At 65.2% G+C, this 55,133-nt stretch carries 56 protein-coding genes and 1 tRNA gene (2 of these 57 cut by a window edge); 28 read left to right on the top strand and 29 right to left on the bottom strand.

The genetic code is table 11. The features are described 5' to 3' along the window. The 5 genes from N2603_RS00775 to N2603_RS00755 form a co-directional block, all read left to right on the top strand. On the top strand, positions 1 to 517 hold the 3' portion of the coding sequence (locus N2603_RS00775) for an NADPH-dependent FMN reductase (RefSeq protein ID WP_020607974.1). The gene continues 62 nt to the left of window position 1, outside the view; the window shows 517 of its 579 coding nt (coding positions 63-579); the start codon falls outside the window, past its left edge; its stop codon occupies positions 515 to 517. A gap of 6 nt (positions 518 to 523) precedes the next feature. Then, entirely contained in the window at positions 524 to 1,234 is a 711-nt protein-coding gene (gene pyrF / locus N2603_RS00770) for an orotidine-5'-phosphate decarboxylase (protein ID WP_260387335.1), read from the top strand. 25 nt (positions 1,235 to 1,259) lie between these two features. Beyond that, complete coding sequence (locus N2603_RS00765; protein WP_260387334.1) at positions 1,260 to 1,571, top strand: DUF1330 domain-containing protein; 312 nt, start codon at positions 1,260 to 1,262, stop codon at positions 1,569 to 1,571. Positions 1,572 to 1,835: 264 nt separating this feature from the next. After that, positions 1,836 to 2,651, top strand: coding sequence for a 4-hydroxy-tetrahydrodipicolinate reductase (gene dapB, locus N2603_RS00760; protein WP_260387333.1), 816 nt, complete (start codon positions 1,836 to 1,838; stop codon positions 2,649 to 2,651). A 23-nt stretch (positions 2,652 to 2,674) separates the two neighbouring features. After that, a complete protein-coding gene (locus N2603_RS00755; protein ID WP_260387332.1) occupies positions 2,675 to 3,298 on the top strand; it encodes a 2,3-bisphosphoglycerate-dependent phosphoglycerate mutase in 624 nt (207 codons plus the stop codon). Between the two features lie 223 nt (positions 3,299 to 3,521). Here N2603_RS00755 and N2603_RS00750 read toward each other — a convergent pair whose 3' ends face one another. Together N2603_RS00750 and N2603_RS00745 are read right to left on the bottom strand one after the other, a co-directional pair. Next, entirely contained in the window at positions 3,522 to 4,418 is an 897-nt protein-coding gene (locus N2603_RS00750; RefSeq protein ID WP_260387331.1) for a methylated-DNA--[protein]-cysteine S-methyltransferase, read from the bottom strand. 54 nt (positions 4,419 to 4,472) lie between these two features. After that, positions 4,473 to 5,006 (bottom strand): DUF2244 domain-containing protein, encoded by a 534-nt coding sequence (locus tag N2603_RS00745; RefSeq protein WP_260387330.1) that lies wholly within the window; start codon positions 5,004 to 5,006, stop codon positions 4,473 to 4,475. A 22-nt stretch (positions 5,007 to 5,028) separates the two neighbouring features. Here N2603_RS00745 and nth point away from each other — a divergent pair, with 22 nt between their 5' ends. After that, entirely contained in the window at positions 5,029 to 5,781 is a 753-nt protein-coding gene (gene nth, locus N2603_RS00740) for an endonuclease III (protein ID WP_260387329.1), read from the top strand. A 22-nt stretch (positions 5,782 to 5,803) separates the two neighbouring features. On the opposite strand, the gene N2603_RS00735 is transcribed toward nth, so the two are convergent. From N2603_RS00735 to N2603_RS00725, 3 genes are all read right to left on the bottom strand, one after another. Further along, positions 5,804 to 6,544: a sulfate transporter family protein gene (locus N2603_RS00735; protein WP_018645024.1), complete on the bottom strand. Its 741-nt coding sequence runs from the start codon at positions 6,542 to 6,544 to the stop codon at positions 5,804 to 5,806. A 144-nt stretch (positions 6,545 to 6,688) separates the two neighbouring features. Beyond that, complete coding sequence (gene nikR, locus N2603_RS00730) at positions 6,689 to 7,135, bottom strand: nickel-responsive transcriptional regulator NikR (protein ID WP_260387328.1); 447 nt, start codon at positions 7,133 to 7,135, stop codon at positions 6,689 to 6,691. Positions 7,136 to 7,276: 141 nt separating this feature from the next. Continuing rightward, positions 7,277 to 9,739 carry a heavy metal translocating P-type ATPase gene (locus N2603_RS00725; RefSeq protein WP_260387327.1) on the bottom strand — a complete coding sequence of 821 codons (2,463 nt, stop codon included), beginning with the start codon at positions 9,737 to 9,739 and terminating at the stop codon, positions 7,277 to 7,279. Between the two features lie 62 nt (positions 9,740 to 9,801). On the opposite strand from N2603_RS00725, the gene N2603_RS00720 reads away from it, so the two are divergent. Beyond that, positions 9,802 to 10,077 (top strand): metal-sensitive transcriptional regulator, encoded by a 276-nt coding sequence (locus N2603_RS00720; RefSeq protein ID WP_018645028.1) that lies wholly within the window; start codon positions 9,802 to 9,804, stop codon positions 10,075 to 10,077. A gap of 188 nt (positions 10,078 to 10,265) precedes the next feature. Here N2603_RS00720 and N2603_RS00715 read toward each other — a convergent pair whose 3' ends face one another. Next, positions 10,266 to 11,231, bottom strand: coding sequence for a YiiX/YebB-like N1pC/P60 family cysteine hydrolase (locus N2603_RS00715; RefSeq protein WP_018645029.1), 966 nt, complete (start codon positions 11,229 to 11,231; stop codon positions 10,266 to 10,268). Between the two features lie 192 nt (positions 11,232 to 11,423). Here N2603_RS00715 and N2603_RS00710 point away from each other — a divergent pair, with 192 nt between their 5' ends. After that, entirely contained in the window at positions 11,424 to 12,809 is a 1,386-nt protein-coding gene (locus tag N2603_RS00710) for a flavin monoamine oxidase family protein (RefSeq protein WP_260387326.1), read from the top strand. Positions 12,810 to 12,975: 166 nt separating this feature from the next. Here the strand turns inward: N2603_RS00710 and N2603_RS00705 are convergent, their stop codons facing one another. From N2603_RS00705 to pheS, 4 genes are all read right to left on the bottom strand, one after another. After that, positions 12,976 to 13,746 (bottom strand): sulfite exporter TauE/SafE family protein, encoded by a 771-nt coding sequence (locus N2603_RS00705; protein ID WP_260387325.1) that lies wholly within the window; start codon positions 13,744 to 13,746, stop codon positions 12,976 to 12,978. Positions 13,747 to 13,801: 55 nt separating this feature from the next. After that, positions 13,802 to 16,210: a phenylalanine--tRNA ligase subunit beta gene (pheT, locus tag N2603_RS00700; RefSeq protein ID WP_260387324.1), complete on the bottom strand. Its 2,409-nt coding sequence runs from the start codon at positions 16,208 to 16,210 to the stop codon at positions 13,802 to 13,804. Beyond that, positions 16,207 to 16,653 (bottom strand): endonuclease domain-containing protein, encoded by a 447-nt coding sequence (locus tag N2603_RS00695; protein WP_260387323.1) that lies wholly within the window; start codon positions 16,651 to 16,653, stop codon positions 16,207 to 16,209. Before N2603_RS00695 ends, pheT begins: the two co-directional genes overlap by 4 nt. Positions 16,654 to 16,868: 215 nt before the next feature. After that, positions 16,869 to 17,951, bottom strand: a complete 1,083-nt coding sequence (gene pheS, locus N2603_RS00690) for a phenylalanine--tRNA ligase subunit alpha (protein ID WP_260387322.1) — start codon at positions 17,949 to 17,951, stop codon at positions 16,869 to 16,871. A gap of 152 nt (positions 17,952 to 18,103) precedes the next feature. Between pheS and N2603_RS00685 the strand changes: the two genes are divergently transcribed. Then, positions 18,104 to 18,529, top strand: coding sequence for a hypothetical protein (locus N2603_RS00685; RefSeq protein ID WP_425248969.1), 426 nt, complete (start codon positions 18,104 to 18,106; stop codon positions 18,527 to 18,529). A gap of 8 nt (positions 18,530 to 18,537) precedes the next feature. On the opposite strand, the gene rplT is transcribed toward N2603_RS00685, so the two are convergent. Both rplT and rpmI read right to left on the bottom strand, forming a co-directional pair. Next, the gene (rplT, locus tag N2603_RS00680) at positions 18,538 to 18,897 is read right to left on the bottom strand and encodes a 50S ribosomal protein L20 (protein ID WP_008143961.1); all 360 of its coding nucleotides are present in this window, start codon (positions 18,895 to 18,897) and stop codon (positions 18,538 to 18,540) included. Positions 18,898 to 18,977: 80 nt separating this feature from the next. Beyond that, a complete protein-coding gene (rpmI, locus tag N2603_RS00675; RefSeq protein WP_008539890.1) occupies positions 18,978 to 19,178 on the bottom strand; it encodes a 50S ribosomal protein L35 in 201 nt (66 codons plus the stop codon). Positions 19,179 to 19,450: 272 nt separating this feature from the next. Between rpmI and N2603_RS00670 the strand changes: the two genes are divergently transcribed. Beyond that, positions 19,451 to 19,855, top strand: a complete 405-nt coding sequence (locus N2603_RS00670; protein ID WP_260387320.1) for a hypothetical protein — start codon at positions 19,451 to 19,453, stop codon at positions 19,853 to 19,855. A gap of 240 nt (positions 19,856 to 20,095) precedes the next feature. Here N2603_RS00670 and infC read toward each other — a convergent pair whose 3' ends face one another. Next, the gene (gene infC / locus N2603_RS00665; protein WP_080648110.1) at positions 20,096 to 20,635 is read right to left on the bottom strand and encodes a translation initiation factor IF-3; all 540 of its coding nucleotides are present in this window, start codon (positions 20,633 to 20,635) and stop codon (positions 20,096 to 20,098) included. 251 nt (positions 20,636 to 20,886) lie between these two features. Between infC and N2603_RS00660 the strand changes: the two genes are divergently transcribed. Together N2603_RS00660 and N2603_RS00655 are read left to right on the top strand one after the other, a co-directional pair. Further along, positions 20,887 to 21,675 carry an alpha/beta hydrolase gene (locus tag N2603_RS00660; protein ID WP_260387319.1) on the top strand — a complete coding sequence of 263 codons (789 nt, stop codon included), beginning with the start codon at positions 20,887 to 20,889 and terminating at the stop codon, positions 21,673 to 21,675. Positions 21,676 to 21,834: 159 nt separating this feature from the next. After that, a complete protein-coding gene (locus N2603_RS00655) occupies positions 21,835 to 22,302 on the top strand; it encodes a nuclear transport factor 2 family protein (protein ID WP_260387318.1) in 468 nt (155 codons plus the stop codon). Between the two features lie 117 nt (positions 22,303 to 22,419). Here N2603_RS00655 and N2603_RS00650 read toward each other — a convergent pair whose 3' ends face one another. The 3 genes from N2603_RS00650 to N2603_RS00640 form a co-directional block, all read right to left on the bottom strand. Beyond that, a complete protein-coding gene (locus N2603_RS00650) occupies positions 22,420 to 23,217 on the bottom strand; it encodes a thioesterase family protein (protein ID WP_260387317.1) in 798 nt (265 codons plus the stop codon). A gap of 204 nt (positions 23,218 to 23,421) precedes the next feature. Continuing rightward, positions 23,422 to 24,597, bottom strand: a complete 1,176-nt coding sequence (gene queG, locus N2603_RS00645; protein ID WP_260387316.1) for a tRNA epoxyqueuosine(34) reductase QueG — start codon at positions 24,595 to 24,597, stop codon at positions 23,422 to 23,424. Continuing rightward, positions 24,546 to 25,238, bottom strand: coding sequence for a glutathione S-transferase family protein (locus N2603_RS00640; protein WP_018645042.1), 693 nt, complete (start codon positions 25,236 to 25,238; stop codon positions 24,546 to 24,548). Before N2603_RS00640 ends, queG begins: the two co-directional genes overlap by 52 nt. A gap of 169 nt (positions 25,239 to 25,407) precedes the next feature. Here N2603_RS00640 and N2603_RS00635 point away from each other — a divergent pair, with 169 nt between their 5' ends. The 3 genes from N2603_RS00635 to N2603_RS00625 all read left to right on the top strand — a co-directional run bounded on the left by N2603_RS00635 (position 25,408) and on the right by N2603_RS00625 (position 28,486). Next, positions 25,408 to 26,214 carry an undecaprenyl-diphosphate phosphatase gene (locus tag N2603_RS00635; protein ID WP_260387315.1) on the top strand — a complete coding sequence of 269 codons (807 nt, stop codon included), beginning with the start codon at positions 25,408 to 25,410 and terminating at the stop codon, positions 26,212 to 26,214. 196 nt (positions 26,215 to 26,410) lie between these two features. Beyond that, entirely contained in the window at positions 26,411 to 27,742 is a 1,332-nt protein-coding gene (locus N2603_RS00630; protein ID WP_260387314.1) for an FAD-binding oxidoreductase, read from the top strand. Between the two features lie 3 nt (positions 27,743 to 27,745). Further along, positions 27,746 to 28,486 (top strand): SDR family oxidoreductase, encoded by a 741-nt coding sequence (locus tag N2603_RS00625; protein WP_260387313.1) that lies wholly within the window; start codon positions 27,746 to 27,748, stop codon positions 28,484 to 28,486. Between the two features lie 154 nt (positions 28,487 to 28,640). Here N2603_RS00625 and N2603_RS00620 read toward each other — a convergent pair whose 3' ends face one another. After that, on the bottom strand, positions 28,641 to 29,606 hold the full coding sequence (locus N2603_RS00620; RefSeq protein WP_260387312.1) for a complex I NDUFA9 subunit family protein: 966 nt from the start codon (positions 29,604 to 29,606) through the stop codon (positions 28,641 to 28,643). Between the two features lie 152 nt (positions 29,607 to 29,758). Here N2603_RS00620 and N2603_RS00615 point away from each other — a divergent pair. Further along, a tRNA-Leu gene (locus tag N2603_RS00615) sits at positions 29,759 to 29,845 on the top strand. A 55-nt stretch (positions 29,846 to 29,900) separates the two neighbouring features. Here the strand turns inward: N2603_RS00615 and N2603_RS00610 are convergent. Further along, positions 29,901 to 30,662, bottom strand: coding sequence for an alpha/beta hydrolase (locus N2603_RS00610; RefSeq protein WP_260387311.1), 762 nt, complete (start codon positions 30,660 to 30,662; stop codon positions 29,901 to 29,903). Positions 30,663 to 30,861: 199 nt separating this feature from the next. After that, on the bottom strand, positions 30,862 to 32,133 hold the full coding sequence (locus tag N2603_RS00605; RefSeq protein ID WP_260387310.1) for an MFS transporter: 1,272 nt from the start codon (positions 32,131 to 32,133) through the stop codon (positions 30,862 to 30,864). A gap of 401 nt (positions 32,134 to 32,534) precedes the next feature. Here N2603_RS00605 and N2603_RS00600 point away from each other — a divergent pair, with 401 nt between their 5' ends. From N2603_RS00600 to N2603_RS00560, 9 genes are all read left to right on the top strand, one after another. Continuing rightward, on the top strand, positions 32,535 to 33,857 hold the full coding sequence (locus N2603_RS00600) for a UbiA family prenyltransferase (protein ID WP_260387309.1): 1,323 nt from the start codon (positions 32,535 to 32,537) through the stop codon (positions 33,855 to 33,857). A 101-nt stretch (positions 33,858 to 33,958) separates the two neighbouring features. After that, entirely contained in the window at positions 33,959 to 34,573 is a 615-nt protein-coding gene (locus N2603_RS00595; protein ID WP_100177813.1) for a ribonuclease D, read from the top strand. Positions 34,574 to 34,790: 217 nt separating this feature from the next. After that, on the top strand, positions 34,791 to 35,513 hold the full coding sequence (gene lptC, locus N2603_RS00590; RefSeq protein ID WP_260387308.1) for an LPS export ABC transporter periplasmic protein LptC: 723 nt from the start codon (positions 34,791 to 34,793) through the stop codon (positions 35,511 to 35,513). A gap of 5 nt (positions 35,514 to 35,518) precedes the next feature. Further along, positions 35,519 to 36,268, top strand: a complete 750-nt coding sequence (locus tag N2603_RS00585; protein ID WP_260387307.1) for an LptA/OstA family protein — start codon at positions 35,519 to 35,521, stop codon at positions 36,266 to 36,268. A 212-nt stretch (positions 36,269 to 36,480) separates the two neighbouring features. Continuing rightward, positions 36,481 to 37,515 carry an LPS export ABC transporter ATP-binding protein gene (gene lptB / locus N2603_RS00580; RefSeq protein ID WP_260387306.1) on the top strand — a complete coding sequence of 345 codons (1,035 nt, stop codon included), beginning with the start codon at positions 36,481 to 36,483 and terminating at the stop codon, positions 37,513 to 37,515. Positions 37,516 to 37,606: 91 nt separating this feature from the next. Further along, positions 37,607 to 39,226: an RNA polymerase factor sigma-54 gene (rpoN, locus tag N2603_RS00575; protein WP_260387305.1), complete on the top strand. Its 1,620-nt coding sequence runs from the start codon at positions 37,607 to 37,609 to the stop codon at positions 39,224 to 39,226. A gap of 169 nt (positions 39,227 to 39,395) precedes the next feature. After that, a complete protein-coding gene (gene hpf, locus N2603_RS00570) occupies positions 39,396 to 40,007 on the top strand; it encodes a ribosome hibernation-promoting factor, HPF/YfiA family (RefSeq protein ID WP_260387304.1) in 612 nt (203 codons plus the stop codon). A gap of 222 nt (positions 40,008 to 40,229) precedes the next feature. Then, entirely contained in the window at positions 40,230 to 40,691 is a 462-nt protein-coding gene (ptsN, locus tag N2603_RS00565) for a PTS IIA-like nitrogen regulatory protein PtsN (protein WP_027514736.1), read from the top strand. 119 nt (positions 40,692 to 40,810) lie between these two features. Then, positions 40,811 to 41,923 carry a tetratricopeptide repeat protein gene (locus tag N2603_RS00560; RefSeq protein ID WP_260387303.1) on the top strand — a complete coding sequence of 371 codons (1,113 nt, stop codon included), beginning with the start codon at positions 40,811 to 40,813 and terminating at the stop codon, positions 41,921 to 41,923. A 169-nt stretch (positions 41,924 to 42,092) separates the two neighbouring features. On the opposite strand, the gene N2603_RS00555 is transcribed toward N2603_RS00560, so the two are convergent. Further along, positions 42,093 to 42,731, bottom strand: coding sequence for a TetR/AcrR family transcriptional regulator (locus tag N2603_RS00555; RefSeq protein WP_260387302.1), 639 nt, complete (start codon positions 42,729 to 42,731; stop codon positions 42,093 to 42,095). A gap of 284 nt (positions 42,732 to 43,015) precedes the next feature. Here N2603_RS00555 and N2603_RS00550 point away from each other — a divergent pair, with 284 nt between their 5' ends. Genes N2603_RS00550 through N2603_RS00540 form a run of 3 tightly spaced genes read left to right on the top strand, consistent with a single transcriptional unit; the run spans position 43,016 to position 46,581 of the window. Continuing rightward, on the top strand, positions 43,016 to 43,819 hold the full coding sequence (locus N2603_RS00550) for an SDR family NAD(P)-dependent oxidoreductase (protein ID WP_260387300.1): 804 nt from the start codon (positions 43,016 to 43,018) through the stop codon (positions 43,817 to 43,819). 34 nt (positions 43,820 to 43,853) lie between these two features. Beyond that, a complete protein-coding gene (locus N2603_RS00545; protein ID WP_260387299.1) occupies positions 43,854 to 44,984 on the top strand; it encodes a DUF5938 domain-containing protein in 1,131 nt (376 codons plus the stop codon). 58 nt (positions 44,985 to 45,042) lie between these two features. After that, positions 45,043 to 46,581, top strand: a complete 1,539-nt coding sequence (locus tag N2603_RS00540; protein WP_260387298.1) for an AMP-binding protein — start codon at positions 45,043 to 45,045, stop codon at positions 46,579 to 46,581. Here the strand turns inward: N2603_RS00540 and N2603_RS00535 are convergent, their stop codons facing one another. The 9 genes from N2603_RS00535 to ugpB all read right to left on the bottom strand — a co-directional run. Continuing rightward, a complete protein-coding gene (locus N2603_RS00535) occupies positions 46,582 to 47,502 on the bottom strand; it encodes an FAD binding domain-containing protein (protein WP_260387297.1) in 921 nt (306 codons plus the stop codon). Beyond that, on the bottom strand, positions 47,499 to 50,186 hold the full coding sequence (locus N2603_RS00530) for a molybdopterin-dependent oxidoreductase (protein WP_260387296.1): 2,688 nt from the start codon (positions 50,184 to 50,186) through the stop codon (positions 47,499 to 47,501). The genes N2603_RS00535 and N2603_RS00530 overlap by 4 nt, the downstream gene beginning before the upstream one ends. Next, the gene (locus N2603_RS00525) at positions 50,183 to 50,824 is read right to left on the bottom strand and encodes a TetR/AcrR family transcriptional regulator (RefSeq protein ID WP_018645063.1); all 642 of its coding nucleotides are present in this window, start codon (positions 50,822 to 50,824) and stop codon (positions 50,183 to 50,185) included. The genes N2603_RS00530 and N2603_RS00525 overlap by 4 nt, the downstream gene beginning before the upstream one ends. Positions 50,825 to 51,046: 222 nt before the next feature. Then, positions 51,047 to 51,319, bottom strand: coding sequence for a BQ00720 family protein (locus tag N2603_RS00520; protein WP_018645064.1), 273 nt, complete (start codon positions 51,317 to 51,319; stop codon positions 51,047 to 51,049). Positions 51,320 to 51,369: 50 nt separating this feature from the next. Beyond that, a complete protein-coding gene (locus N2603_RS00515; protein ID WP_014438749.1) occupies positions 51,370 to 51,795 on the bottom strand; it encodes an Hsp20 family protein in 426 nt (141 codons plus the stop codon). 299 nt (positions 51,796 to 52,094) lie between these two features. Continuing rightward, on the bottom strand, positions 52,095 to 53,180 hold the full coding sequence (locus tag N2603_RS00510; protein ID WP_260387295.1) for a sn-glycerol-3-phosphate import ATP-binding protein UgpC: 1,086 nt from the start codon (positions 53,178 to 53,180) through the stop codon (positions 52,095 to 52,097). Positions 53,181 to 53,193: 13 nt separating this feature from the next. Beyond that, positions 53,194 to 54,042, bottom strand: coding sequence for a sn-glycerol-3-phosphate ABC transporter permease UgpE (ugpE, locus tag N2603_RS00505; RefSeq protein ID WP_018645067.1), 849 nt, complete (start codon positions 54,040 to 54,042; stop codon positions 53,194 to 53,196). Next, entirely contained in the window at positions 54,042 to 54,923 is an 882-nt protein-coding gene (ugpA, locus tag N2603_RS00500) for a sn-glycerol-3-phosphate ABC transporter permease UgpA (protein ID WP_018645068.1), read from the bottom strand. Before ugpA ends, ugpE begins: the two co-directional genes overlap by 1 nt. Before the next feature lie 48 nt (positions 54,924 to 54,971). Beyond that, positions 54,972 to 55,133, bottom strand: the 3' end of a protein-coding gene (gene ugpB / locus N2603_RS00495) for a sn-glycerol-3-phosphate ABC transporter substrate-binding protein UgpB (RefSeq protein ID WP_260387294.1). The gene runs 1,155 nt beyond the window's last position; only the last 162 of its 1,317 coding nucleotides appear in the window; the start codon falls outside the window, past its right edge; its stop codon occupies positions 54,972 to 54,974.

Here is a 55,133-nt window from a genome sequence, read left to right as displayed (position 1 = left end):
GCTGGCGGCGGTCATTGCCTATGAGTTCGCGCGGGCCGGCGTCGACGTCACCCGCATCTCGCTCGCCGATTTTCCGCTGCCGATCTATGACGGCGATCTCCAGGCCAAGTCCGGCGTGCCCAAGAACGCGATCAATCTCAAGCGCATGATCGGCGCGCATCACGGCGTGCTGATCGTCTCGCCCGAATACAATGCCTCGGTGCCGCCGCTGCTCAAGAATGCGATCGACTGGGTCAGCCGCGTCCACGATCTGCACGAGGCGCGCGGGGCGGTGTTCCGCGATCGCACCTTTGCACTCGCCGGCGCTTCGCAGAGCCGGTTAGGTGCCGCCCGCGCGCTGCAGGCATTGCGCCTGATCCTGACCTCCTGCCACGCCAATGTGATTGCCAGCCAGCTCGCGCTCGCCTTTGCCGACCAGGCCTATGACGATATGGACCGGCTGAAGAACGAGGGCGATATCGCCGCGTTGAAGGAGCTGGTCGCGCAGTTGATCGACGTTTCCCAACGCATGATGTGAGGTGACATGACGCCAGCCGAAATCGCCCCGAAAGACCGCCTGATCGTTGCGCTCGATCTGCCGAGCGTTGATGCCGCGGAGGCGATGATCGCGAAGCTCGGCGACAGCGTCTCGTTCTACAAGATCGGCTATCAGCTCGCCTATGCCGGCGGCTTGCCGCTGATCGGCAAGCTCGCCGACAAGGGCAAGAAGGTTTTTGCCGATCTCAAGATGCACGACATCGGCAACACGGTGACGCGTGGTGTGGAGAGCGTCGCCAGGCTGGGTGCGACCTTCGTCACCGTGCACGCCTATCCGCAGACCATGAAGGGCGCCGTCGAAGGCCGCGGCAGCGCCAGCCTGAAGATTCTCGCCGTCACGGTGCTGACCTCCTACAACGACGATGATCTGCACGCCGCCGGTTATCGGCTCAGCGTCTCCGAGCTGGTCGAGGCGCGCGCGCAGCAGGCGCAGGTGCTCGGCGTCGATGGCCTCGTGTCCTCGCCCGAAGAAGTCGGAGCCCTGCGAAAAATCGTCGGCCATCAGATGAGCCTCGTCACCCCCGGCATCCGCCCGGCGGGCGCGGCCAGCGGCGACCAGAAGCGCATCATGACGCCGGGCCGCGCGATCACCGCGGGCGCCGATTATCTCGTCGTCGGGCGCCCGGTGGTGGAAGCCGCTGACCCCAGGGCTGTCGCAGACGCCATCCACGCTGAGATCGCGCAAGCTCTCGGCTAACCAGCAGCAACAAGGGAGAAGAACAATGGCAAAGGGCTATTGGATCGGACGCGTCGATGTGAGCAATGACGAGGGCTACAAGCCCTACGCCGTCGCCAATCTCGCGATCTTCAAGAAGCACGGCGGCCGTTATGTCGTCCGTGGCGGCCGCTTCACCTCGGTCGAAGGCCAGAGTCGGACCCGCAACGTGGTGATTGAATTCCCGAACTACGAGGCTGCAATCGCCTGCTACAACTCGCCGGAATACCAGGCCAACATCAAGGTACGCGCGCCGCACTCGATCGCCGACCTCATCATCATCGAGGGCTATGACGGCCCGCAGCCGTCGGAGTCGTAGATTTCGATTGCGGCGCTCTCTTACCCTCCCCTGGAGGGGGAGGGTCGGCACGTAATCGAGCGAAGCGAGATTGCGTGACGGGGTGGGGTGATCTCTCCACTCGGGCACTGTTCGTCGCGGAGGGACCGTCACCCCACCCCGCTCGCGCTGCGCGCGATCGACCCTCCCCCTCCAGGGGAGGGTGGGAGCATGCCGCGTGTTCGTGGGCCTCGGTTGCCGGAACTGCATCCCCCCGCTACAACGGCCTCCGAAAGGGATCACACCATGTCCGACATGCGCTTGATTGTTGCAGGAGCCGGCGGCCGGATGGGCCGCGCGCTGGTGCGGGCGATTGCCGAGAGCAAAGGCGCGGTGCTGGCGGGCGCGCTGGAGGCGCCGGGCTCCGATCTGCTCGGCAAGGATGCCGGCGTGCTTGCTGGCCTGCCTGCCAATGGCATCAAGCTCTCCGCCGATCTCTGGGCGATGTCGAAGGACGCCGACGGCATCCTCGATTTCACCGTGCCGGCCGCGACCATCGCCAATCTCGCGATCGCCGCCGAGCGCGGCCTCGTGCATGTCATCGGCACCACCGGGCTGTCCGGTTCCGACAATGCCGTGATCAAGAGCGTCACCAATCGCGCGGTCGTGGTGCAGTCGGGCAATATGAGCCTGGGCGTCAATCTGCTCGCCGCCGTGGTCAAGCGTGTCGCCAAGGCGCTCGACCAGAGCTTTGACATCGAGATCGTCGAGACCCATCACCGCATGAAGGTCGATGCGCCCTCGGGCACGGCGCTGATGCTGGGGCAGGCGGCAGCCAGCGGCCGCGGCGTCACCCTCGATGAACATTCCGAGCGCGGCCGTGACGGCATCACCGGCGCGCGCCGGCCGGGCAATATCGGTTTCGCCTCCTTGCGCGGCGGCACCGTCGCCGGCGACCACAGTGTGACCTTCCTTGGGCCGTTCGAGCGTCTGACGCTGTCGCACCAGGCCGAGGACCGCATGCTGTTCGCGCACGGCGCGCTCAAGGCGGCGCTGTGGGCGCATGGCAAGGCGCCGGGGCACTACTCCATGGCCGACGTGCTCGGCCTCGCCGATTTCTGATCGAACCCAACGGAAAGCAGTCAATGAGCGAACGTCTCCTCGTGCTCGTGCGCCACGGCCAGAGCGAATGGAATCTGAAGAACCTGTTCACGGGCTGGAAGGACCCCGACCTCACCGAGCTCGGCGTGAAGGAAGCCAAGGAAGCCGGCCGCAAGTTGAAGGCGCAGGGCCTCGTGTTCGACGTCGCCTTCACTTCGGTGCTGACGCGCGCGCAGCACACGCTCGATCTCATCCTCGGCGAGCTCGGCCAGGAGGGCCTGCCGACCTCGAAGGACCTCGCGCTGAACGAGCGCGACTATGGCGATCTCTCCGGCCTCAACAAGGACGATGCGCGCAAGAAGTGGGGCGAGGAGCAGGTGCATGTCTGGCGCCGCTCCTACGACGTGCCGCCGCCCGGCGGCGAAAGCCTGAAGGACACGCTCGCGCGCGCATTGCCCTACTACGTGCAGGAGATCCTGCCCGCCGTGCTCAACGGCAAGCGCACGCTGGTCGCTGCCCACGGCAATTCGCTGCGCGCGCTGATCATGGTGCTGGAGAAGCTGTCGCCGGAAGGCATTTTGAAGCGCGAGCTCGCCACCGGCGTGCCGATCATCTACCGGCTCAATGCGGATTCGACCGTGGCCTCGAAGCTGGATCTGGCGGGCTAAACGTCGCGGCAGACGCGCGCTCGTAGGGTGGGCAAAGCGAAGCGTGCCACGCTCCGTCAGCGATTGAGAGAGATGGTGGGCACGGCGCTATGCGCCTTTGCCCACCCTACGATAGCTGGCGGGTTGATAGACGCCGTTATTCCGGGGCGCCCGACGGGCGAACCCGGAATCTCGAGGTTCCGGGTTCGATGCTCCGCATCGCCCCGGAACGACATTGAATAAATCACTGCACCCCGACCCGCCCGGCTTCCCAGCCCAGCATCGCCTGCTTGCGGGTGATGCCCCAGTGGTAGCCGGTGAGCGTGCCGCTCTTGCCGAGTGCGCGGTGGCAGGGCACGACGAACGAGACCGGGTTCTTGCCGACCGCAGCGCCGACGGCGCGCGAGGCCTTCGGGCTGTCGATGTTGCAGGCGATGTCGGAATAGGACACCGCGCGGCCCATCGGAATCTTCAGCAGCGTCTCCCACACCCGCACCTCGAAATCGGTGCCGATCAGGACGATGCGCAGCGGCTGGTCGGGCCGCCAGAGTTTCGGGTCGAAGATGCGCGCGGCGAGCGGCGCGGTGCCTTCGTGATCTTCGACATAGGTCGCCTTCGGCCAGCGCCGCGTCATGTCGGCGAGCGCGATCTTCTCTTCGCCATGATCGGCGAAGGCGAGGCCCGAGAGGCCGCGGTCGGTCGCGATCACGATGGCGGTGCCGAACGGCGAGGGGTGGAAGCCGTAGCGCAAGGTGAGCCCCGCGCCGCCGTTCTTCCATTCGCCCGGCGACATCGCTTCATGGGTGACGAAGAGATCGTGCAGCCGGCCCGGCCCTGACAGGCCGGAGTCGAGCGCGGCGTCGAGAATGCTGGCGGAATCCCGCAGCAGTCCCTTGGCATGGTCGAGTGTGAGCGCCTGCATGAAAGCCTTCGGCGTGATCGAGGCCCAGCGGCGGAACAGATGGTGCAGCTCATCGGGCGTGACGCCGGCCGCATCCGCCATCGCCTCGATGGTCGGCTGCGCGCGCCAGTTCTCCGAGATGAACGCGATCGCCCGGCGCACGGAATCGTAATCCCGCAGCGCGGCGTTCTGGGGGCCCGGCTTGGCCAGGCGCTGGTCATGGATTGCGAGTGTCATCATGACCGGAAATGTAGGAGAGGGGAGGCTCTGAAACCACCCGATTTCCGACTGGGATCAGCTGATCGGGTTGTAGGTCGGCCCACGCTTGGCGGCGTTCAGTGCCTCAACCAAGCCTTTGTAAAAACTTGCCTTTTCCTCAGGTCCGAGGAACCTTGCGAGCTGGATCTGGTGGCCGCGCGAGATCAGGTAGAGATGCTCGATGCCGAAATCCTCGTCGACTTCCATGTCGAGGCGGACCCAGAGCGGATTGAAGGTCCATTCGGCGACCTGACCGCGATGGCTGATGCGCCGCACCCGCAGCTCGGAGGTCGTGACGGTGATCTCCTCGCGCGCCCGCCCTGTGCCGAAATTGACCCTGAAGGCCCACCAGACCACGAGCACGTCGAGACCAAAGAAGCCGAGCACGGGCCAGGCGCCCTTCAACAGGAAGGCGAGGCCGGTGGCAAAGCTGACGACGCTCAGGAACAGCATGACGGCGAGGAAGCCGGTGCGGTTCAGCGAGCGGTGCGGCGTCAGCAGCGCGGAGAAGATCTGCACCTCGTGCTGATCTTCAAAGACCTTGCGCTCAATTTCGTTGCCTGTGCTCATCGTCCCTCAGTATATCCCGATCATGGCGAAAATCACCCGTAAGCCGGTCCCGCGCAAAGCCGCCGTGCCGAAGAAAAAGGCAAAGGCGGCCGCCGCGAAGCCGAGAGCCCCGGCAAAGAAATCCCTCAAGGCGATGAAACCTTGGACGCCGGCGGAGATCCACGAGGTGTTCAGCCGCTTCCGCAAGGCCAATCCGGAGCCGAAGGGCGAGCTCGAGCACGTCAACCCGTTCACGCTGCTGGTCGCGGTGGTGCTGTCGGCGCAGGCGACCGATGCCGGCGTCAACAAGGCGACGCGCGCGTTGTTCGAGGTCGCCGATACACCGCAGAAGATGCTCGACCTCGGCGAGGAGCGCTTGCGCGATTACATCAAGACCATCGGCCTCTATCGCACCAAGGCGAAGAACGTCATCGCGCTCTCGGCAAAAGTGCTCAGCGATTTCGGCGGCGAGGTGCCGCGCACGCGCGCGGAGATCGAGTCATTGCCCGGTGCGGGGCGCAAGACCGCCAATGTCGTGCTCAACATGGCCTTCGGCGAGCACACGATGGCGGTGGACACGCATGTCTTCCGCGTAGGCAATCGCACGGGACTTGCGCCCGGCAAGACGCCGCTCGACGTCGAGCTCGGCCTCGAAAAGGTGATCCCGGCCGAGTTCATGCTGCATGCGCATCACTGGCTGATCCTGCACGGCCGCTATACCTGCCTCGCACGCAAGCCGCGCTGCGAGGTGTGCCTGATCAACGATCTCTGCCGCTGGCCGGAGAAGACGGTCTGAGCAGGCCGCGCGCCCGCCGTCGTCAGCGCATCTGACGCGCCGGCTCGATCAGCTCCGGGCGCGGGCCTGACAGGCGCTTGTGCATGTGGACCATGAAGGCCATGCCGAAGATCGGCGTCGCCAGATTGACGATCGGGATCGAGACGAAGGCCGCTATGAAGAGGCCCGCGGTGAAGATGGTCGCGGCATTGTCGCGCCGCATCGCCTTGGCTTCCTCCGGGGAGCGGAAGCGCATCGCGGCGAGCTCGAAATATTCGCGGCCCAGGAGCCAGGCGGCAGCGATGAAGAAGATCAGGAAGCCGGCGCCGGCGAACAACACCAGCGGCAGCGCAGCGAGATAAACCAGGATGGCCAGTAGCGCCGTCTTGACGCCCTCGAAGATCGCCTGGCTGAATGGCAGCGCGACACCCGGCCGCTCGGCGGGATAGTGCTCGCGCTCGACGATGTCGGCGACGTCGTCGACGAACAGGCTCGCCACCAGCGAGGTGATCGCCGGCATCAGGAAGATGCCGCCGAACACGACGCCAAGCCCCGCCGCGATCGAGACGATCCAGGACAAAACTTCGAGCGAGGAGTGCCAGCCCGGCCCGAGCAGGCCCTCCAGCCAGACCTCGCCAGAGGTCGCAAACCAGCTGAGCAGCCGCTGCAGGCCGATCGCCAGCACGGTGATCAGCACGAGCGCGAGCCCGATCGATCGCCACAGGATCGTGCGCATCGGCGGCGAGATCATTTGCGACAGCGCCTTCACGGCGGCATCCAGCATGGGGGTTCCTCTGAGGTAGATTATCCGCGAGAGGTAGACATGCAACGTGGCTTCGGCAAGGGTGGCTGGCCGCGCTGCCGTCGGCCGCGAACGCGGCGCGAGCCCTTGCTTACCCTCCCCCTCCAGGGGAGGGTAAGATCCGACCTACTCGTGCCGGTGCCCGTGCTTGCGCGCCTTCGCCTGCTTGCCGTCGCCGGTCGGAATCATCACCACGCGGCCGTAGCGCACGCCGCGTTCGGCGATGATGTGGTCGGCGAAATGCCTGACCTCGTCGGCGGCGCCGCGCAGCGCCGTCATCTCCATGCAATTGTTGTCGTCGAGGTGGACGTGCAGCGTCGCCAGTGCGAGGTCGTGATGGCCGTGGAATTCCTGCACCAGCCGTTTCGACAGGTCGCGCGCGGCGTGGTCGTAGACATAGACGAGACCGGCGACGCATTGGCCGGTCTGTGCCGTGTCCTCCGTGCTCTGCTGCAGCCCGGCGCGCGCGAGATCGCGGATAATCTCGGAGCGGTTCTGGTAGCCGCGCGCCTCCGCCGCGGCGTCGATCTCCGCCAGGAGGTCGTCCTCGATCGTGATCGTAATCCGCTGCATCAGGTCCTCTCCGCGCGTCTTGCTCAATCCGTTGCTGCGTAGCCCGGATGGAGCGAAGCGCAATCCGGGACAGTGCCCGCATGTTAGCAGAACCCGGATTTCGCTGCGCTCCATCCGGGCTACGATTTTAACTTGGTTGTCTTACAGCCGCGTCGCACGCAGCCGCAGTGCGTTGCCGACCACGCTCACCGAGGACAGCGCCATCGCCGCTGCCGCGATGATCGGGGAGAGCAGCACGCCGAACGCCGGGTAGAGGATGCCGGCCGCGATCGGGATGCCGGCGGCGTTGTAGATGAAGGCGAAGAACAGGTTCTGGCGGATGTTGCTCATCGTCGCCTGCGACAGTTTTCGCGCCCGCACGATGCCCACGAGATCGCCCTTGAGCAGGGTGACGCCGGCGCTTTCCATGGCGACGTCCGTGCCGGTGCCCATGGCGATGCCGACCTCGGCAGCGGCCAGCGCCGGGGCGTCGTTGACGCCGTCGCCGGCCATCGCGACGCTGCGGCCGGCCTTCTGCAGCTTTGAGACCACCGCGCTCTTCTGGTCGGGCAGCACCTCGGCCTCGACCTCGGCGATGCCGAGCCGGCGCGCCACGGCCTCTGCCGTCGTGCGGTTGTCGCCGGTCAGCATGATGACCTTGATGCCTTCGTCGGCCAGCGCCTTCAGCGCCTCCGGCGTCGAGGCCTTGACCGGATCGGCGATCGCGAACAGGCCGGCCAGCTGGCCTTCGATGGCCATGTTGATCACGGTCGCGCCGTCGCCGCGCAGCCGTTCGGCCTCCGCGTCGAGCGTCGTGGTGTCGATGCCGATCGATGACAGATATCTGGCATTGCCGAGCACGACGGTCTTGCCGTCGACCTTGCCGGTCGCGCCCTTGCCGGTCGGCGAATCGAACTGCTCGACCTGGCCGAGCGCGAGCTGTCTCTCCTTCGCCGCGCGCACGATGGCGTCGGCGAGCGGATGCTCGCTGGCGCGCTCGACGGTGGCCGCAATGCGCAGGATGTCGTCTTCCGCAAAGCCGGACGCCGGCACGATTCCGACCACCTTGGGCTTGCCCTCGGTCAGCGTGCCTGTTTTGTCGACCACCAGCGTGTCGATCTTCTCCATCCGCTCCAGCGCTTCGGCGTTCTTGATCAGCACGCCGGCTTGCGCGCCGCGGCCGACGCCGACCATGATCGACATCGGGGTCGCAAGTCCCAGCGCACAGGGGCAGGCGATGATCAGCACGCTGACAGCGGCGACGAGGCCGAAGGCGAGGCGAGGTTCCGGGCCGAACCAGGTCCATGCGGCAAAGGCGGCGATTGCAACGACGATCACGGCCGGCACGAACCAGCCGGCGACCTGGTCGGCCAGACGCTGGATCGGCGCGCGCGAGCGCTGCGCATCCGCAACCATCTGCACGATCTGCGACAGCAGCGTCTCGCGCCCGACCTTGTCGGCGCGCATGATGAAGCTGCCCGACTGGTTCAGCGTGCCGGCGATGACTTTTGCGCCGGTTTCCTTGGTGACCGGCATGGATTCGCCAGTGACGAGGGACTCATCGAGCGAGGAGCGCCCCTCCAGGATGACACCGTCGACCGGCACCTTCTCGCCGGGACGAACGCGCAAGCGGTCGCCGGCATGGAGCGTATCGATCTCGACCTCATGCTCGCTGCCATCGGCGTCGACGCGGCGCGCGGTCTTGGGCGCTAGCTGCAACAGCGCCTTGATCGCGCCCGAGGTGGCGTCGCGGGCGCGCAGCTCCAGCACCTGGCCGAGCAGCACCAGCACGGTGATGACGGCCGCGGCCTCGAAATAGATCGCGACCGCGCCGCCATGACCGCGGAAGGTCGCGGGGAAGATCTGCGGCGTGACGGTTCCGAGGACGCTGTAGACATAGGCAACGCCGGTGCCCATCGCGATCAGCGTGAACATGTTGAGGTTGCGCGTCAGCAGCGACTGCCAGCCGCGGACGAAGAACGGCCAGCCGGCCCACAGCACCACGGGTGTGGCGAAGACGAGCTGGATCCAGTTCGACAGCGTCGGATCGATCCAGTTGTGCGGACCTGCGAGATGGCCGCCCATCTCGAGCACCACCGCCGGCAGCGCCAGCACGCCGCCGATCCAGAACCGCCGCGTCATGTCGGCGAGCTCCGGATTGGGGCCGGTCTCCAGGCTTGCGACCTCCGGCTCCAGCGCCATGCCGCAGATCGGGCAGCTGCCGGGACCGACCTGACGGATCTCGGGATGCATCGGGCAGGTGTAGATCGTGCCCGCGGGCATCTCGGGCTCGGGCGCCTTCTCCTTCGCAAGATACTTGGCGGGATCGGCGGCGAATTTGGTGCGGCAGCCAGCCGAGCAGAAGTGGAAGGTCTCGCCGTGATGCTCGAAGCGATGCTTCGAGGTCGCCGGATCGACCGTCATGCCGCAGACGGGATCGAGGACCTTTGTCGTCGTTGGGCCGTGGTCATGGGCGTGATGATGGGCATGGCCGGAATGATCGTCGTGGCCGCCGCAGCATGAGGAGGCCCCGGGCTTCGCGGCTGGCGGTGCAGCTTTTGCGGAACAGCCGCATCCGGAATGCGTATCCGCGTCGTGATGATGCCCGTGTTCGTTCTTGTTCATTCCCATGCTCCGGCCTTTCAGCGGGTCTTGCAACCCATACCCGGTAGGGGTATATAGACCTCATGCGCAAGGACATCAAGGCATCCGTCGGAAAACGTCTCGGCCGGATCGAGGGCCAGGTTCGTGGTCTCTCGAAGATGGTCGAGGAAGACCGCTACTGCATCGACATCGTGACGCAGATCTCGGCGGTGCGCGCCGCGCTGCGCCGGGTCGAGGAGGAGGTTCTGAAGGACCACGTCGCCCATTGCGTCGAGCACGCCATCTCGAGCGGCGACAAGGCCGACCAGCGCGCGAAGATCGCGGAGCTGATGGCGGTGATCGGACGGGCGGAAAGGTAGGGGCGTGCGCTGCCGCCTATGAGGTGCGCACAATATCTCCGCGTCGTCCCGGCGAAGACCGGGACCCATAACCACAGGAAGTGGTTTGGCGAAGACTAGAAGTTGATTCCTACGTCGGTACAAAGACCGTCCACGACGGAAAGATTCCGCGGTATGGGTCCCGGCCTTCGCCGGGACGACACCGAGGATTACGCCGCCATCTCCCGCGCCCGGGCGCGGTACGTCGCGAGTTCGCTCAGCAGCACAAAGTGCTCGGAGAACGCGGCGGTGATCTCCGCCGGCTGCGCGCTCACTTCTTCAGCCGGAACTTCATCCGGCGCTTCTTCGTCAATCGCCTCAGGAACGAGCGGCGGCGCACGGAGCGTTTCTGGAAACACACTGAAAGTGCCCGCCACCTCCTCGAGCGGCTTTTGCTTGTCGGCCCAGTGCAGGGCGGTGTAGTCGAATCCGTTGACGATGGTCGGCTTCACCACCTCGAAATAGGGTGAGATGTCGAAGTCGCGGGGCATGTACAGCGAGGAATCGCGGATGTGCAGGATCTCGCGCCGGGCGGCGCGGCTGCCGGCTTTGGTGATCTTCGGCAGGATCGGGTAGCGCACGGCGTCGAAGGCCTGCGCGATCAGCGCCGAGCAGATGATCTTGGTCGGATCGCCCGAGCCGATCGCGATCATGCGCCGCCGCCAACGCTGCGGTATCGGCAGCGGGAACAGATAGCGCATCAGGTCGACGATGTTCTTGGTGTCGTAGCCGAAGCCGATGCGGTTGATGGCATAGCGGCAGACCGTGGTGCGGTCCTCGTAGGACAGCCCGACCGGGCGGCAGAGGCGGGTATGATACGGGAAATATTTCGACAGCGGCGCCGAGGTGACGCCCTCGCCGATATTGGCCTCGATCAGGACATGCGGCTCGCCGTCGGGCTCCACGGCGCCCTCGATCGGACCGACATAGAGCGCGGCATGCGACCAGGTCGACTGCGTCAGATATTTGATGATGCCGGAGATGCGGTTGTTGCCCTCGACCAGCAGCACGTCGCCGGGCTCGACGACGCCGCGCAGATGCTCGGGGTCGCTGGGCGTGAACGGCTCATAGCCCGGCACCTCCTTCGAGAGGTACGCGGCAATCAGCTTGCCGAATGAATCAAGGACCGTCCCCATGTCGAACTCCCCCACAGCCTTTTCCGGCCGTCTTTTTTCCCTTCTCTATCATGGTCGAAACGTGTTGCCATTCGGTTCATCACTCTGTGAGATCAAGCACGATTGATTCACCATGATGGTTGCCGTGCAACATCAGATGCGGCAAGGTTCGCGGGCTGTTCCCGTTTGCCGCAAGTCTCCGGAAACCATGACATGACAATCACGCGCCGCGGTTTCCTTTCGGCGTCGGCGGCCCTTGCCGCGCTCCCGGTGCTGCGCGCAAACGCCGCGCCCCTGCCGCGCGAGGCCGACATCGTCGTGATCGGCGCAGGTGCGGCTGGAATTGCCGCAGCGCGGCGCATCACGGCAGCCAATCGCAAGGTCGTGGTGGTGGAGGCGGCCTCGCAGGTCGGCGGCCGCTGCATCACGGATACCACGACCTTTGACGTGCCGTTCGACCGCGGCGCGCGCTGGATGCACAATCCCGAGACCAATCCGATGATCCGCCTGGCGCGCAGCGCCGGGCTCGACGTGCTGCCCGCGCCGGCCGGCCAGAAGATGCGCATCGGTCGCCGCAACGCACGCGCGGGCGAAACCGAGGAGTTTCTGGCGGCGCTGGTCCGTGCCAACCGTGCCATCGACGAGGCCGCGCGCGGCAAGCTCGACACCTCCTGCGCGTCCGTGCTGCCGAAGGACCTGGGCGACTGGGCCGGGGCGACCGAGTTCATGCTGGGCGCGAGCTTTGGCGGCAAGGACCTGAAGGAGCTGTCCGCGATCGACAAGGCGCGCGCGCAGGACCGCAATGCTGCGATCGCCTGCCGCCAGGGGCTGGGCACGCTGATCACCAAGCTCGGCGAGCAGGCGCCGGTCGCGTTGTCGACGCCGGCGAGCCGGATCGTCTGGAGCAACCGCGACGTCAGTGTCGAGACGCAGAGCGGCAAGATTGCCGCGCGCGCCGCCATCATCACGGTCTCGACCAACGTGCTGACATCGGGCGCGATCAAGTTCGCGCCCGACATCCCCAAGCGGACGCTCGATGCAGCCTCAAAGCTCACCCTCGGCAGCTACGACCACATCGTGCTGCAGCTCCCCGGCAATCCGCTCGGCCTGTCGCGCGACGACATCCTGATCGAGCAGAGCAATTCGACTCGCACGGCGCTGATGTACGCCAATATCGGCGGCTCCTCGTTGTGCTCGATCGATGTCGGCGGCTCGTTCGGGCGCGATCTCTCCGAGCAGGGCGAGAAGGCGATGGCCGCTTTCGCGAAGGAATGGATCACGAAGCTGTTCGGCAGCGAGGCCGCGGTTGCCGTGCAGAAGACCAGCGCGACGCGCTGGAACGCTTCGCCTTACGTGATGGGTGCGATGTCGGCCTCCGCGCCCGGCGGTCAGCTCTCGCGAAGGATCCTGACCGAGCCGATCGGCAATGTGTTCCTCGCCGGCGAAGCCACCCACGAGACGTTGTGGGGCACCGTCGACGGCGCCTGGGAAAGCGGCGAGCGCGCCGCGGACGCCGCGCTCCGCAAGATCGGCGCGATCAAGGACGAACCGGCCGATGTGCCGACGCAGTCGACGAAGAAGCGGCGGGCGAGGCAGTAGGGCAGCCAAGCGGCAACAAACTCCGCCGTCGTCCCGGCGAAGGCCGGGACCCATAACCACAGAGCGTGGTTTGGCGAAGATTCGTAGTTCGGTACCTCTACGGACTACAACCGATAGATCACGCGGTATGGGTCCCGGCCTTCGCTGGGACGACGCGTGGAGAGAGCTACCGCAGCACGCCATCCAGCGCCGGCAGCCCAAAGATCACCGCCATCGCGATCAGCGCATAGCAAACCCCGCGAAACACCCTTTCACTCGCGCGGCCGAATAGGGATGCGCCGAAGGCGACGCCGAGGGCGTAGACCGGGCCGACGATCAGCGACAGCACCAGCGACTCGCGGCTGATCAGGCCGGTGGCGGCGTAGCTGACCATCGAGAAGAAATCCGATGCGCCAAAGAACAGCAGGATGTTGGCGCGGGCGACGATCGGCGCGATCGGGCGGCCGAGCCAGTAGCCGACGATCGGCGGTCCACCGGTCTGCGCGAGGCCGCTGCAGAAGCCGGAGAGGCCGCCGATGCCGACCGAGAGCCAGGCGTGGTCCTTGCCGCGATAGCGCCAGCCCGACAGCAGCAGAAGCAGCAGCGCGGCGACGAAGCAGGAGATGATCCAGCGCGTGGTGACGGGCTCGAGCACGCTGAGGAAATAGGTGCCGACGGGCACGCCGATCAGCGCACCGAGCACGATCACCGCAGTGGCCTTGCGATCCGCCTTGCGCCACGCATCCGGCAGCAGCGGCGCGGCCGCCACGAAATCGATCACCAGCAGCAGCGCGGCAACGAGCCGCGGCGCCGCGATGCTGCTCGCCAGCGGCATGAAGATCAGCGCCGAGCCGAAGCCGGAGAAGCCGCGCGCGGTGCCCGAAACGAAAGCGACGGCGCAGAGCGCCGTCGCAATGGTGAGGCTGACGTCCTTCGGGAGTAAATCCGCGAAGGTCATGCTCGATGATTCTGGAGCATGATGTTGTCCGAAAACCGCTTCACACTTTTCGGCATCATGCTCTCAACGTGCCGCCGGTCTTCTTCGTCACCTCCGCCACGATCTTCGCGGCGACGGCCTCGATCTCCTGATCGGTCAGGGTCTTCTCGCGCGGCTGAAGCGTGACTGCGACCGCGATCGACTTCTTGCCGTCCTCGATGCCCTTGCCCTCGTAGACGTCGAAGACGTTGACGCCGGTGACCAGCTTCTTGTCGACGCCCTGCGCGGCACGGACGATGTCGCCGGCCTTGACCGCGCGATCGACGATGAAAGCGAAGTCCCGCGACACCGGCTGGAATGCCGACAGCTCGATGACGGGTTTTGCGCGGGTCGGCTTCTTCTTCGCCTCGGGGATGCGGTCGAGGATCACCTCGAACACCATCAGCGGCCCGTCGGCGCCGAGCGCCTCGAGCGCGCGCGGATGCACCTCGCCGAAAGTGCCGAGCACGTTCTGCGGCCCGATCTGGATCGTGCCGGAGCGGCCCGGATGCAGCCAGCCGGGACCGCCGGAGACGATCTGCAGCGCCTGCATCGGCGCGCCGGCCGCCGCCAGCACCGCCAGCGCATCGGCCTTGGCGTCGAACACGTCGGCCTGCGCCGAGCCGGTCCAGTGCCGTCCGAGACCTTCGGCCGAAGCCAGGCCGCGGCGCACGCCGCTCGCCGCCATGAACTGGTCCTGCGGGCGATCGCCCTTGAAGACCTGGCCGACCTCGAACAGCGCGACATCGCCAAAGCCGCGATCGGCATTGGCCTGCGCCGCTGCGATCAGGCCGGCGAGCAAGGTCGGGCGCATGTCGGAGAGATCAGACGCGATCGGGTTCGCCACTTCGAGCGCGCGCTGGCCGCCGCCGAACAATTCGGCCGCGGGTTTTGCGATGAACGACCAGGTGACGGCCTCGACCATGCCGCGGCTGGCGAGGGCGCGCCGGGCGCGGCGCGTGCGCAGCTGCAGCGGCGTCAGCACGGGCTTGCGCGCGTCCTCGCCGCGCTCGAACGGCGTCATCGGCACCTTGTCGACGCCGAAGATGCGGACGATCTCCTCGACGATGTCGGCCTTACCGTGCACGTCGGAGCGCCACGACGGCACCGCGACCTTCACGACGGGGCCGGGGCCCGCCATCATGAAGCCGAGATGGGTCAGGATGCGCTTCATCTCGACCTGCGGCACCTCGATGCCGGACAGGCGCTTGACCTCGGTGACAGGGAAATCGATCACGCGGTCGTCGCCAAAGGCCTTGCCGACCACGACGTTCTCGGACGGCGCGCCGCCGCACATCTCCATCACGAGCTTCGTCGCCAGCTCGAGGCCGGGCACCATGAAAGCCGGATCGACGCCGCGCTCGAAGCGGTAGCGCGCATCGGAATTGATGCCGAGCTTGCGGCCGGTCTGGGCGATGTTGATCTCGTTCCACAGCGCCGATTCGATCAGCACGTCGGTGGTGTTCTCGTCGCAGCCCGAGGCTTCGCCGCCCATGATGCCGGCGAGCGATTCGACGCCGTGCTCGTCCGCGATCACGCAAATGGCGGGATCGAGATTATAGGTACGGCCGTCGAGCGCCAGCAGGGTCTCGCCCTCGCGCGCCCGGCGCACGAGGAGATTGCCTTTCACCTTCTTGGCGTCGAACACGTGCAGCGGACGCGCGCGGTCGTAGGTCATGAAATTGGTGATGTCGACCAGCGCGTTGATCGGACGCAGACCGATCGCGGTCAGCCGCTTCTGCAGCCATTCCGGCGACGGCCCGTTCTTGACGCCGCGCACGAGGCGGAGCGCGAAGCCGGGACAGAGCGTGGCGTCCTCGACCGTGACCTTCACCGGACACGGGAATTCGCCCTTGACCGGCTTGATCGTGGGGTCCTTGAACTTGCCCATGTCGGCGGCGGCAAGATCCCGCGCGATGCCGTGCACGCCGGTGCAGTCCTGCCGGTTCGGCGTCAAATTGATCTCGATCACGGGATCGCCGAGCGCAGCCCATTCGGCGTAAGCAGCGCCGATCGGCGCGTCCGCCGGCAATTCCATGATGCCGTCATGGTCGTTGGAGATCTGCAGCTCGGCCGCCGAACACAGCATGCCGCGGCTCTCGACACCGCGGATGGTGCCGACGCCGAGCGTGATGTCCTTGCCGGGAATGTAGGTGCCGGGGGCTGAGAACACGCTGACGAGCCCCGCGCGCGCATTCGGCGCGCCGCACACGACCTGCACGGGCGCGCCACCGTCGCCGGTGTCGACCATGCAGACCCGCAGGCGATCCGCATTCGGATGCTGCTCGGCTGAGATCACCTTCGCGATGGTGAACGGCTTCAGCGCCTTCGCCTTGTCCTCGATGTTCTCGACCTCGAGCCCGATCATGGTGAGCTTGTCGGCGAGTTTTTCGAGCGGCTCGTCGGTCTCGAGATGGTCCTTCAGCCAGGAGAGGGTGAATTTCATGGCTGTTTCTTCTCCACGGAGACGGTCTGCTCCCTCTTCCGCTTGCGGGGGAGGGCTGGGGTGGGGGCTCTCTCCGCGACGGTGGTCGCAATTGTTTCGAGAACGCCGCCACGATTGGTCATGACATCGAGATTGCTGAAGCGGAGCACTTTGAAGCCCTTCGCTTCGATCGCGGCAGAGCGACGCGCGTCGGCGCGCTCGCCTTCGTCCGAGAAATGTTGGCCGCCATCGAGTTCGATGACGAGCTTGGCCGCGTGGCAGATGAAATCGGCGATGTAGTGTTCGATCGGCACCTGGCGGCGGAAGCTCGCGCCGTTCAATCGGCCGGCGCGCAGCTCCGACCACAAGATACGTTCTGCATCGGTTGAATTGCGCCTGAGCGTACGCGCATTCGCTCGAAGCTTGGGTGGTACCTTCCAATCAGGATGTTCAGGATCGACCATTGGCAACCCCATTGAGGAAATACCCTCTCCCCAACCCTCCCCCGCAGGCGGGGGAGGGAGCTCGACCTGTCGAGCGGCCAGAGAATACGTCCCCACGAAACGAAGGCCACGCGCTCGCTCCATCCATTCCCTCCCCCGCTTGCGGGGGAGGGGTAGGGAGAGGGTTGTCTCCGCGGAGGGAACGGAGAGAATCGTCGTATGGCCAATCACTGCCATCACGTGCTCAATCCCCCCGCCAGCGTCGGCACCTCCAGCGGCTTGAAGCCGTAATGGGACAGCCAGCGGACGTCGCTGTCGAACAGCTGGCGCAGATCGGCGATGCCGTATTTCAGCATGGCGATGCGGTCGATGCCCATGCCCCAGGCAAAGCCCTGGTACTCGTCGGGATCGATGCCGCAGGCGCGCAGCACGTTCGGATGCACCATGCCGCAGCCGAGAATCTCCAGCCAGTCATCGCCCTCGCCGAAGCGGATCTCGCCCTTGTCGCGGCGGCACTGGATGTCGACTTCCAGCGACGGCTCGGTGAACGGAAAGAACGAGGGCCGGAAGCGCATGTTGATGTGGTCGACCTCGAAGAACGCCTTGCAGAACTCGTGCAGGATCCATTTGAGGTGGCCGAGATGCGAGCTCTTGTCGATGACGAGGCCTTCGACCTGGTGGAATTGCGGCGTGTGGGTCGCGTCCGAATCGATGCGATAGGTGCGGCCCGGGCAGATCACGCGGATCGGCGGCTTCTGGCTCAGCATGGTGCGCACCTGCACCGGCGAGGTGTGAGTCCGCAGCAGCATGCGCGAGCCGTCCTCCTTCGGATGGAAGAAGAAGGTGTCGTGCATCTCGCGCGCCGGATGGCCTTCCGGGAAGTTCAGCTTGGTGAAGTTGTAGTCGTCGGTCTCGATGTCGGGGCCTTCGGCGACCGAGAATCCCATGTCGGCGAAGATCGTGGTCAGCTCGTCCCAGACCTGGCTGAGCGGATGGATCCGGCCGGCCTCGGCCGCCGCATCGCGCAGCGGCAGCGTCACGTCGATGGTCTCCGACGCGAGCCGCGCATCGAGCGCCGCCGACTTCAGCACGTCGCGCCGTGCTGCGAGCGCCTGCGTGACCTTGTCCTTGGCGAGGTTGATCGCCGCGCCCTGCGTCTTGCGCTCGTCCGGCGACATCTTGCCGAGCGTGGCAAGCAGCGCCGAGATCGAGCCCTTCTTGCCGAGGGCCGCGACGCGCACCGCTTCCAGGGCGGCTTCATCGGCCGCAGTGGCGATCTGGTCGAGGATGGATGTTTCGAGCGTTGCGAGGTCGGACACAGTCAAATCCTTGCTGCCAAAATTCGGCTGGGTTGTCGCCGCCCGAAGGCCGTAACGTCAAGCAAAAAGCCGGTCATTTCGGGCACATGGCCGGCTGGGTTGAACCCTGCGCGGGGACCCGGCACCAAGGAGGATACGGGGAGACCTTTGCGATGCTGTCGAAATCCTGTCGTGCCGTTTGTCCTGCCGTTCTGGCCGTAGTCCTGTCGGTCGCAGGCACCCCTGCGCGCGCCATGGTCTGCATGGAGACATCCATGACGCTGGATGAGGTCGTCGACACCATCAACAAGCAGAAGAGCTGCGAAAGCGCGATGAAGGTGTTTCAGGATTGCCAGTTGACCGCGAGCGGCGATGTCCAGCTTGGCGCCGCCGTCGAGAAGAAGTGCGAGGCGGACTTCTTGCCCGGTCTCAACACGGCGCAGCAGCAGGCTTACAAACGCGAGATGCGCGTCTGCGACCAGAAATACCGGAACAAGTCCGGCACCATGTATCTCTCGTTCGCAGCTTTTTGCCGGGCGGAGGTCGCCCAGCGCTACTCGCAACGCGCGCTGAAGGCTGCGGGCCCAAAGGCCCGCTAGCGCAAGCCTTAAGCAGCCAGAGCCGCCTTGGCCTTCTCGGCGATCGCCTGGAACGCCGCGGGCTCGCTGATCGCGAGATCCGACAGCACCTTGCGGTCCACGGTGATCCCGGACTTGGCCATGCCGTCGATAAATTTGCTGTAGGTCAGGCCGAACGGACGGACGGCAGCGTTGATGCGCTGGATCCAGAGCGCGCGGAACGTCCGCTTCTTACGCTTGCGGTCGCGGAAGGCGTATTGCTGGGCCTTCTCCACGGCCGGCTTGGCGGCGCGGATGGTGTTCTTGCGGCGGCCGTAGAAACCCTTGGCGGCCTTGTAGACTTTCTTGTGCTTGGCGTGGGCGGTCACACCGCGTTTGACGCGAGACATGACGAAATCCTTCAGAGATGACTTTGGTTATCGGATTGCCGCACGGAATGCGGCAGGGATGGCAGTGATCGTGGACGCGATCAGGCGTTCGGCAAGAAGTACTTCTTGACGTTGTCGCCGTCGGTCTTGAACAGCACGCGGGTGCCGCGGAGCTGACGGATCTGCTTCTTCGTCCGCTTGATCATGCCGTGACGCTTGCCGCGCTGGGCGTGCATCACTTTGCCGGTGGCAGTCACCTTGAAGCGCTTTTTAGCGCCCGATTTGGTCTTCAGCTTGGGCATTTGGCTCTCCTAATGGCCATAGAGATCCGCCCGCGAAGGCGGCTGGCCGTCAAAAATGCTCGTTAGAGCGTTGATTGTGCTCAGGTTTTACGAACAAGCGCGAAACCCGCACGAAACACCGCCACGGCAGCCCTTAATCAGCCGGGCGATGAAGGCTGGGCTTATGACAGAGGACAAGCCAATTGGCAACGATGAACCGCCGAAACCTGCCCGCCGACTATTGGATGTTGCTACCCTCATGTCCAAGCCTTGTCGCCTGAAGCAGGTCCAAAATGGCCCATTTCCCGCAATTTCTGACTTCGCTGGGCGGTTTCGCCCGTCCGCGCCATCTGGCGCTGTTCGCCGTGCTCGCCACGGCTGCGCTGCCGTCAACTGCCGAGGCTCGCGCCGGCGGCTATGACGGCATCTGGAACGTCACCTTCGCCACCACCCGCGGCAATTGCAGCTCGGGCTACAGCGTTCCGTTCACCGTATCAGGCAGCCGCGTCTCGTCCGCTGGTGGCGGCCGGGTCTCGGGCCGGGTCAACCGCGCCGGGGCTGTCGCCGTCCAGGTCTCGGTCGGCGCCTCCCATGCCAGCGGCGGCGGCCGGCTCGCCGGCATGTACGGCGCCGGTTCGTGGAGGGGCATCATTTCCGGCGATTACTGCAGCGGTACCTGGCAGGCGACGCGGACATAGCCGCCGCCAATAATGCGGTGCGCCCCCTCCCCCGCCTGCGGGGGAGGGTTGGGGAGAGGGTGTCTTCTCTCGCGAGAAACCCCCAAGAGGCGCGAGCCCTCACCCGGCGCTTCGCGCCACCCTTTCCCGCAAGCGGGAGAGGGTGCAGCAGCGCCCGCGGCACTACCTCGGCAAAACAAAACGGCCCGCCGGAAATCCGGACGGGCCGTTGAACTCTTAGAAAGTCCTAACGAGCTGCTGTCAGCGCGGCGCCAGCACCATGACGACCTGGCGACCTTCGAACCGCGCGTCCTGCTCGACCTTGGCGAGCTCGGCGACGTCGGTCTTGATCTTGTCCAGAAGCTTGGTGCCGATCTCCTGGTGCGCCATTTCGCGGCCGCGATAGCGCAGCGTGATCTTGACCTTGTCGCCCTCTTCGAAGAACCGCTGCATCGCGCGCATCTTCACGTCGTAATCGTGGTCGTCGATCATCGGGCGGAGCTTGATCTCCTTGATCTCGACGGTCTTCTGCCGCTTGCGGGCTTCCGCGGCTTTCTTCTGAGCGGAATACTTGTACTTGCCGTAGTCCATGATCTTGCAGACCGGAGGACTGACATTCGGCGAAATCTCGACCAGATCCATGCCGGCTTCCTGGGCCATCCGGATGGCGAGGACCGTCTCGACCGTGCCCTTGTTGTCACCGGTCTGATCGATCAGCTGGATCTGCGCATTGCGAATATCATCATTGATGCGCGGCCCGTCTTTGCTGGCAGCGGGCGGAGCTTTATTAGGACGGCGAATGGGTGGTTCTCCAAAGTTGTGAAAGAAGCGGCTATTTTGAAGGAAGATGCGTTTGCCGGCAAGCAATTCGCTCGTGCCGCGGTCGAAATACCCTCAAATGCGAGGCATTTTGGCCACGCCCTCCGGCACGTTGACGGACATAGACACCTTGCTTCTGTTCCGCAAGCGTCCCAAAGGGACAATGCCGATATCAGGCTTGCATTCGGAACACGCCCCGACAGCTCAAACCGCACAGCCAGAGTAAACGTTCCATGACCAATGCCAGTCCCGATGCCGTGCTCGATTTCATCGATGTGGGCGAGGGCGCGTCCGCGCGCCGGATCGCGGTGCGCCACCGCGCCGGAAAGGGTCCCGGCCTCGTCTGGCTCGGCGGTTTCAAGTCGGACATGCAGGGCGGCAAGGCTGTGGCGCTGGACGCCTGGGCCCACGAGCATGGCCGCGCCGTCGTCCGATTCGATTATTCCGGCCACGGCGAATCCAGCGGCGATTTCGCCGACGGAACCATCGGAAGCTGGCTCGAGGATAGCGTCGCCGTGTTCGAGCGGTTCTGCGACGGCCCGCAAGTCCTGATCGGCTCCTCTATGGGCGGCTGGATGGCGCTGCTGCTTGCGCGCGAGATCAGGAAGCGCGCCGGCAAGGCGTCGCTGGCCGGGCTCGTGCTGATCGCGCCGGCGCCCGACTTCACCGAGGAGCTGATGTGGAACAAATTCTCGCCCGCGGTGAAGAAGGAGATCGAGACCAAAGGCTTCTGGCTGCGGCCGTCGGACTATGGCGACGGCTCGCCCTATCCGATCACGCGGAAGCTGATCGAGGAAGGCCGCAACCATCTCGTGCTGGGCGGCGCCATCGATCTCGGTTGCCCCGTCCGCATCCTGCAAGGCGCGCAGGATCCTGACGTGCCCTGGCAGCACGCGTTCGCGCTGACGCACCGCCTGCCGGCCGACGACGTCGTCCTGACCATGATCCAGGACGGCGACCACCGCCTGTCGCGCCCGCAGGACATCGCGCGCATTCTTGCCGCGGTCGCCGAGATCGGGTGAAGTGTCTCTAAACAATCGGTGTCATCGTCCGCGAAGGCGGACGATCCGGTATTCCTGAGGCGGTCGTTTCTAATCGAGAAGCCGCGGCGTACTGGATGTCCGCCCCCGTGCGCAATTGCGCACTAGGCGGGGCATGACGGAGAATTGGGAGACGCGCCAATGACTACCACCGCCATGCTGCGCGCCTTCTGCGACGCCGTCGAGCAGCGCAACGGCCGTGCCTTCGCCGAGCTGTTCACCGAGGACGGTGTCTATCACGACGTCTTCTACGGCGCGTTCGCAGGCCGCGAGAAGATCGCCGCGATGATCGACGACTGGTTCTATCGCACGGCGACCGATTTCCGCTGGGACATGCATGACCCCGTGTCGGACGGTACCACGCTCTATGCGCGCTACACTTTCAGCTATCGTTCGACCTTGCCCGACGCGAACGGCGCGCGGGCGATGTTCGAGGGCGTCGCGATCATGACGCTGCGTGACGGCAGGATCGCCTGTTATCACGAGGTCGCCAACAGCGCGCCGGCGTTCGTCGACCTGAAGTTCGCGCCGGAGCGAATTGCCAAGATCGTCGGCAAGCAGGGTGCCGAATTGAAGGCGCGGCCGGAGATGAAGCGGCATCTGGCGTAGGCTCTCTCCCCGTCATTCCGGGGCGCGCCTCTTGGCGCGAGCCCGGAATCCATCGGGCCCCAGTCCAGGAGGTGAGATGGATTCCGGGCTCACGCTTCGCGTGCCCCGGAATGACAACTACGGCGGCGTCACCTTCGGCATCGGCTTGCGCTGTGCCAGCGCTGCGACCGTCGCGGTGCCGATCGGACCCTGTTCGTCATAGAGCCAGCACTCGCCGATCGCGACGCCGTCGGTGGCCTGGTGGTTCACGACATCGAAGCCGATCCAGTTCGTCACCGGCAGGCGGTGGAGATAGATCGTGACGTCGCTGTTGATGTAGCCGAGTCCCTTGTCGCCGGCGTTCGCGAACGGGCTGGCGAAGTCGGCGCCGACGGCAACATGGACGAACGGCGTCATCGGCACGCCGGCGACGAGCTCGCGCACCTCGCTCATCCACAGCCGGCGCGGCCCGAGCGAGCCCATGTGACCGACGATCGGGCGCGTCGTCCCTTTGCCGTGCATGCCGAGCCTGGGATCAGTCGGTTTCGGAATGTCTGATGGCTTCGGCACGTCCCAGTTCGGCGGCGACCAGACATTGCCATCAGGGTTCTGCGTCTTGCGCAGCAGCTGGCACGAGGCGCGCGCCATGCTGACGCCGCCGGAAACGAACTCCGCTTCGACCACGCGGATGCGCAGTCCGTCGCGCACGACCCGCGTCGTCACTTCGATCGGCTTGTCGATGGTCGGCAGCCGAAACATGTCGACCGTGAGTCGCGCCGGCACGAATTCGGGCCCCGAGTGGCGCTCCTCGACGGCGAAGCCGAGCAGGCCGACGATGACGCGTCCGTGCAGCGATTTCGGGTCCCACGGACCGTTGGCGACTTCCGTCGGGTGGAATGTATCGCCCTCGCGGGTGAAGAAAGGCATGTTTGTCATGGCGCGCGACTTTTTAGGGAATGGGTGGGGAAATCAAGTGTGGTGAGGGCGAGCGTCGTTGCCACAAGCGCTACTGTCATCGCCCGGCTTGATCGGGCGATCCAGTACTCCGAGACAGCAGTGATAGAATCGAGAAGCCGCGGCGTACTGGATTCCCCGCCCCCGTGCGCAATTGCGCACTAGGCGGGGAATGACAGCGCTGGGTCAGGAAGCGGCCCGCCACTCCTCGCGAACGCTGTCGTCGTGCTCGTTGCTCGCCGCAGTCAGCTTCATTGCCTCAAACTCTTCCCGCGACACCAGCTGCCCCAACGCCCACACCGCAGCGCCACGCACCAGCGGGCTCGCATCATCCAGCAATCGCCGCGCCTCTTTCGCCAACGCCGCATCACCGGAGTTGCCGATCGCAATCAGCACGTTGCGCAGGAAGCGGTCGCGGCCGATGCGCTTGACCGGGGACTTCGTGAACAGCGCACGGAATGCGGCATCGTCGAGCCGTGCAAGTTCGGCAAGCGATGGTGCGCGCAATTCATCACGCGCCGCGAGCTTGGCCTCGCGTCCCTCCTGCGCAAACTTGTTCCAGGGGCATGCCGCGAGGCAATCGTCGCAGCCATAGATGCGATTGCCGATGCTTTTGCGAAACTCGTGCGGGATCGGCCCCTTGTTCTCGATGGTCAGATACGAGATGCAGCGCCGCGCGTCGAGCTTGTAGGGCGCGGGGAATGCTGCGGTCGGGCAGATGTCGAGACACGCCCGGCACGAGCCGCAATGATCGATCTCGGCATCGTCGCGCGGCAGATCCAGCGTGGTGTAGATCGCGCCGAGGAACAGCCAGGAACCGAACTCGCGCGAGACCAGATTGGTGTGCTTGCCCTGCCAGCCCAGATGCGCGGCCTGCGCGAGCGGCTTCTCCATCACGGCCGCGGTGTCGACGAACACTTTCACGTCCGACGGCGCGGTCGCGACCAGCCACCGTGCCAGCGCCTTCAGCCGTTTCTTGATGAGGTCGTGATAGTCGTCGCCCTGCGCATAGACCGAGATCGCCGCGCGCGTGCGCTGCTTCAGGATCGCCAGTGGATCGGAGTCGGGACCGTAATTGACGCCGAGCATGATCACGCTGCGCACGTCGGCCCACAGCCCGAGCGGATCGACGCGCCGCTCCGGCTGCGCCGCGAGCCAGTCCATGTCGCCGTGTCCGCCCGACGCAATGAATTCGAGAAAATGTTGTCCGGCGGTCTCGATCGTGCCGGGTGCCGTGACGCCGACGCAGTCGAAGCCGAGCGCGCGCGCCTCGCGTTCGAGCGCCGTCTTCAGTTCAGTCGGATTGGAGCTCAGAAATCCAGGTCCACGTAGGTCCGCGACGCCGGCACGCCGGCCAGCCATTCGCTCAACAGCGGACGGAACGACGGGCGGGATTTCACCCGCGCGTACCACGCCTTTGCTGCGTCGTCCTCGCTCCATGGCACGTCGCCCAGATAGTCGATCGCCGAGAGATGCGCCGCGGCGGCGAGATCCGCGTAGGTCAGCCGGTCGCCGGCGAGGAAGTTACGCGTCTGCGCCAGCCAGCCGATATAGGCCAGATGATAGCGCACGTTTGCCTTGGCCGCGCGCATCACGTCGGCCGATGGCGGACCGCCGCCATTCTCCTCGCTCATGAAGCGCTTGTAGATGCGCTCGGTGACGAGAGGGTGCGAAACCTCCTCGAAGAACTTTTCGTTGAACCAGGCCATCAGCCGGCGCACCTCGACGCGCTCGGTGACCGTCTCCGGCATCAGGCGCTTGGGTCCCATCCCGGCGCCATAGGCCTCGTCGACATATTCGGCGATGATCGCCGCGCCCGGGATCGGCGGCTGCTCGTCGTCCACCAGCACAGGTGTGGTGCCTGCCGCGTTGAGCAGCAAAAATGCCTCGCGCCGTTCCCAGCTGCGCTCTTCGACCAGCTTGAGGTCGAGCCCGTATTCGCCCGCGATCAGGCGGATGAAGCGCGAATGCGGACAGAACGGATGATGAAACAGCGTAAACATGAAGCCTTTGACTATTTGATGGTGCTTAAGATTCCATCAATGTTTGTGCGGCGCCACACTAGTCCTTCAAAACCGCGAAGCAAGAGCGCGATGCCGCATTTAGCGATTGCAGCATTGGGGGGAATAGGCGAGAAGAGCCCCGCTTTTCCAGCGGAAATGGACCGTAAATATGTCAGACGCAATACGGGCAGTGATCCTCGGCATCATCGAGGGTGTGACCGAGTTCCTTCCCGTGTCCTCGACCGGCCACCTGCTGCTCGCCGAGCGTTTCTTCCATCTTGGTGAAGGCGCCTTCTGGGATTCGTTTACCGTTCTGATCCAGCTGGGTGCGATCCTCGCGATCGTCGGGCTGTATTTCAGGAAGCTCTGGGACGTCGTGATCGGCTTCTTCACGGGCGATGCCGATGCGCGCCGTTTCGTGATCGGCGTGCTGGTCGCGTTCCTGCCCGCTGTCGTCGTCGGCCTCGTTGCCGGCAAATACATCAAGAGCGTGCTGTTCAACCCCTGGGTCGTCTGCTTCACGCTGATCGTCGGCGGCGCCATCCTGCTCTGGGTCGACAAGCTCGATCTCAAGCCGCGCGAGCACGATGCCACCAGGTTCCCGCTGCTGATGTATCTCTATATCGGCATCGCGCAGTGCGTGGCGATGATCCCGGGCGTGTCGCGCTCCGGTGCCAGCATCGTCGCGGCGATGCTGCTCGGCGCCGACAAGCGCGCGGCGGCGGAGTTCTCGTTCTTCCTCGCCATCCCCACCATGATCGGCGCGTTCGCCTACGACTTCTACAAGAACCGCTCCGAGATGACGATGGACCACACGGGTATCGTCGCGATCGGCTTCATCGTGTCGTTCATCACCGCGATCATCGTGGTGAAGACGTTCCTGACCTATGTCACCCGCCACGGTTTCGTGGTGTTCGCCTGGTGGCGCGTCATCGTCGGCACGCTCGGCCTGATCGCGCTGGCGCTGGGACGGTAAGCTTATGGCCCGTAGCCCGGATGGAGCGCAGCGTAATCCGGGACGGCAGTCGTTTGTGGCACGATTCCCGGATTGCGCTGCGCTCCATCCGGGCTACGCCGTTGGGTTGGACCCGCGCCTTCAACGTAAAATAAGCTTTTGACCGGTAGGCAGTTTCCAACGCAGGGCGGTCCCCGCCCGGCACAGGAGCTGAACCATGACCCTCGTCTCCGGCTGGGGACGCTTCCCGGTCGTCGATACCGATCTGCTGCGTCCGCGCTCGTTCGAGGCCGTGGGCGACGCCGTCGCTGATGTGACCGGCTCGGTGGCGCGGGGCAACGGCCGCGCCTATGGCGATGCCGCGATCGGCGCTGCCAGGACCGTCGGGATGACCGGGTTCGACCGGATCAGGTCGTTCGATCCGGCCACGGGCCGCATTCGCCTCGAGGCCGGCGTGCTGCTGGCGGACCTGATCGACACTTTTGGCCCGCGCGGCTTCCTGCCCTTCGTCGTGCCCGGCACGCGCTTCGTCTCGGTCGGCGGCGCCATCGCGTCCGACGTGCACGGCAAGAACCATCATTGCGAGGGCGGCTTCGGCCGCTACCTCGACAGCATCCTGCTGCGCACCGGGCAGGGCGAGACCATCGAGGTCTCGCGCGAACAGAACTCCGATGCTTTCTTCGCGACCGTCGGCGGCATGGGCCTCACCGGTGTCATTCTCGAAGCGACGATGCGGCTGCGGCCGGTCGAAACGGGATGGATCCGCGAGCGGGTGATTTCCGCATCCGATCTCGATGCGGCGATGCGCGCGCTCGATGCGGGCGATACCGCGACCTATTCGGTGGCGTGGATCGATTGCGCCGCGCGCGGCCGCAGTCTCGGCCGATCGCTGATCTATCTCGGCGAGCACGCCAATAGAGATGAGCTTGCGGACGGTGCCGACGCATTTCCGGTCGGCAAGGATCCCGGCCTCAGCGTACCAATCGACATGCCGTCGATGACGCTGAACCGCTACAGCATCCGCGCCTTCAACGAGCTCTACTACCGCATGGGCGCGCGGCGCGCCGGCGGCAGCCATGTGGTCTCGCTCTATCCCTATTTCTTCCCGCTCGACAGCCTCAGCGACTGGAATCGCATCTATGGCAAGCGCGGTTTCCTGCAGCACCAATGCGTGATCCCGGAAGCCGGCGCGCGCGCCGTGCTCGGCGACATCCTCGAACGCGTCGCGCGTCGCGGCGATGCCTCCTTCCTCGCCGTGCTGAAGAAGCTCGGCCAGGGCGACGGCCTCCTGTCGTTTCCGCTGCCCGGCTACACGCTGGCGCTGGATTTTCCCGTGAAGGGCGACATCCTGGACTTCCTCGACGAGATCGACCGTCTCGTCGTCGCGGCCGGCGGCCGGCTTTATCTCGCCAAGGACGCGCGTCAGTCGCGCGCCACGTTCGAGGCCGGCTATCCGGCCCTGCGCCGCTTCAACGCGATCCGCAAATCGCTCGATCCCAACGGCAACATCCGCTCGAAACTTTCACAACGCCTGTTCGATGAGGTCTAGGCCGTGACGTCACGCAAGTCCGTTCTGGTGCTGGGTGGCACCTCCGATATCGGCCGCGCCGCCGCGCGCGCCTTTGCCAAGGCCGGCTACGATGTCGGCCTCGCAGGCCGCGACGGCGCCGCGCTGGAGCCTGATGCCGCCGATCTGCGCACGCGTTACAGCGTCGAGGTCGGTGTCTACAGGTTCGACGTGCTCGACACCGCCGCGTTCGAGGGCTTTGTCGGCAGTCTGCCGGCGCTGCCTGACGTCGTCATCTCGATCGTCGGACTGCTCGGCACGCAGGAGAGCGCGCAGAGCGATCTCGCCCACGCCACCACGATCATGCGCTCCAATTACGAGGGACCGTCGCTGATCCTCGGCCTGTTCGCGGAAAAGTTTTTAGGCCGTGGCAGCGGTACGCTCGTCGGCGTGTCGTCGGTCGCCGGCGATCGCGGCCGCGCCTCGAACTACGTCTACGGCTCGGCCAAGGCCGGCTTCTCCGCCTTTCTCTCCGGCTTGCGAGCCCGCGCCAGCCGCGGCGGTGTCCACGTCGTCACGGTGAAGCCCGGCTTCGTCCGCACCAAAATGACCGAGGGCATGAAGCTGATCGGCCCGCTCACCGTCGAGGCGCCGGTCGTCGGCGATGCGATCCTGCGTGCCGTTGAGAACAAGACCGACGTGATCTACGTCAGCGGCAAATGGCGCCTCGTGATGCTGATCATCAAGACGCTGCCGGAAGCGGTGTTCAAGAAGCTGAAGTTTTGACGCTGTTGCCGCGCTGACGGTGCGCTCCCTCTCCCGCTTGCGGGAGAGGGTAGGGGAGAGGGTGCCTCCACAAAGAGACTCCCCAAGAGGAGAAAGCCCTCATCCGATCGCTTCGCGATCGACCTCTCCCGCAAGCGGGAGAGGTGAAACGCCCTCACACGCTCATGCGCTGGAACTGACCGGCCGCGCGGAAGCGCCAGAGATATTGCGGGGCGATCGCCTCCAGCGAATCGGCTGTAATGCCGAGGCCTTCCAGCGTCAGCCCGGCCGCCTTCGCCGCATCGGACACGATATTGTCGCGCTCGAGCAACGTGACCTGGTCCGGCGTCAGCTTGAACGCGCCCGGCGCGAATTGCAGGAAGTTGGCCTGGAAGCGGGCGAGGCCGAACGGCAGCGGCACCAGCATGCGCTTGCGGGCGGTGATCTCGAGGATCGCCTCGATGATCTCGCGCATGGTCAGCACTTCCGGCCCGCCGAGCTCGTAGGTCGCGCCCGCCTTGGCCTTGCCGTCGACGGCATCCGCGATTGCGGTGGCCACGTCGCCGACATAGACCGGTTGCATCCGGGTGTCGCCGCCGATCAGCGGCAGCACCGGCGACATCCGGGCCAGCGCCGCGAAGCGGTTGGTGAACTGGTCCTCGGGGCCGAACATCACCGAGGGGCGGAAAATAGTGGCCGAGGGCACCGCGGCCAGCACGGCCGCCTCGCCGGCGGCCTTGGCCTTGGCGTAGAGCGAGGGCGATTCGGCGTCGGCGCCGATCGCGGAGACATGGATCAGGCGAGCGCCCGCGGCGGCCGCCGCCTTGGCGACGGTCTCGGCGCCCTTTGCCTGGACGGCGTCGAAGGTCTGCGCGCCGCTTTCGGCAAGTATGCCGACCAGATTGATCACGACGTGCGAATCACGCAGCGCCGCCTCGACCGAGGCCGGATAGCGCAGATTGGCCTGGACGACATGGACCTGCCCGACCTTGCCGGAGGGCTGGAGGTATCCGGCCAGTTCCGGTCGCCGCACCGCAACACGGACCCGGTAATCCCGCCGGCATAGCGCGCGGACGACATTTCGGCCCAAAAACCCCGATCCGCCGAAAACCGTGACGAGAGTTTCCAGATTCGATGCCATGAGATCTATTCCTGGGGTCCATTCTTGCGGGAAGAGTGCGTATTATCAGGCTTCTACCGGTCCGGTTTGCGATGCGCAATCCGCATCGCAACGCATGAATTGACAACGGCGTCACCGAACCGTAGTAACCGCCTCCGTGCCCCAAACGGCATGCCCAGGTGGTGGAATTGGTAGACGCGCTGGCTTCAGGTGCCAGTGGCTTAACGGCCGTGAAGGTTCGAGTCCTTTCCTGGGCACCACCCTCCCAAGTGGTTGAAATCGCTCATTTGTAGAGAAGTTGAGCCGCTGACCCTCCTAGCGGAGGTCGCCGCCTGACGCGATGAACGTGGCGATCGCGTCGACCACGCCCGGGGCCAGGGGAAGGCCGGGGTCAGAATACGTCGCGATGTTCGCGGTTCGATCGTCGGAAGCGACGGTCTTCAGCACATGATTGGTGTCCGGAAGCACGGCGAGCCGAGCGGCGGGGTTGGCGCGCCATAGCCCCTCGGCGTCGCTGGGTCCGATTTGGATGTCGCGCTGCCCCTGCACGATGAGAACGGGCTGGCGGCAGGTCGCGATCAGCCTCGCCGGATCGAACGAAAATTGATTGATGAGGAAGTCCTGCACCGCAGGTGAGAACAATGGCAGGAGCGCGGGATGCATTCCGGTCAGGTCAACGCGCCGGCCTGCTTCGAGTTGAGTGATCGCCGACAAGGCTTCATCCAATATCGGCGCATTTGCCGGATTTGATTGCAATTGCTCGCGGAGGACAGCGCCGAGCGGGCGGCCGGCTGTCGCAACCAGGATCAGTCCGCAAAGGTCCGGCGCGTCCTGTGCGGCAACGAGCGCAACCAGTCCGCCCTCGCTATGCCCCAGCACCCAAACGCAGGGCGCTCCTGTGAGCCCGCGGATCGTCGAGACCCAGGCACGCACATCCGCGGCGTAGTCATCGATCGTCACGCAATTGGGGTCGGCGACCGCGGCATGGCTGCCAAACAGGCCACGCTTGTCGATCCGGACGCTCGCGATGCCATGTGTTGCCAGACCCTCCGCCAGCAACCGATAGGTTGATGCCATTAACCCCGTTGGACCATTGCCATCGCGATCCGTCGGGCCGGAGCCTGGGACGATAAGAACGATGGGTGCGCCGGGCGGTCCTGGCGCGAGCAGTGTGCCGGCGAGCGGGCCCTGGGGTCCCGGGATCGCGATTGTCTGCGTCTTGCTTGCCGTCGCTGATGACTGCATGGCTGTGATGATTGCCGAGATCGCTTCCCCGTCACACCACCCGCTTCCCCGTCCGCTCCGCCACCGCCTTCTGCACGAAATACATCGCGACCAGCGTGACGATCGTCGTCATGACGACGACGTAGCCGATCCGGTCGAAATGGATCAGCGCGCCGTCGGGCGCCTGCGCGATGATGGCGCCGGCGAGGACTGAGCCGAGACCGCCGGAGAGCTGCTGCAGCGAGGCGCTGACCGCGCTGAACGAGCCGCGCTGGGTTGGGTCGGGGACCGCCGACATCAGCGCCTGCGACGGGATCATGCGCGAGAAGATGCCGACGAACATCAGCACGTTCACGGTGATCGCGGTCGTAAGCGAGACGTGGCCGAGATGGGTGTAGATCAGCACCATCACGACGGTCATCGCGCAGCCGAACACGAAGGTCGGATATTTGCCGAACGCGTCGCTGGCGCGGCCGACCAGCGGCCCCGTGACGATGCTGAACAGGCCGGAGACGAGATAGATCGTCGGCAGATGCAGCATGTCGATGCCGAGATTGTGCACGGTGTAGGCGCTCGAGAACGGCATCAGCATGTAGCCGCCGGTCGCAAGCAGCGTCGTGACGGCGAAGGCCAGCGTATAGCGCGGCTCACCGACCGTCGCGATCAGATGGTGGAACGGGTTTCTGTCCTGCTTGAGCCGGAGATGCGCGTCGACCGGCTCCATGACGAAGGCGATGATGGCGATCGTGACGATCGACAGGCCGACGATCGCGACAAAGCAGATCTGCCAGCTCCAGTGATTGGCGAGAAACAGCCCGGCGGGAATGCCGAGCACCTGGCTCGCGGCGAATGCGGTCTGCACGAAGCCCATCACGCGGCCGCGCAGATGCAGCGCGAACAAATCGGTGATGATGGCCAGCACCACCGAGCCGATCACGCCGCCGAACAATCCGGTCACGATCCGGCCGATCAGCAGCACGTGGTAGTTCTGCGCCATGGCGCAGAGCAGGGTGCCGAGCGTGAAGCCGACATAGAAGAACAGCAAGAGGCGCTTGCGGTCGAAGCGGTCGGCAAAGCCCGCGGCGAGGATGCCGGAAAGTCCCGCGCTGAAGGCGTAGGCCGACACCGCGATGCCGAACTGCGCAGCCGTGATGTTGAGCGCGGGCATCAGGATGGCGCCGAGCGGCGACATGATGATGAAGTCGAGGATGATGGTGAACTGCGTGAACGCCAGCAGCGCGATGAGGAGCGCCTGGTAGCGCGAAAAGCCGCGCTTGCGGTCCTGTTGGTCGTCGATCGGCGCGGCGAGCGTTTGTTCAGTCATCACATTCCATTCGCGGTGAGCGGGGCAGTCGGTGCGGGAAGCTCGCAACAGATAAGTATGCCCGGACGATTTTCACGGGGCGCCTGCCGAGCGCTCCGACGGAGGTGCGTTCCCTCCCCCCTTGTGGGGAGGGCTAGGGAGGGGGTAGCCCAGGAAAAGGTGCAGAGATTGTTAAGGATGTACCAAGGGCAGGTGCGCGACGGAAAGAGTCCCCGTGTGGCACCCCTCTTCCTGACCCTCCCCCGCAAGGGGGGAGGGAAGGAGAGACCGCTGCCGTAGGCCGAAATCCGGCCGATTAAGCCGCCTTTAGCGAATGTTCGCATAGGGTTCCGGCCATCCATTTCCCCTGCTCCCCGGCCCCCTCGGGCCGGTCATGCCGCGGCGAGTAAGAGCGTTTTCGGATGGAGCAGCCTGCCTGGCATTACGATCCTGGCGTCCCCGAGCCGTCGGCAAATCCGGCCGCGGCGCGGACGCTCGTGATCGATCTCGAGGGCGCCCTGCTGCGGTCCGAGCTGCTGATGGAGGCGCTGTTCTCCAGCCCCGGCCGCATGCTGGCCCGCTTCGGCGCCGGCGGACGGGCGGGCATGGCGGCGCTCACGGCGATCCTGGCGCGGGCCAGGATCGACTACGCCCACCTGCCCTATGATCCCGACGTGCTGAACCGGGCGCTGGCGGCGCGGGCGCGGGGCGAGAAGATCTATCTCGTCGCGGGACGCTTCGCCGATCATGCCGCCGGCATCGCCTCGCATCTCGGCTTCGATGGCGTCGTCACGCCGGCCGATCTCGCCGCGGGCAGCCTGCCGTTCGATCGTGCCGCGATCGAGCGCATCGGTGCACGCAACAGCAGCCCTGCGAGCCTGAAGACCTGGGCGAAGGCGCTGCGCGTCTACCAATACGCCAAGAACACGCTGGTGTTCGTGCCCGTTATCACCGCGCACCAGATGAATTTCACGACGCTCGGCTACGCGCTGCTCGCGTTCCTGGCGTTCTCGGCCTGCGCTTCGGGCGCCTATCTGATGAACGATCTGCTCGACCTCGCCGCCGACCGGCAGCATCCGACCAAGCGCCACCGCGCGCTCGCGTCCGGCGATGTGCCGATCTCGTCCGCGTTGCTCGCGATCCCCGCGCTGTGGCTGTTTGCGGTCGCAGCTTCCCTCTTCATCTCGCCGCTGTTCCTCGGCGTGCTCGGCGCCTATCTCGCCACCACGATCGCCTATTCGCTCGTGCTCAAGCGCAAGATGCTGTTCGACGTCGTCACGCTCGCCGGGCTCTACAGCTTGCGCATCGTCGCCGGCGCCGTCGGTGTCGGCGTCGTGCTGTCGGAATGGCTGCTGATCTTCTCGCTGTTCGTGTTCACCTCGCTCGCCTTAATCAAGCGCTTCAGCGAGCTCAGCATGCGCGAGGGCGCCGGTCTCGCCGATCCCTCCAACCGCGACTACCGGATCACCGATCTGCACGTCATCGCCGCGATGGCGGCGGCGAGCGCCATGAACGCGGTGACCGTGTTCTCGCTCTATGTGTCATCAACCGCGGTGACGCCGCTCTACAGCCGCCCCTGGATGCTGTGGCTCATGACCCCGCTGCTGCTGTACTGGTTCGGCCGGGCCCTGATGATGGCGCATCGCCGCGAGATGCCGGATGATCCGATTTTGTATGCCTTCCGCGACGGCCCCAGCCGCACCACGGTCGCAGCGATGATCTGCATCATGCTGGCCGCGATCTGAACGGGCGCTTGCGCGGCCTGCCCCGAGTGGATACATCGCGGGCAATCCGAAATGAGCCTATTGTTCCAAAAGTCCGATTCGACCCGAGGTTTTGAAACGCCATGACCGTACGCCTGCACCGCGGCGACCTGCCCGACCTGTCCCGTTACACCGGAGCGGTGGCGATCGACACCGAAACCATGGGGCTCAATCCCCACCGTGACCGGCTCTGTGTGGTGCAGCTCTCGCCCGGCGACGGCAGCGCCGACGTGGTGCAGATCCCGAAGGGCCACACCGACGCGCCGAACCTGAAGGCCCTGCTGGCCAATCCCGCCATCACAAAAATCTTCCATTTCGCGCGGTTCGACGTCGCGGTGCTGTACCAGACCTTCGGGGTCATGACCGGGCCGATTTATTGCACCAAGATTGCCTCCCGCCTGACCCGCACCTATACCGACCGCCACGGCCTGAAAGACCTCGTGCGCGAGGTGCTCAATGTCGACCTCTCCAAGCAGCAGCAGTCCAGCGACTGGGGTTCCGACAGCCTGACCGAGCCGCAGCTCGCCTACGCCGCCTCCGACGTGCTGCATCTGCATGCCCTGCGCGAGCGGCTCGACGCCATGCTGGTCCGCGAGGGCCGCACCCAGCTGGCAAAGGCCTGTTTCGACTTCCTGCCGACCCGCGCTCTGCTCGACCTCCAGGGCTGGGAGGAAGAGGACATCTTTGCGCATTCCTGAGGCCTGAGCGGGCCTCCAAAGCATGATCCGGACCCGAAGGGCCGCGCCAGCGCAAAGTGCGAAGCGGTTTTCCGAAGAGATCATGCGTAAATAGGCCGGGCCGGCGCCCCGTTTCGGACACTTTCCTGCGGCCTCTCGCGGGCTGCACATTCGGCCGCCGCCGGGTACAATGGCGCGGCCTTCAACCGGACAAGGCGAGCGACCCTCTGGAGCAGCGGTGAATTCGGCCCAGAATCCCACCTACGACGCCGCGCTTGCGGCGAAGTTTGCCAGAGCGGCGCGCCACAGCCGCCTGGTGCGGATTCTGCGCGTCGCAGTGCCGGTGACGGTGATCGCGTCCATCGCCGCGATCGTCGCCGTCTCGACCTTCCTCAATCCTTTCACGATCCCTCTCAAGCTCGACTCCGGAAACCTCGTGGTGACAGGCACCAGGATCACGATGGAATCGCCGCATATGTCCGGCTTTACGCCGGACCGCCGGCCCTACGAGCTCTGGGCCAAAACGGCAACGCAGGACATCACCGACCCTGATCATGTCGATCTCGCCGATCTGCGCGCGAAGGTGCTGATGGAGGATCAGTCGACCCTGTTCCTCGATGCGCGCACCGGCCGCTTCGACAACAAGCAGCAGCAGCTCGACCTGCACAAGGACATCTTCCTGCGCACCTCGACCGGCTATGAGGCGCGGCTGAATTCGGCTTTCGTCGACATGGGCAAGGGCACCGTCTCCTCGGACGAGCGTGTCGACGTCAAGCTGACCAACGGCACGCTGACCGCGGATCGCCTGCGAATCACGGAGGGCGGCGACGTCATCCGCTTCGAAGGCAATGTGGTGATGCACCTGGACAAGCTCGACGACGGTGCCGCCGCGCAGCCTGCGCCGGCCGAGCCCGCGCCGCCGCCGGCCAAGTCAAAGAACAAGTCTGCCAATTCAAAGTGATTTTCATGATCAGGATTTTTCCGCGCAACGAGGACAAGCGTCGCGCCATCATCGGTGCGGCCGCGCTGGCCGTCGGCGTCGCGCTGGTCGCTGGCGGTGCGGCCATCGCGCAGAGCACGATGCAGGGCGTGCCGAACGCGATGCAGGGCTTCTCGCAGAACCGCGATCAGCCGATCCAGATCGAGGCCGCTTCGCTCGAGATGCGCGACAAGAAGAAGGAGGCGACCTTCGCCGGCAATGTGAAGGTCGTGCAGGGCGACACCACCATGACCTCGAAGACGTTGGTGGTGTTCTACGAGTCGGGCGGTGACAAGCCCGCGCCGGCGCAGCCTGCGGCGAAGGGAGCCAAGAGCAGCAGCACCGGCGCGCCGATGCAGTCGGCGACACCGGGGCCCGGCGGCGCCTCGTCGATCAAGCGGCTCGAGGCGCGCGGCAATGTGGTGGTCACCCAGAAGGATCAGGTGGTGACCGGCGAGACCGCCGTGTTCGACACCAAGACCAACCTCATCACCATGCTCGGTGGCAGCGGCGGCCAGGTGGTCCTGACGCAGTGCAAGAACGTGCTGCGCGGCGACCGTCTGATGGTCGACATGACGACGGGCGTCTCGCGGGTGGAGTCGGATAGCGGCAGGGTGCAGGCCCTGCTGCCGCAGGGCGGCAGCAATGATTGCGGCCCGGGTGCCCAGGGCGGGCAAGGCGGCAAGCCCGCCGCGGGGTCGCCCTTGCAGCTGCCCGGTGCAACTAAACCAAAGTAAATTCAACGGCTTGTTTCGGATGCCCCCGATCCGAGGTTGAAGCTTGCCCGGCGAGACTGTATCTAGCGCGAAGGGCTTTCGAAGCGGGGTCCGCCGCTTACCGGGCGTGTTTCATTGGGCATGGGACATCCCTTCACTCATGCTGCGTCGGCGAATCGATTAAGCCGGGGCGGCAGATCGCGCGAAATGCCGCGAAAAGCTAGAAGGCGGGGATGGTCGATCTCTTCAGCATGTTCCGTCGGCGCCCCGCCAAGCGCGGCCGGCCAGGATTTGCACGTCAGGACATCACCGCCCTCGGTGACAGCGTCGGTGGCCTCGTGCCAAGCCCCGTGCGGGACGCGCCGCCGATCGCCCGTGACCAGCCGATGCACGCGCCCGACCAGTTCCAAGGGGATTATCAAGGGGGCTATCAAGACGATTACCAGGTCGATTACCAGCCCGAGCCGCCGCGGGCGCAGGCGGTCCATCCGGTCAGGGCGGCCGCCAAGCCGAACGGCGGCGGCGCGCCGCAGCTTCTGAAGCGGCCGGGCTTCCTGGCTGTGCATAGCGTGGAAAAGAGTTTCGGCAGCCGCCAGGTGGTGCGCGGCGTCAGCATCTATGTGCGTCGCGGCGAGGCGGTCGGCCTGCTCGGCCCCAACGGCGCCGGCAAGACCACCGTGTTCTACATGATCACCGGCCTGATCAAGGCCGATCGCGGCGCGATCGAGCTCGACGGTCACGACGTCACTAAGCTGCCGATGTATCAGCGCGCGCGGCTCGGCATCGGCTATCTGCCGCAGGAGGCCTCGATCTTCCGCGGCCTCACCGTCGAGCAGAACATCCGTGCCGTGCTCGAAGTTGTCGAGCCCTCGCGCAAGAAGCGCGAGCAGCAGCTCGACTCGCTGCTCGACGAATTCAACATCACGCGCCTGCGAAAATCACCGTCGATCGCGCTGTCGGGCGGTGAGCGTCGCCGCGTCGAGATCGCGCGCGCGCTGGCGACGCGTCCGAACTACATGCTGCTCGACGAGCCCTTCGCCGGCATCGATCCGATCGCGGTCGGCGACATCCAAGATCTCGTTCGCCATCTCACCAATCGCGGCATCGGCGTGCTCATCACCGACCACAATGTGCGCGAGACGCTCGGCCTCACCGATCGCGCCTACATCGTCTATGCCGGTGAAATCCTGACCGAGGGTAGTCCGGATGAGATCGTCGCCGATCCGGACGTGCGCCGCCTTTACCTTGGCGAGGAATTCCGCCTCTAGCCCTTTTTTCCAATTCGTCAAGACGTGTACATCGGGCTGAGACTAGGATAAGCAAAAATCGGACCAACTTCTTGGGATCGGTTCTTGCTTCATGGCGCTTACGCAGAGATTAGAGTTCCGGCAATCGCAGTCGCTGGTCATGACGCCGCAGCTGATGCAGGCGATCAAGCTGCTGCAATTGTCCAATCTCGATCTCACGACCTTCGTGGAAGAGGAACTCGAGCGTAACCCCCTGCTGGAACGGGCCAGTGACGAGGCGCCCACCGAGGCCCCGGCCGAGGCCGGCCAGTTCAGCGACGGCGATGATTTCGGCGGCAGCAATGGCGACGAGCCGGGCGGTGGCTCGGGCGAGGCCTTCGAGCCGGGCCAGGAAGAATGGATGAGCAAGGATCTCGGCACCCGCGCCGAGATCGAGCAGACCCTGGACACGGGCCTGGACAACGTCTTCTCCGAGGAGCCGGCCGAGGCCGCGGCGCGCAACGCCCAGGACGCGGCACCGACCACCTATACCGAATGGGGCGGCGGCGCCTCGGGTGACGAAGACTACAATCTCGAGGCTTTTGTCGCGGCCGAGACGACGCTGTCGGACCATCTCGCCGAGCAGCTCTCGGTCGCCTTCACCGCACCCGCGCAGCGCATGATCGGCCAGTACCTGATCGACCTCGTCGACGAGGCCGGCTATCTGCCGCCCGATCTCGGCCAGGCCGCCGAACGTCTTGGCGCGTCGCAGCAGGAGGTCGAGGACGTCCTCGCCGTGCTGCAAAAATTCGACCCGCCCGGCGTCTGCGCGCGCTCCCTGAGCGAATGCCTGGCGATCCAGCTCCGCGAGCTCGACCGCTACGACCCCGCGATGCAGGCCCTCGTCGAGCATCTCGACCTGCTTGCCAAGCGCGACATCGCCGCCCTGCGCAAGCTCTGCGGCGTCGATGACGAGGACATCGCCGACATGATCGGCGAGATCCGCCGCCTCAATCCCAAGCCCGGCATGAAGTTCGGCTCGGCCCGGCTCCAGACCATGGTGCCCGACGTCTATGTCCGCCCGGGTCCGGACGGCGGCTGGCATGTCGAGCTCAACAGCGACACCTTGCCGCGCGTGCTGGTCAACCAGACCTACTATTCCGAGCTGTCCAAGAAGATCGGCAAGGACGGCGACAAGTCCTACTTCACCGATGCGCTGCAGAACGCCACCTGGCTCGTGCGCGCGCTCGACCAGCGCGCCCGCACCATCCTGAAAGTTGCAACCGAGATCGTGCGCCAGCAGGACGGCTTCTTCACCCACGGCGTCGCGCATCTGCGGCCGCTGAATCTGAAGGCCGTCGCCGACGCCATCCAGATGCATGAATCCACGGTGTCGCGCGTCACCGCCAACAAGTACATGGCGACAAATCGCGGCACATTCGAATTGAAATATTTCTTCACGGCCTCGATCGCCTCGGCCGACGGCGGCGAGGCGCATTCGGCCGAAGCCGTGCGTCACCACATCAAGCAGCTGATCGATTCGGAGGCGCCCTCCGCGATCCTGTCGGACGACACCATCGTGGAACGGTTACGCGCCTCGGGCATTGATATTGCCCGCCGCACGGTCGCGAAGTACCGCGAAGCCATGCGCATTCCCTCCTCGGTGCAACGCCGCCGCGACAAGCAGAGCGCTCTTGGTAACGTCCTCTCCACCGCACTGTCCGATCGCTCCCGCAACACCGAGCCGGCCTGATTGCGCTCGCGCCAAATCGCGCTACTCTCAATCCCCCATCGAGACCGGTCCAAGCATGCGCATGATCCGGAAAAGGACCCAGCGGTTTTCCGAGCGGACCATGCGCAGGGAACAACCCCAGCTGCGATGACGCGTCATTGCAGCTCGGCGTAACCAAGCGAGGCATCACATGACCCTTCGAATTTCCGGAAAGAGTGTCAGCGTCGGCGAGGCCCTGCGCGGCCGCGTTACCGACCGGACTGAAGAGGTCCTGCGCAAATATTTCGACGGCAATTATTCCGGCCACATCACGCTCTCCAAGGATGGCTTCGGCTTCCGCACCGACTGCGCGTTGCATCTGGATTCGGGTATCACGCTGGAGGCCGACTCGAACGCGCCCGACGCCTATGCCAGCGCCGACCAGGCGCTCCTGATGATCGAGAAGCGCCTCAAGCGCTACAAGAGCCGGCTCAAGGATCGTTCGGCCCGCAAGACCCATGTCGCCAATGCGGCGCTGGCCGCGCTCGACGCCACGGCCTACGTGCTGGAGGCGCCTGGCGAAGGGGAGGACGAGGAGGAGATCACCGGCTACAGCCCCGTGATCATCGCCGAGGCCACCACCTCGCTGAAGCAGCTCTCGGTCAGCGAAGCCGTCATGGAACTGGACCTCAGCGGGGCACCCTGCCTGGTATTCCAGCATGGCTCCAGCGGCCGCGTGAACATCATTTACCGCCGCGCCGACGGCAATGTGGGCTGGGTCGACCCGCCCGGGGCCAAAGGCGACGGGAAGGCGGGCGGTTAGGGCCCAAAATCGGGCCCCGTATCATCCGCAGCCCTTAACAATGACCGGGGCAAAGCCGCACGCAGCAGTTGGCACCGGGATTGCGTTGGAGTAGAAGCGCCCCACATCAGGATCGGGGCTAAGTCCCCCTCCTGCTTCACCTTCTTGACGCCGGCCCGGCGTGGTTCTTTCCAAGCTGGCCAATTCGGAACCTGTCGGTTTAATTCACCTCGGAAACCTTCCATGCCGATTACCGATCTGGTCGCACCCGAGGCGATTCTCCCGGCATTGAAGGTCAACAGCAAGAAGCAGGCCCTGCAGGAGCTTGCGGCGAAGGCCGCTGAGCTCACCGGGCAGAACGAACGCTCGGTGTTCGAGGTGCTGCTGCAGCGTGAGAAGCTCGGTACCACCGCGGTCGGCTATGGCGTCGCCATTCCCCACGGCAAGCTGCCCAAGCTGGAAAAGATCTTCGGCCTGTTCGCGCGCCTCGATCGTCCGATCGATTTCGAGTCGATGGACGGCCAGCCGGTCGATCTCGTCTTCCTGCTGCTCGCCCCCGAAGGCGCCGGCGCCGACCACCTCAAGGCGCTCGCACGCATCGCCCGCCTGCTCCGCGACCAGGACATCGCCAAGAAGCTCCGCGCCTCGCGCGACGCCCAGGCGATCTATTCGGTGCTCGCGCTGCCGCCGGCGACCGCGGCGTAAGTCTCTCCCCCCGTTCGAACCCGCACCGCGCCGTCTGCGACATATTGCAGCCGGGCGCTGGCGTATTGCGCCATCAATCCACCTGCGACCGGCCCGATTTCTGTACGGGATATTGCCACATGATTTGCGGTTCGATTGGCCGGGCCTTTGGTCTGCTCTGCTCTGTCATCATTGCTGCCACGGTCGTGGCCCACGCTGACGACGCGTCGAACGATCATGTCATCGCCGAGAAGACCGAGATCATTGCGGCTGACCCGACCAATGCCGCGGCTTACGAGTTGCGTGGTGAAGCGTATTACATGAAGCGCGACAAGGATCGCGCCTTCGAGGATTGCAGCGCCGCGATCCGGATCGATCCGAATTTCGGGCGGGCCTATCATTGCCGCGGGCGTGCCTATTCCGCCAAAGGCGATCGCGATCACGCCATGGCCGACTACAACGAGGCCATTCGTCTCGATCCCGACTATGGCGCGCCCTACACCTCGCGCGCCGAGGAATATTTCAATCACCGCGATTTCGATCTCGCGATCGCCGGCTTCACCGAGGCCATCGAACGCAGCCCCAAGCAGGCCTACCGTGCGCTCATGATGCGCGGGCAGGTCTATGCGGTGAAGGGCGACGCCGATCGGGCCGCCGCCGATTACACCGAGGCGATGCAGCGGAATCCAGCCGCTGCCTGGCCCTACGAGCTGCGAAGCAACATTCGTCTCAACAAGGGCGAGGTCGATGCAGCCCTGGACGATTGCGACAGCGCCGTCCGTCTCGAGCCCGGAAGTGCCGGCGGCCATTATTGCCGGGCCATTGTGTTCCTGAACAAGGACGACATCGACGGCACCATCCGGGAGCTGGATGACGTCACGAGAATCACGCCGGCTTTCCCGAAGGCCTATCGCATTCGAGGCGTCGTCCTGCACAGGAAGGGCGACGACAAACGCGCCCTTGCCGATCTCGACGAAGCGATTCGGTTACAGCCGGGGAATCTGGACGCCTACAAGGATCGCGCCGGCGTGTTTCGGGACATGGGACAGCACGACCGCGCGCTCGCCGACTACAACGAGGCGCTTCGACTCGATCCCAAAAGCCAGGATGCCCTGGCCAATCGCGGCCTTCTCTACATGCTGATGTCCGACGCCAAACATGCGCGCGCGGATTTCAACAGCGTGCTCGCGCTGCCGCCGACCGACAAATGGGCCGTCGACACCGCGCGCGAAGGGCTCGGCTTTGTGAAGTGATGCGAGAAAGATCTCTCCCCACAGTCATTGCGAGCGTAGCGAAGCAATCCAGGATCTCTCCGCGGAGGGTTTCTGGATTGCTTCGTCGCATCAGCGCAAAATTGTTTCGCAATTTTGTCGCGCGCCCCTCGCAATGACGATGCGGAAGCTTCGCGGGTGCTGCCGCGCGTCAGCAGACCGTCGGCAGCAGGCGCCGGACTTCATCGAGCAGTTCGGGAATCGCCGTCTTGTCACCCGCGAGGTGCTTGAGCAGCGCACTCTGGAACAGACCGTCGAACAGCGCATAGAGCGCGGCCGGCGACGACGCCGGCCGCTTGCCGCCGAGCTCGGCATAGCGGTAGGCGATGCGCCAGATCATCGCTTCCAGGCTCTTGTCGATCTCGATTACATCCTTGCGAAACGCCGCCTCGAACATCGCTTGCGAACGCAGGTCGTACCAAAGACGGTGCATACGGGCTTCGTTCTGCAGCGTTGCTGCGAGCTTGGCGAGGAAACCCTCCGTCAGTTCGTCGCGGCTCGTTGCTGTCGCGACGACCTCGTCATATCGCGTCACGCACTTCGCCTTGTAGTGGCGGACGCAGCAGCAGATCAGATCGAGCTTGTCGCTGAAATAATAGTGGAACACGCCGTGCGTGAACGCCGAGTTCTGCGCGATTTCGCGCAGGCTCGTGCGTGCGAAGCCGAGCTCTCCAAGTGTCTCGAGCGCGGCCTCGGCAAGCTCGACGCGCCGCGCGTTGAACTTCTCGTCGCGCAGCACCTCGGCCGCATCAGCCACACGCCGGGCCGCTCCCGTCACCTGCCGCGCCATCTCGTCCCTTCCTCAGTCCCGTTCTTTCAAGGGCTTATACCGCGTCGACCGCGGAATGCTTCATCCCCTCACAACCACTTCCTTTGACAACTGTCAAATTCGTTCTTGACAAGTGTCAAGTTTCTGGCGGAGGTTCGCACCAAGAATTTGGACAGTCGTCAAGACGTCCGACCATGGAGGAACGCTTCGCTGGGTGCCGCCGAAAAGGCCTGCGCCCATCGACTTGGTGCGCGCCGATTGGCGCAGCACGAATCGATCAATCACCAGCAACGGAGGAGTGCGTCATGAGCGGGAAGAGCCTTGCAGGCAGGAAAGCCCTGGTTACCGGCGGTGCCCGAGGAATCGGCGCGGCCATCGCGCAAGCGTTGGCGCGAGCCGGCGCCTCGATCATGATCGCCGACATCCTGGAGGAGGCCGGCCGCGCCAGCGCAGCCGCTATCGCGAAGGAGGATGTCACGACGGGCTTCGTCCAGCTCGACGTCACCGACGACGCTCAATGGGAGCGGGCGGTTGCCAAGACGGTCGCAACCCTCGGCGGCTACGACATTCTGATCAACAATGCCGGCATCGAGGTCACGTCGCTGATTTCCGAGGTTAGGGCCGAGGACGCACGGCGGATGTGCGACGTCAATATCGTCGGCACCGTGCTCGGCATGAAGCACGCCTTCCGCGCCATGCGCCCGGGCGGGCCGGCCGGCAAGGGCGGCGCAGTCGTCAACATCGCTTCCGTCGCGGCGACGATCGCCTTCCCGAGCATCGCGGTCTATTCCGGCACGAAATCTGCGGTCGATCGCATGACAAGGGTCGCTGCGATGGAGGCCGGCAAGCTCGGTTATGGCGTGCGCGTCAACTGCATCTATCCCGGGCTGATCCCGACCGACATGGGAATGCAGCTCGCCAACGACATCGTGAAGATCGGTCTCGCGCCTGACGTCAACGCCGCGGTCGGCTCGGTGGTGGAGCAAACCCCGCTCGGCCGTCTCGCCGAGGTCACGGACATTGGCGATGCCGTGGTGTTCCTGTGCTCGAACGAGGCGCGCTTCATCACCGGCATCGGACTGCCGGTCGATGGCGGCATGGGCATGTAGCAGAACCTGACAACAAACATTTCGGAGGAACGCTATGAGTGCGAAGAAGCCCGTCATCGTCTATGGCGCGTCCGGCTACACCGGCCGCCTGGTCTGCGAATATCTGCGTGAGTACAACATCCCGTTCATCGCCGCCGGCCGCAGCGCCGAGAAGCTCAACGCCGCAATGAAGGCGAACGTGGCCGGCATCGAGACCGCCGACTTCGAGGTGGTGGAAGTGCCGCACACTGTGAGCGCGCTGACGGAGTTGTTCAACGGCGCCTCAGTGGTGCTCAACACAGTAGGCCCGTTCGCCAAGTTCGGCGGCGAGGTGGTGCAAGCCTGTTGGGCTTCCAGATGCCACTACACCGACACGACAGGCGAGCAGGACTGGCTGATCACGCTCGAACAGGAGTGGGGCACGAAGTTCGCCAATGCCGGCCTGCTGCTGGCGCCGGGCATCGCGCAGATGTACACCACCGGCGAGATCGCCGCCCAGCTCTGCCTGGAGACGCCCGGCCTCGACACGCTTGATATCGCCGTGTTCTGGGGCGGCAGCCCGACCATCGCCTCGACGCAGACCATCCTGGTCAATGCCGCGATGGCTAAGGCCTACTATCTGGAGCAGAACAAGTATGTCGAGCATCAGCCCGATGCCGGCCTCTACAACCTCGCCATCCCCGGCCAGCACGAGCTGGCGCTGGCGCTGCCCTGGGGCGGCACCTCGCACCCGGTGTGGTTCAAGCGCGATCCGCGCGTGGCCAACGTGAAGGTGCTGGGCGGTGTGTTCAACCGCGCGCTGATGCTGGGCGTGCCGCAGATCGTCGCCGCCGCGCTGGAGGCGACCAAGGACATGAACCCCGACGACCGCTACGCCGCGTTGGCGCAGACCGCCGCCGGTGTGATGAACACCATGCCGCCGCGCGAGAACCCGCGTGTCAACAAGTCGATGGATTCGGTGCATGCCTCCGGCCCGCTGGGGCGCGCGCACTGCGTCATCAACGGCAACAGCAACTACAAGCAGACCGGCTTGCTGCAGGCCTACGCCGCGGCGCACCTGCTGCAGCAGCCGCCCAGGCGCGTGGGCTTCGCCTCCGGCTGCCAGGCATTCGGTCACCACGAACTGCTCGGCCAGCTGCGCAGCTTCGGGCTGGTCAGCAAGCCGATCCTCACCGTGCACGACTGACAAAAATCGCGGGTTGCGTGGTCGCGCGTCGCCCGCGAGCTGGTTTTGGGGATTGATCATGCGCTTCATCGATTACCTCGACAAAGGCGCATCGCTCGGTGCTGACGCGCCGTGCCTGACCATGGACGGGCGCGATCTCAGCTATCGCGAGGTGCAGCGGCTGACCTACCGGGTCGCGCGCGGGCTCGCGCGATCGGGAATTGCTGCCGGCGAGAAGGTCGCAATCCTCTCCGGCAACGATCCGGTCGCGTTTGCCTGCGTGTTCGGCATTTCCCGCGCCGGCTCGGTCTGGTGCCCGATCAATCCGCGCAACGAGGCGGCTGAAAACCGGGTCATCCTCGACCAATTCGACTGCAGCCTGCTGCTGTTTCATTCAAGCTTCGCGCCGATGGTCGAGGCGGTGCGTGCAGAGCTGCCGAAGTTGCGCGGTCTCGTCTGCCTCGATGCCGAGTTACCCTTCGCGCCCTCGTTCGACAGCTGGCTCGCCGGCCTCGCCGACGACCCCTATCAACGCGAGACGGTCGACGATCTCGCGATGATTCCCGGCACCGGCGGCACCACCGGAAAGCCGAAGGGGGTCATGCTGTCGGGCCGCAACATCGAGGCCATGACGGCACTGACGCTGATGGGCTATCCCTTCAAGGGCCGTCCGGTCTATCTCGCGCTCGCGCCGTTGACCCACGCGGCCGGCGTGCTGTGTTTCCCGATCATGGCACTCGGCGGTCGCATCGTGATCATGCATCACCCCGACATCGCCGAATTCCTCGATCTGATCGAGCGCTACCGCGTCACGCACACATTCCTGCCGCCGACCGTGATCTACATGCTGCTCGATCATCCCAAGCTCGACTCCGCGAAGCTCGGGTCGTTGCAATGCTTCTGGTACGGCGCTGCGCCGATCTCGGCCGCGCGGCTTGCGGAGGCGCTCCAGCGTATCGGGCCAATGGCGCAGTTGTTCGGCCAGACCGAAGCGCCGATGATGATCTCGATGATGGCACCTAGCGAGCACTACAATGCCGACGGCACGATCGCGATGGAGCGCCTCGCTTCGGCCGGGCGGATCAGTCCGCTGGTGCAGGCCGGCATCATGGATGGCGACGGCAATTTGCTGCCGACCGGCGCACGCGGCGAGATCGTGGTCCGCGGCTCGCTGGTGATGGAAGGCTATTACAAAAATCCCGAGGCCACGGCGGAGGCCTACGCGCATGGCTGGCACCACACCGGAGACATCGGCTACATCGACGACGACGGCTACCTCTATATCGTCGATCGCGCCAAGGACATGATCATCACCGGCGGGTTCAACGTCTACTCGATCGAGGTCGAGAACGCGCTGCGGGCGCATGAGGCGGTGCAGGATTGCGCCGTGATCGGGCTGGCGGACGAGAAATGGGGTGAGCGAATCGTCGCCGTAGTCCAGCCCCGCGCCGGCCAGCGCGTCGATGCGACGGCGCTGGCAGCCTTCGTCAAGCAGCGGATCGGCAGCGTCAAGACGCCGAAGCAGATCGAAGTCTGGGACGATCTTCCGCGCTCCAAGGTCGGCAAGGTGCTGAAGCCGGATATCCGTGCGCGGCTGGCGGATCGCTCAGGTGGTTAGTTAGTCCGAAAGCCGCTCCAGCACGTCGCGCACCAGCCCTTGCAGAAGATCGAGCTTGTAGGCCGTCATCGGCAATGGTTTGGCACCCCAGCTCGCCGCTTTCGCCGCTTCTGCGATCGATGCCGCATTGGCAATCTTGCCACTGAGCTGGACTTCCACCGCGGTGAGGCGAAGCGGCACGGGCGCGACGCCGCCTGCAGCGAGACGCACGAGCTGGAACTTGCCGCCGGCGATCACAACGCGGGCGCAGAGCTCCACCAGCGGCCATTCCGCATAGGTCCGGCTGACCGCGCGCTTGTAGGACGCACGCTCACGCTCAAGCGGAGCAGGAAGCGCAATGCTCTTGATCATCTCGCCTGCGGCGAGTGTATGGTCGGCGTGCGAGACCGAGCCATCGCCGAGCAGATCCGTGATCGAGAGTCCGCTACGCCGGTTCGTGGCGATGGTCGCATCATAGGCGAGCAGGGCCGCCGCCATGGTTGAGGGATGCGGCGCGACGCACGGGCCAAGATCGAAGGCGACGCCATAGAGATGATTGCCAGACCGGGCAGGGCAGGTGCTGCCGCCTTTCTTCAGGCAATCGATGTCGGCCCGGCGGAAATACCAGCAGCGTGAACGCTGCGCGAGATTGCCGCCGAGCGTTGCAACCTGGCGCACCTGTGGCGTGGCGAGGCCTTGCGCGCTCGCCCCAATACCGGGATAGGCGGCGGCGATGCGCGCGTCCGTCGCGATCGTGGCGATGGTGGTCAGCGCGCCGATCTGGGCTGCTCCGTCGGCGTCCCAGGTGATCGCCTTGTTGCCGCTGCCCGAGATATCGATCAGCATTCCCTGCGACACGCCGCTGCGGCGTCGTTCGCTGAGGTCGGTGCCTCCGGCGCGGAATTCGGGCGCGGGCTTGGCGGTCATGACGGCGACGCTCATGCTGCATCCCTCCCTTTCAGCGCGGCCACCAGACGATCGGGCCGGAACGGAATTTCAGTCAGTCTCACGCCGATCGCATCGCGAATGGCGTTGGCGATCGCGGGCGAGGTCGGCACGGTCGCGACTTCGCCGATGCCGACGCTGCCGCCCGGCACATGCTCGAAACCGGCCTCGTCGAAATGCACGTCCAGTTTCGGCATGTCGGCAATCCCCGGAATGCGGTAATCCTCCATGCTGCCGCTCAGGATGTGGCCGCTGAGAGGATCGGTCTCCCGCGCCTCATAGAGTGCGTAGCCGATGCCCTGGATCACCGCGCCTGCGGCTTGGCTTCGCGCCAGCGTCGGCGCCGCGAGCTTGCCGATAGCAAGGCCCGTATAGGCGTTGAGCACGCGAACATGGCCGAGCCAGGTATCGACCTCGACTTCCATCACCTGCACCGAGCTCGGCACGCCGGCGCCGACCACCATGTGGTTCATCAGACGCAGCACCCAACCGAACACCCGGCCCATGATGCCCGCCTCGTGCAGCGCGGGCCTCACGCCGGGCGGCGGCTTGCCGTCCTCCTGGCGTCTCGCCGACACGGCGATGTCGGGAGACGCCGCGATCATCTCGCGCCACGGCGCGTTCGAGCCCGGAGCAGGTGTGCGAGACGCGGTGCGCTTGATTTCCGTTTTCAGCTTGTCGATGGCGAGTAAAGTCGGCGGCACCACCGAGGCGGTGACGCGGCTGCCGCCGGAGCCCGGTCCGGGCGGCAGGTTGGAGCGGCCGATGCGAACTTCCACATCCTGCGGCTCGAGATCGAACGCCTTCGCGACGGTGTTCGCGATCACGCTGCGCGTGCCCGTGCCGATATCCTGGACCGCGCAGCTTGCGACGATGCGGCCGCCCTTGACCGCGAGTTCGACCGAGGAGCCGGTCTGCCAGAGATAGAGCCAGTAGCCGGTGGCGACGCCGACGCCGCGCCGGTAGCGGCCGGTCTGCGAGGCGGCCGGCTTGCGATTTTTCCAGACGTCGAGGCCGGCAGCCCAGTCGTAAAGCCGCTGGCGGTTGGGATCAGTATCCCAGCGCTTGCGCAACTGGATCGGATCGACCTTCATGCGCAGCGCCGCTTCGTCGACCGCCTGCTCCAGCGCAAACGACATCGGCGGACCGCCGGGGCCGCGGAACGGCGCGCCGGGCGGCAAATTGCTGAGCACGTCGAAGTCGACGAGCTCTTTTGCTTCGGCCGGATAGATCAGCCGCGCCAGGCCGGCGATCAGCGAGTTCACGGCGGCGCCGGTATCGGCATGGGCGGTGAGCGACAGCGCCTTGAGGCGGCCTTCCGCCGAAGGCAGCAAGGACAGCTTCAGCTCGGCGGCCGGACGATAGCCGGCGACGGAAAGCTCCTCTTCACGATCGAAGGCGACACGCACCGGCGCCTCCGCGGCGCGCGCAAGCTCGATTGCGGCGATGGTCTCCAGCCCAACGCTGCCCTTGGAGCCGAACCCGCCGCCGACATGATCGGCGATCACACGCACCTTGTCGTGCGGAAGGCCATAACGCTTGGCGATCTTCTCCATGCTCTCGTGAATGGCCTGGGTCGAGATGTGCACGGTGAGCTGATCGCCATCGAACCTGGCCACGGCGGCATGTGGTTCGAGGCTTGCGTGCTGTTGCGTCGAGACGCGGAAAGTTTCCTCTACCAGCAGCGGATTGCGTTGCTGGCGCGCCTCGTCAAGCCAGCTCTTGGCCTGCTTGGCTTTTTGCGAGAACGGCGCCGAAGGCCCGCGCACATTGCCCTTCCACGACACCGGAGCGCCGCCGGCGCCCTCGGACACGTTGCCGGGACGCTTGCGGTCCTTCTTTTCGAACACGACTGGCGCATCGTCGCGTCGCGCTGCATCGAGCCCGATCACTGCGGGCAAAGGCTCGGGCTTGAAGCTGATCGCGGCAATTGCCTTCAGTGCGGTGCGGCGATCCTTGGCCGCGACGGCTGCAATCGGTGCGCCCACGAAGCGGACCATGTTGTCATCGTCGAGCAGCGGAACGACCGCGGCAACACCGGCAATGGCGCGCGCCGGCGCCAGATCAAGCCCGGTGATCCTCGCATGCGCGACGTGCGCGCGCAGGATGACGCCTTCGAGCTGGCCGTCATGGTGGATGTCGACTGTGTAGCGGGCCAGTCCCGTCACCTTGTCGCGGGCTTCCAGCCGCGGCGCGATGGGATCGTTGCCGTCGAAGCGGCCCGAGCATGCTTCGGCGACGGCGCGATAGATGCCTTCATAGGCGCCGCAGCGGCAGAGATGTCCCGATAGCGCGGCGGCGATCTCCTCGCGCGAGGGTGTCGCCGCGCCCTTGGTCGCGCGCCAGCTGTCATGGAAGGCGGTGGCTTCGACGACAAAGCCGGGCGTGCAGAAGCCGCATTGCAGGGCGTCGTGCGCCATGAACGCATTCTGCACCGGATGCAATCCGGCTGCTCCGACGCCCTCGATGGTCGTCAGCGATTTGTCGGCGGCCGCCTGCGCCGGCAACAGGCAGCTCACGACGGGCGTGCCGTCGAGCAGCACGGTGCAGGCGCCGCAGACGCCGGAGCCGCAGACGAGTTTGGTGCCGGTGAGGCCGCCATCGCGGATCACGTCGATCAAGAGCGCATCCGGATCGTCGGGTAGCACCAGAGGCCGTCCATTGATGGTCGTGGTGGTCATTCTCGAACTCCCGTTTTGCGTAGGGACTTCTTTCCGGACGGCGCCATCGCGCCGGCGATCAGCATGCGCAGCATGGTCTCGAGCTGTTTCAGGAACGCGTCGATCGGCTGCATGGAAGGGAAAGCGGATTTGGTGCCGTGGATCGCCATCTCGACGCAGCGCGCGAGCTCGCGCACGCTGACGCCGCTTTCGAGCGTGAGCTTTCGCTTGCGGCACACCCGCGCGATCGTGGTTGCGATCTCGTCGGCGAAACGATTGGAATAGCTCTGGTAGAGGTCGCGCGCCTGCGCGAGGTGCTCGGAAAACAGCTCCTCGATATGGGGCGAGTCCTTGAGCGAAGCGAGCAGCGACTGCATTCGCGCGCCGATCTCGGCGACCAGGATGTCGGCAAGCTCGAGGCCCGCTTCTTCCGCCGCCTTCGCCGCCGCGATTTCGGCAGCGAGCCCCTGCTCGTAGAGCCGCTCGAGCACGGCGCGAAACAGCGCCTCCTTGGAGGCGAAGTGATGATAGAGCGCCTGCCGCGTCAGTCCGGCTTCCTCCGCCGCCTGCTCGATCGAGGAGCGGCGGAAGCCGTGGCGCCGGAACACGCGCATGGCGGCGTCGAGGATCCGGTCCTGGGGAGGGGCCTTGGCCTGCATTTTGTCAGATTTGACAGATACGAACGAAATGTCAAATCACGGATTGATGACGGTCTCCTGCGCGCAAGAGCCAAGGCCGCCCCCGCAAGCGGGCGGGGACATCGCCGAATTCCCATTGGCTGGCGATGGCGACGCGAAAACATCACCTCTCAAATGAAAACGGGCACGTCTTCGCGTGAAGGCATGCCCGTTTGAAACCCTATTCGTGCGACGCGCTTGTGCTCAGTGCACGCTCACCGCTTGCAGCTCGTTGCTCCAGGCGTTGGCGACCGCGGCTTCCCGGCTGTCGGTCAGCATGATCGGCGTGCCGTCGGCGGCGTGGAGCGCGAAGAGCTTGAGGCCCGGCGCGATCTTGGGCGCCTCGGGAAACAGGTCCGGCACGTCCTCGGAACGGATCTGCTTCACATAGGCGATATGGCCTTCGCCGAGGGTTGCCAGCGTCTCCGGAGAGACATTCTTGGCTTCGTATTCGAACGCAACGTGACCTTCACTCATGGTCTCGACTCCTCTGGAACACTAAGCGGTCGAGTCCGCTACTCGTTCCATTATTCGTGCTCATTGATAGCGATTGTCTTAACGATCCTCTCCGGTTCAGGCCGGGCGAGATCGACCGACAACAGCCCGTTCTTCAGATCCGCACCCAGCACCAGCATCCCCTCCGCCAGCACGAAGGTGCGCTGGAAGTGGCGCGCGGCGATGCCGCGATGGATGTATTGCCGGGTCTTGTCGTCCTGCTGCCGTCCGCGGATCACCAGCTGGTTTTCCTCAATGGTTACATCGAGTTGGTCGCGGGTGAATCCGGCGACCGCCAGCGTGATGCGCAACCGCTCGGGCTGGCCGTCCGATCGGTCACACCTCTCGATATTGTAGGGAGGGTAGCCGTCGGCGCCTTTGACGACGCGGTCGAGCACGCGCTCGATCTCGTCGAAGCCCAGCAGGAACGGACTGGATAACGTGGGAACACGAGACATAGTTTACAAAGTCCTCTCGAAGCGACTTTGGTGTTTCGGGGCCCGATCAAGGCGCCCCTTGGTCAGCAATATGGGCATATCCGGTTGTGGGTTCAAGGACGTAGCGGGGGGCTGTGGATGGCCACGTCTGGCGCCCACACGCTCTGCCATCGCACAAAATGTTTACAATTCGTCATGGCGCCGAGACGCGCAGGCATGACGAATTTGTGGGGCGATTTATCTCAATGAAAACAGACCCCCTTCTACTGTGCATGGGGTTGTTTTCGTGCTTTTTTGATTGAGCAGGGCGCCGGAACGGCTCAGACCTCGATGCGCTGCCGCCCGTCGCCGCTGAACAAATGCAGCTTTTGGCGTACCGCGGCGACGCGGATCTTCTGGCCGATGGCGGGGGCCTCGGTTCCGGGGATGCGGACGATGACCTCGCCGGGCGGCAGCTCGCCCGGGGTGGCGGCGACGCGCTGGTCTTCCTGCTCGCGGGAGCCGTAGACGAAGGTCTCGGCGCCGACGCGCTCGATGGCCTCCACGGTCAGCGGCAAGGCCACGCCGCCGGCGGGCGTCTGGTCGGTGATGACAAAATCCTCCGGGCGGATGCCGACGATGCCGGCTTCGCCAGCGGCGCCGTCCAGCTGCGACTTGATCTCGTCCGGGCGCGTCGACATCAAATTCATCGGCGGCGCGCCGATGAAGGAGGCCACAAAAGTGGTTGCCGGCTTCTCGTAGATTGCGAGGGGATTGCCGACCTGCTCGACCTGGCCGCCGTTCATCACGACGAGGACGTCGGCGAGCGTCATCGCCTCCAGCTGGTCATGCGTGACGTAGATCGACGTCGTGTTCAGCCGGCGCTGCAATTTGCGGATCTCGACGCGCATGGCGATGCGCAGCTTTGCGTCGAGGTTGGAGAGCGGCTCGTCGAACAGAAACACCTTCGGCTGGCGCACGATGGCGCGGCCCATGGCGACGCGCTGGCGCTGGCCGCCGGAGAGCTGGCGCGGCTTGCGTTGCAGCATCGGCGCGAGCTCGAGCACGCGCGCGGCTTCCTCGACGCGGGTCTTGACCTCGGCCTCCGCCATGCCGCGGTTGCGCAGGCCGTAGGCCATGTTGTTGTAGACGCTCATATGCGGATAGAGCGCGTAGTTCTGGAACACCATCGCGATGTCGCGATCGGCGGGCTCGATCTGGTTGACGACGCGCCCGCCAATGTCGATCTCGCCGCCGGTGACGGTCTCGAGACCCGCGACCATGCGCAGCAGCGTGGACTTGCCGCAGCCGGAGGGGCCGACCAGCACGCAGAACTGCCCGTCGGCGACATCGACGTTGACGCCTTTGATGGCCTCGAAGCCGCCGGTGTAGGTCTTGCGGACGTTGCGCAGGGTGACGTTAGCCATAGAAACTCGCTTGTTACTTTTCCGTCTCGACCAGGCCGCGCACGAACAGTTTCTGCATGGCGACGACGACGAACACAGGCGGCAGCATGGCCAGCACGGCGGTCGCCATCACGATCGGCCATTCGGTCAGCGCGTCGGTGGTGGTGATCATCTTGCGGATGCCGACCTGGATGGTCTGCATGTCGTCGCGGGTGGTGATGAGCAGCGGCCAGAGATATTGATTCCAGCCGAGGATGAACAGGATCACGAACAGCGCCGCCATGTTGGTGCGCGACAGCGGCAAGAGCGTATCCCAGAAGAAGCGCAAGGGGCCGGCGCCGTCGATGCGCGAGGCCTCGAGCAGCTCGTCCGGCACGGTCATGAAGAACTGGCGAAACAGCAGCGTCGCGGTGGCGGAGGCGATCAGCGGCAGCGCGAGGCCCGCATAGCTGTCGAGCATGTGCAGGTCGGCGACGATCTTGTAGGTCGGATAGATGCGGACCTCGACCGGCAGCATCAGGGTGATGAAGATGATCCAGAAGATCGACATCCGGAACGGAAAGCGGAAATACACGATCGCGTAGGCCGAGATGATCGAGATCGCGATCTTGCCGATCGCGATCGCCAGCGCCATCACCAGCGAGTTGAGCATCATGTTGCCGACGGGCTCGCGGGTCGAGCCGCTCGTGCCGACGAAGATGGTCTGGTAGTAGACCTCGAAGAAATGGCCGCCCGGCAGCAGCGACATTTGCCCGTTCGCGATCAGCGCGTTGTCCTGGGTCGAGGCGATGATCGCGATGTAGACCGGGAATGCGACAATCGCGATTCCGATCCAGAGGATGAAATGGGCGACGTAGCGCCTGATGCCCTCGTCCTCGACCATCAGTACGTCACCTTGCGTTCGACGAAGCGGAACTGGATGCCGGTGAGCACGATGACCATGATCATCAGGACCACCGATTGCGCCGCCGAGCTGCCGAGATTGCCGCCGAGCAGACCGTCCGAATAGACCTTGTAGACCAGCGTCACCGTCGAGGTGCCGGGACCGCCGCGGGTCATGGTGTCGATGATGCCGAAGGTGTCGAAGAAGGCGTAGACGATGTTGACGACCAAGAGGAAGAAGATGGTCGGCGACAGCAGCGGAAAGGTCACGGTCCAGAACCTGCGCATCGGGCGCGCGCCGTCGATCGCGGCGGCCTCGAACACGCTTTTCGGGATCGCCTGCAGGCCGGCGAGGAAGAACAGGAAATTGTAGGAGATCTGCTTCCACGCGGCGGCGAGGATGATCAGGCCGGCGGCCTGGTTGCCGTCGAGCAGCGGATTCCAATCGATGCCGGCGGCGCGCAAGTAGCGCGAGATCACGCCGAGCGAGGGATGCAGCATGAAGATCCAGAGCACGCCGACCACGGGCGGCGCCACCGCATAGGGCCAGATCAGCAGCGTGCGGTAGAGCATCGAGCCGCGCAGCGGCTTGTCGGCCATCACGGCGAGCAGCAGCGCAAAGGAAAGCGACGAGATCGCGATCGCGAACGAGAAGAAGAAGGTGCGGACGACCGCTTCGAAATAGGCGGGGTCCTTGAACAGCTCGATGTAATTGTCGAACCAGACGAAGCTCGTCGAGAGGCCGAAGGCGTCCTGGAGCAGGAAGGACTGGATCACCGCCTGCAGCGCCGGCCAATAGAAGAAAATCAGCACGATCGCGAGCTGCGGCGCAACCAGCGCGTAGGGCAACAGCTTTGACTGGAAAATGGCTTGCTTTTGCATGATGCCCCGGAAGCGGCAGGCCGGGTGACCGGCCTGCCGCCAGTCGCCTTACTTCACGGCGGTCTTTTCGAACTGCCGCAGCATGGTGTTGCCGCGTTCGACGGCGGCGTCGAGCGCTTGCTTGGCGGTCTTCTTGCCGGCGAGCGCCTGCTCGATCTCCTCCGACCAGACGTCACGCAGCTGAACCATGTTGCCGAGGCGCAGGCCGCG

The organism is Bradyrhizobium huanghuaihaiense, assembly GCF_025200885.1.
Classification (GTDB): Bacteria; Pseudomonadota; Alphaproteobacteria; order Rhizobiales; family Xanthobacteraceae; genus Bradyrhizobium; species Bradyrhizobium huanghuaihaiense.
The sequence above is the reverse complement of the archived record's forward strand: the minus strand, read 5'-3'. Positions and strand labels throughout refer to the sequence as shown.

What these genes read in the sequence shown, in the direction of transcription:
- pyrF (WP_260387335.1), top strand. Translation starts at nt 524, where the DNA reads ATGACGCCAGCCGAAATCGCCCCGAAAGACCGCCTGATCGTTGCGCTC.
- N2603_RS00765 (WP_260387334.1), top strand. Translation starts at nt 1,260, where the DNA reads ATGGCAAAGGGCTATTGGATCGGACGCGTCGATGTGAGCAATGACGAG.
- dapB (WP_260387333.1), top strand. Translation starts at nt 1,836, where the DNA reads ATGTCCGACATGCGCTTGATTGTTGCAGGAGCCGGCGGCCGGATGGGC.
- N2603_RS00755 (WP_260387332.1), top strand. Translation starts at nt 2,675, where the DNA reads ATGAGCGAACGTCTCCTCGTGCTCGTGCGCCACGGCCAGAGCGAATGG.
- N2603_RS00750 (WP_260387331.1), bottom strand. Translation starts at nt 4,418, where the DNA reads ATGATGACACTCGCAATCCATGACCAGCGCCTGGCCAAGCCGGGCCCC.
- N2603_RS00745 (WP_260387330.1), bottom strand. Translation starts at nt 5,006, where the DNA reads ATGAGCACAGGCAACGAAATTGAGCGCAAGGTCTTTGAAGATCAGCAC.
- nth (WP_260387329.1), top strand. Translation starts at nt 5,029, where the DNA reads ATGGCGAAAATCACCCGTAAGCCGGTCCCGCGCAAAGCCGCCGTGCCG.
- N2603_RS00735 (WP_018645024.1), bottom strand. Translation starts at nt 6,544, where the DNA reads ATGCTGGATGCCGCCGTGAAGGCGCTGTCGCAAATGATCTCGCCGCCG.
- nikR (WP_260387328.1), bottom strand. Translation starts at nt 7,135, where the DNA reads ATGCAGCGGATTACGATCACGATCGAGGACGACCTCCTGGCGGAGATC.
- N2603_RS00725 (WP_260387327.1), bottom strand. Translation starts at nt 9,739, where the DNA reads ATGAACAAGAACGAACACGGGCATCATCACGACGCGGATACGCATTCC.
- N2603_RS00720 (WP_018645028.1), top strand. Translation starts at nt 9,802, where the DNA reads ATGCGCAAGGACATCAAGGCATCCGTCGGAAAACGTCTCGGCCGGATC.
- N2603_RS00715 (WP_018645029.1), bottom strand. Translation starts at nt 11,231, where the DNA reads ATGGGGACGGTCCTTGATTCATTCGGCAAGCTGATTGCCGCGTACCTC.
- N2603_RS00710 (WP_260387326.1), top strand. Translation starts at nt 11,424, where the DNA reads ATGACAATCACGCGCCGCGGTTTCCTTTCGGCGTCGGCGGCCCTTGCC.
- N2603_RS00705 (WP_260387325.1), bottom strand. Translation starts at nt 13,746, where the DNA reads ATGACCTTCGCGGATTTACTCCCGAAGGACGTCAGCCTCACCATTGCG.
- pheT (WP_260387324.1), bottom strand. Translation starts at nt 16,210, where the DNA reads ATGAAATTCACCCTCTCCTGGCTGAAGGACCATCTCGAGACCGACGAG.
- N2603_RS00695 (WP_260387323.1), bottom strand. Translation starts at nt 16,653, where the DNA reads ATGGTCGATCCTGAACATCCTGATTGGAAGGTACCACCCAAGCTTCGA.
- N2603_RS00685 (WP_425248969.1), top strand. Translation starts at nt 18,104, where the DNA reads ATGCTGTCGAAATCCTGTCGTGCCGTTTGTCCTGCCGTTCTGGCCGTA.
- rplT (WP_008143961.1), bottom strand. Translation starts at nt 18,897, where the DNA reads ATGTCTCGCGTCAAACGCGGTGTGACCGCCCACGCCAAGCACAAGAAA.
- rpmI (WP_008539890.1), bottom strand. Translation starts at nt 19,178, where the DNA reads ATGCCCAAGCTGAAGACCAAATCGGGCGCTAAAAAGCGCTTCAAGGTG.
- N2603_RS00670 (WP_260387320.1), top strand. Translation starts at nt 19,451, where the DNA reads ATGGCCCATTTCCCGCAATTTCTGACTTCGCTGGGCGGTTTCGCCCGT.
- N2603_RS00660 (WP_260387319.1), top strand. Translation starts at nt 20,887, where the DNA reads ATGACCAATGCCAGTCCCGATGCCGTGCTCGATTTCATCGATGTGGGC.
- N2603_RS00655 (WP_260387318.1), top strand. Translation starts at nt 21,835, where the DNA reads ATGACTACCACCGCCATGCTGCGCGCCTTCTGCGACGCCGTCGAGCAG.
- N2603_RS00650 (WP_260387317.1), bottom strand. Translation starts at nt 23,217, where the DNA reads ATGACAAACATGCCTTTCTTCACCCGCGAGGGCGATACATTCCACCCG.
- queG (WP_260387316.1), bottom strand. Translation starts at nt 24,597, where the DNA reads ATGGCTGGCCGGCGTGCCGGCGTCGCGGACCTACGTGGACCTGGATTT.
- N2603_RS00640 (WP_018645042.1), bottom strand. Translation starts at nt 25,238, where the DNA reads ATGTTTACGCTGTTTCATCATCCGTTCTGTCCGCATTCGCGCTTCATC.
- N2603_RS00635 (WP_260387315.1), top strand. Translation starts at nt 25,408, where the DNA reads ATGTCAGACGCAATACGGGCAGTGATCCTCGGCATCATCGAGGGTGTG.
- N2603_RS00630 (WP_260387314.1), top strand. Translation starts at nt 26,411, where the DNA reads ATGACCCTCGTCTCCGGCTGGGGACGCTTCCCGGTCGTCGATACCGAT.
- N2603_RS00620 (WP_260387312.1), bottom strand. Translation starts at nt 29,606, where the DNA reads ATGGCATCGAATCTGGAAACTCTCGTCACGGTTTTCGGCGGATCGGGG.
- N2603_RS00610 (WP_260387311.1), bottom strand. Translation starts at nt 30,662, where the DNA reads ATGGCATCAACCTATCGGTTGCTGGCGGAGGGTCTGGCAACACATGGC.
- N2603_RS00605 (WP_260387310.1), bottom strand. Translation starts at nt 32,133, where the DNA reads ATGACTGAACAAACGCTCGCCGCGCCGATCGACGACCAACAGGACCGC.
- N2603_RS00600 (WP_260387309.1), top strand. Translation starts at nt 32,535, where the DNA reads ATGGAGCAGCCTGCCTGGCATTACGATCCTGGCGTCCCCGAGCCGTCG.
- N2603_RS00595 (WP_100177813.1), top strand. Translation starts at nt 33,959, where the DNA reads ATGACCGTACGCCTGCACCGCGGCGACCTGCCCGACCTGTCCCGTTAC.
- N2603_RS00585 (WP_260387307.1), top strand. Translation starts at nt 35,519, where the DNA reads ATGATCAGGATTTTTCCGCGCAACGAGGACAAGCGTCGCGCCATCATC.
- lptB (WP_260387306.1), top strand. Translation starts at nt 36,481, where the DNA reads ATGGTCGATCTCTTCAGCATGTTCCGTCGGCGCCCCGCCAAGCGCGGC.
- rpoN (WP_260387305.1), top strand. Translation starts at nt 37,607, where the DNA reads ATGGCGCTTACGCAGAGATTAGAGTTCCGGCAATCGCAGTCGCTGGTC.
- hpf (WP_260387304.1), top strand. Translation starts at nt 39,396, where the DNA reads ATGACCCTTCGAATTTCCGGAAAGAGTGTCAGCGTCGGCGAGGCCCTG.
- ptsN (WP_027514736.1), top strand. Translation starts at nt 40,230, where the DNA reads ATGCCGATTACCGATCTGGTCGCACCCGAGGCGATTCTCCCGGCATTG.
- N2603_RS00560 (WP_260387303.1), top strand. Translation starts at nt 40,811, where the DNA reads ATGATTTGCGGTTCGATTGGCCGGGCCTTTGGTCTGCTCTGCTCTGTC.
- N2603_RS00555 (WP_260387302.1), bottom strand. Translation starts at nt 42,731, where the DNA reads ATGGCGCGGCAGGTGACGGGAGCGGCCCGGCGTGTGGCTGATGCGGCC.
- N2603_RS00550 (WP_260387300.1), top strand. Translation starts at nt 43,016, where the DNA reads ATGAGCGGGAAGAGCCTTGCAGGCAGGAAAGCCCTGGTTACCGGCGGT.
- N2603_RS00545 (WP_260387299.1), top strand. Translation starts at nt 43,854, where the DNA reads ATGAGTGCGAAGAAGCCCGTCATCGTCTATGGCGCGTCCGGCTACACC.
- N2603_RS00540 (WP_260387298.1), top strand. Translation starts at nt 45,043, where the DNA reads ATGCGCTTCATCGATTACCTCGACAAAGGCGCATCGCTCGGTGCTGAC.
- N2603_RS00535 (WP_260387297.1), bottom strand. Translation starts at nt 47,502, where the DNA reads ATGAGCGTCGCCGTCATGACCGCCAAGCCCGCGCCCGAATTCCGCGCC.
- N2603_RS00530 (WP_260387296.1), bottom strand. Translation starts at nt 50,186, where the DNA reads ATGACCACCACGACCATCAATGGACGGCCTCTGGTGCTACCCGACGAT.
- N2603_RS00525 (WP_018645063.1), bottom strand. Translation starts at nt 50,824, where the DNA reads ATGCAGGCCAAGGCCCCTCCCCAGGACCGGATCCTCGACGCCGCCATG.
- N2603_RS00520 (WP_018645064.1), bottom strand. Translation starts at nt 51,319, where the DNA reads ATGAGTGAAGGTCACGTTGCGTTCGAATACGAAGCCAAGAATGTCTCT.
- N2603_RS00515 (WP_014438749.1), bottom strand. Translation starts at nt 51,795, where the DNA reads ATGTCTCGTGTTCCCACGTTATCCAGTCCGTTCCTGCTGGGCTTCGAC.
- N2603_RS00510 (WP_260387295.1), bottom strand. Translation starts at nt 53,180, where the DNA reads ATGGCTAACGTCACCCTGCGCAACGTCCGCAAGACCTACACCGGCGGC.
- ugpE (WP_018645067.1), bottom strand. Translation starts at nt 54,042, where the DNA reads ATGGTCGAGGACGAGGGCATCAGGCGCTACGTCGCCCATTTCATCCTC.
- ugpA (WP_018645068.1), bottom strand. Translation starts at nt 54,923, where the DNA reads ATGCAAAAGCAAGCCATTTTCCAGTCAAAGCTGTTGCCCTACGCGCTG.